40 protein-coding genes and 2 pseudogenes are annotated in these 43,509 nt (G+C 65.5%); 20 read left to right on the forward strand and 22 right to left on the reverse strand.

The window, feature by feature from the left end; all coding sequences use genetic code 11:
• Positions 1 to 335: 335 nt before the first annotated feature.
• Both AB4061_RS34440 and AB4061_RS34445 read right to left on the reverse strand, forming a co-directional pair.
• Positions 336 to 1,670 (reverse strand): ABC transporter permease, encoded by a 1,335-nt coding sequence (locus tag AB4061_RS34440; protein ID WP_441640637.1) that lies wholly within the window; start codon positions 1,668 to 1,670, stop codon positions 336 to 338.
• Positions 1,667 to 2,617: an ABC transporter ATP-binding protein gene (locus tag AB4061_RS34445; RefSeq protein ID WP_441640638.1), complete on the reverse strand. Its 951-nt coding sequence runs from the start codon at positions 2,615 to 2,617 to the stop codon at positions 1,667 to 1,669. Before AB4061_RS34445 ends, AB4061_RS34440 begins: the two co-directional genes overlap by 4 nt.
• A gap of 183 nt (positions 2,618 to 2,800) precedes the next feature.
• Between AB4061_RS34445 and AB4061_RS34450 the strand changes: the two genes are divergently transcribed.
• The 4 genes from AB4061_RS34450 to AB4061_RS34465 all read left to right on the forward strand — a co-directional run bounded on the left by AB4061_RS34450 (position 2,801) and on the right by AB4061_RS34465 (position 5,796).
• The gene (locus AB4061_RS34450) at positions 2,801 to 2,989 is read left to right on the forward strand and encodes a hypothetical protein (protein WP_174423822.1); all 189 of its coding nucleotides are present in this window, start codon (positions 2,801 to 2,803) and stop codon (positions 2,987 to 2,989) included.
• A 258-nt stretch (positions 2,990 to 3,247) separates the two neighbouring features.
• A complete protein-coding gene (locus tag AB4061_RS34455) occupies positions 3,248 to 4,120 on the forward strand; it encodes a hypothetical protein (protein WP_441640639.1) in 873 nt (290 codons plus the stop codon).
• Between the two features lie 183 nt (positions 4,121 to 4,303).
• The gene (locus tag AB4061_RS34460; protein WP_441640640.1) at positions 4,304 to 4,924 is read left to right on the forward strand and encodes an N-acetyltransferase; all 621 of its coding nucleotides are present in this window, start codon (positions 4,304 to 4,306) and stop codon (positions 4,922 to 4,924) included.
• A 221-nt stretch (positions 4,925 to 5,145) separates the two neighbouring features.
• Entirely contained in the window at positions 5,146 to 5,796 is a 651-nt protein-coding gene (locus AB4061_RS34465) for an HAD domain-containing protein (RefSeq protein ID WP_441640641.1), read from the forward strand.
• Between the two features lie 78 nt (positions 5,797 to 5,874).
• On the opposite strand, the gene AB4061_RS34470 is transcribed toward AB4061_RS34465, so the two are convergent.
• The 6 genes and pseudogenes from AB4061_RS34470 to AB4061_RS34495 all read right to left on the reverse strand — a co-directional run bounded on the left by AB4061_RS34470 (position 5,875) and on the right by AB4061_RS34495 (position 11,303).
• Positions 5,875 to 6,747: a DMT family transporter gene (locus tag AB4061_RS34470; RefSeq protein WP_441640642.1), complete on the reverse strand. Its 873-nt coding sequence runs from the start codon at positions 6,745 to 6,747 to the stop codon at positions 5,875 to 5,877.
• A 415-nt stretch (positions 6,748 to 7,162) separates the two neighbouring features.
• Entirely contained in the window at positions 7,163 to 7,744 is a 582-nt protein-coding gene (locus AB4061_RS34475; RefSeq protein WP_441640643.1) for a hypothetical protein, read from the reverse strand.
• A complete protein-coding gene (locus AB4061_RS34480) occupies positions 7,741 to 8,391 on the reverse strand; it encodes an SCO family protein (RefSeq protein ID WP_441640644.1) in 651 nt (216 codons plus the stop codon). The genes AB4061_RS34475 and AB4061_RS34480 overlap by 4 nt, the downstream gene beginning before the upstream one ends.
• On the reverse strand, positions 8,388 to 8,993 hold the full coding sequence (locus AB4061_RS34485) for a c-type cytochrome (protein ID WP_441640645.1): 606 nt from the start codon (positions 8,991 to 8,993) through the stop codon (positions 8,388 to 8,390). The genes AB4061_RS34480 and AB4061_RS34485 overlap by 4 nt, the downstream gene beginning before the upstream one ends.
• A 127-nt stretch (positions 8,994 to 9,120) precedes the next feature.
• Positions 9,121 to 9,732 (reverse strand): annotated as a pseudogene (locus AB4061_RS34490) (cbb3-type cytochrome c oxidase subunit II); the annotation flags it as partial.
• A 2-nt stretch (positions 9,733 to 9,734) separates the two neighbouring features.
• A complete protein-coding gene (locus AB4061_RS34495) occupies positions 9,735 to 11,303 on the reverse strand; it encodes a cbb3-type cytochrome c oxidase subunit I (RefSeq protein WP_441640646.1) in 1,569 nt (522 codons plus the stop codon).
• Between the two features lie 250 nt (positions 11,304 to 11,553).
• Between AB4061_RS34495 and AB4061_RS34500 the strand changes: the two genes are divergently transcribed.
• From AB4061_RS34500 to AB4061_RS34515, 4 genes are all read left to right on the forward strand, one after another.
• Positions 11,554 to 13,026 carry an aminotransferase-like domain-containing protein gene (locus AB4061_RS34500; RefSeq protein WP_441640647.1) on the forward strand — a complete coding sequence of 491 codons (1,473 nt, stop codon included), beginning with the start codon at positions 11,554 to 11,556 and terminating at the stop codon, positions 13,024 to 13,026.
• 50 nt (positions 13,027 to 13,076) lie between these two features.
• Positions 13,077 to 13,280 carry a SlyX family protein gene (locus AB4061_RS34505; protein ID WP_150985171.1) on the forward strand — a complete coding sequence of 68 codons (204 nt, stop codon included), beginning with the start codon at positions 13,077 to 13,079 and terminating at the stop codon, positions 13,278 to 13,280.
• Positions 13,281 to 13,479: 199 nt separating this feature from the next.
• Positions 13,480 to 13,998 (forward strand): DUF1439 domain-containing protein, encoded by a 519-nt coding sequence (locus AB4061_RS34510; protein WP_441640672.1) that lies wholly within the window; start codon positions 13,480 to 13,482, stop codon positions 13,996 to 13,998.
• A 170-nt stretch (positions 13,999 to 14,168) separates the two neighbouring features.
• Positions 14,169 to 14,681 (forward strand): fumarate hydratase, encoded by a 513-nt coding sequence (locus AB4061_RS34515; RefSeq protein ID WP_441640648.1) that lies wholly within the window; start codon positions 14,169 to 14,171, stop codon positions 14,679 to 14,681.
• Between the two features lie 411 nt (positions 14,682 to 15,092).
• On the opposite strand, the gene AB4061_RS34520 is transcribed toward AB4061_RS34515, so the two are convergent.
• Together AB4061_RS34520 and AB4061_RS34525 are read right to left on the reverse strand one after the other, a co-directional pair.
• Positions 15,093 to 15,710 (reverse strand): DUF938 domain-containing protein, encoded by a 618-nt coding sequence (locus AB4061_RS34520; RefSeq protein WP_441640649.1) that lies wholly within the window; start codon positions 15,708 to 15,710, stop codon positions 15,093 to 15,095.
• A 101-nt stretch (positions 15,711 to 15,811) separates the two neighbouring features.
• Positions 15,812 to 16,828 carry a GlxA family transcriptional regulator gene (locus tag AB4061_RS34525; protein ID WP_441640650.1) on the reverse strand — a complete coding sequence of 339 codons (1,017 nt, stop codon included), beginning with the start codon at positions 16,826 to 16,828 and terminating at the stop codon, positions 15,812 to 15,814.
• A 98-nt stretch (positions 16,829 to 16,926) separates the two neighbouring features.
• Here AB4061_RS34525 and AB4061_RS34530 point away from each other — a divergent pair, with 98 nt between their 5' ends.
• Entirely contained in the window at positions 16,927 to 18,093 is a 1,167-nt protein-coding gene (locus AB4061_RS34530; RefSeq protein ID WP_441640651.1) for a DJ-1/PfpI family protein, read from the forward strand.
• Positions 18,094 to 18,186: 93 nt separating this feature from the next.
• On the opposite strand, the gene AB4061_RS34535 is transcribed toward AB4061_RS34530, so the two are convergent.
• On the reverse strand, positions 18,187 to 20,172 hold the full coding sequence (locus AB4061_RS34535) for a PhoX family protein (RefSeq protein WP_441640652.1): 1,986 nt from the start codon (positions 20,170 to 20,172) through the stop codon (positions 18,187 to 18,189).
• 292 nt (positions 20,173 to 20,464) lie between these two features.
• Between AB4061_RS34535 and AB4061_RS34540 the strand changes: the two genes are divergently transcribed.
• Together AB4061_RS34540 and AB4061_RS34545 are read left to right on the forward strand one after the other, a co-directional pair.
• Positions 20,465 to 21,076 (forward strand): IMPACT family protein, encoded by a 612-nt coding sequence (locus AB4061_RS34540; protein WP_441640653.1) that lies wholly within the window; start codon positions 20,465 to 20,467, stop codon positions 21,074 to 21,076.
• Positions 21,073 to 21,396, forward strand: a complete 324-nt coding sequence (locus AB4061_RS34545) for a 2Fe-2S iron-sulfur cluster-binding protein (protein ID WP_441640654.1) — start codon at positions 21,073 to 21,075, stop codon at positions 21,394 to 21,396. Before AB4061_RS34540 ends, AB4061_RS34545 begins: the two co-directional genes overlap by 4 nt.
• 13 nt (positions 21,397 to 21,409) lie before the next feature.
• On the opposite strand, the gene AB4061_RS34550 is transcribed toward AB4061_RS34545, so the two are convergent.
• From AB4061_RS34550 to AB4061_RS34565, 4 genes are all read right to left on the reverse strand, one after another.
• Positions 21,410 to 22,519 (reverse strand): extracellular catalytic domain type 1 short-chain-length polyhydroxyalkanoate depolymerase, encoded by a 1,110-nt coding sequence (locus AB4061_RS34550; RefSeq protein WP_441640655.1) that lies wholly within the window; start codon positions 22,517 to 22,519, stop codon positions 21,410 to 21,412.
• Positions 22,520 to 22,746: 227 nt separating this feature from the next.
• Entirely contained in the window at positions 22,747 to 23,502 is a 756-nt protein-coding gene (locus AB4061_RS34555) for a sulfite exporter TauE/SafE family protein (protein WP_441640656.1), read from the reverse strand.
• A 7-nt stretch (positions 23,503 to 23,509) separates the two neighbouring features.
• Entirely contained in the window at positions 23,510 to 23,884 is a 375-nt protein-coding gene (locus AB4061_RS34560) for an antibiotic biosynthesis monooxygenase family protein (protein WP_174423839.1), read from the reverse strand.
• A 54-nt stretch (positions 23,885 to 23,938) separates the two neighbouring features.
• Positions 23,939 to 25,045 (reverse strand): cytochrome P450, encoded by a 1,107-nt coding sequence (locus tag AB4061_RS34565; RefSeq protein ID WP_441640657.1) that lies wholly within the window; start codon positions 25,043 to 25,045, stop codon positions 23,939 to 23,941.
• Between the two features lie 88 nt (positions 25,046 to 25,133).
• On the opposite strand from AB4061_RS34565, the gene AB4061_RS34570 reads away from it, so the two are divergent.
• On the forward strand, positions 25,134 to 25,715 hold the full coding sequence (locus tag AB4061_RS34570) for a MarR family winged helix-turn-helix transcriptional regulator (protein ID WP_441640658.1): 582 nt from the start codon (positions 25,134 to 25,136) through the stop codon (positions 25,713 to 25,715).
• 167 nt (positions 25,716 to 25,882) lie between these two features.
• A complete protein-coding gene (locus AB4061_RS34575; protein WP_441640659.1) occupies positions 25,883 to 26,329 on the forward strand; it encodes a hypothetical protein in 447 nt (148 codons plus the stop codon).
• 435 nt (positions 26,330 to 26,764) lie between these two features.
• Here AB4061_RS34575 and AB4061_RS34580 read toward each other — a convergent pair whose 3' ends face one another.
• Both AB4061_RS34580 and AB4061_RS34585 read right to left on the reverse strand, forming a co-directional pair.
• Positions 26,765 to 27,355 (reverse strand): HD domain-containing protein, encoded by a 591-nt coding sequence (locus AB4061_RS34580; protein ID WP_441640660.1) that lies wholly within the window; start codon positions 27,353 to 27,355, stop codon positions 26,765 to 26,767.
• A gap of 213 nt (positions 27,356 to 27,568) precedes the next feature.
• The gene (locus tag AB4061_RS34585; protein WP_441640661.1) at positions 27,569 to 27,991 is read right to left on the reverse strand and encodes a DUF7668 domain-containing protein; all 423 of its coding nucleotides are present in this window, start codon (positions 27,989 to 27,991) and stop codon (positions 27,569 to 27,571) included.
• Positions 27,992 to 28,269: 278 nt separating this feature from the next.
• Here AB4061_RS34585 and AB4061_RS34590 point away from each other — a divergent pair, with 278 nt between their 5' ends.
• The 3 genes from AB4061_RS34590 to AB4061_RS34600 all read left to right on the forward strand — a co-directional run bounded on the left by AB4061_RS34590 (position 28,270) and on the right by AB4061_RS34600 (position 30,642).
• Positions 28,270 to 28,647 carry a hypothetical protein gene (locus AB4061_RS34590; protein WP_441640662.1) on the forward strand — a complete coding sequence of 126 codons (378 nt, stop codon included), beginning with the start codon at positions 28,270 to 28,272 and terminating at the stop codon, positions 28,645 to 28,647.
• Between the two features lie 297 nt (positions 28,648 to 28,944).
• Positions 28,945 to 29,745, forward strand: coding sequence for a hypothetical protein (locus AB4061_RS34595; protein WP_441640663.1), 801 nt, complete (start codon positions 28,945 to 28,947; stop codon positions 29,743 to 29,745).
• A gap of 453 nt (positions 29,746 to 30,198) precedes the next feature.
• Positions 30,199 to 30,642 carry a hypothetical protein gene (locus AB4061_RS34600; protein ID WP_441640664.1) on the forward strand — a complete coding sequence of 148 codons (444 nt, stop codon included), beginning with the start codon at positions 30,199 to 30,201 and terminating at the stop codon, positions 30,640 to 30,642.
• Positions 30,643 to 30,798: 156 nt separating this feature from the next.
• Here AB4061_RS34600 and AB4061_RS34605 read toward each other — a convergent pair whose 3' ends face one another.
• Positions 30,799 to 30,954, reverse strand: coding sequence for a hypothetical protein (locus AB4061_RS34605; RefSeq protein ID WP_441640665.1), 156 nt, complete (start codon positions 30,952 to 30,954; stop codon positions 30,799 to 30,801).
• Positions 30,955 to 32,202: 1,248 nt separating this feature from the next.
• Between AB4061_RS34605 and AB4061_RS34610 the strand changes: the two genes are divergently transcribed.
• The 4 genes and pseudogenes from AB4061_RS34610 to AB4061_RS34625 all read left to right on the forward strand — a co-directional run bounded on the left by AB4061_RS34610 (position 32,203) and on the right by AB4061_RS34625 (position 39,388).
• A complete protein-coding gene (locus tag AB4061_RS34610; RefSeq protein WP_441640666.1) occupies positions 32,203 to 32,601 on the forward strand; it encodes a response regulator transcription factor in 399 nt (132 codons plus the stop codon).
• Positions 32,602 to 32,618: 17 nt separating this feature from the next.
• Complete coding sequence (locus AB4061_RS34615; RefSeq protein WP_441640667.1) at positions 32,619 to 32,846, forward strand: MFS transporter; 228 nt, start codon at positions 32,619 to 32,621, stop codon at positions 32,844 to 32,846.
• A gap of 455 nt (positions 32,847 to 33,301) precedes the next feature.
• Positions 33,302 to 38,980 (forward strand): trifunctional serine/threonine-protein kinase/ATP-binding protein/sensor histidine kinase, encoded by a 5,679-nt coding sequence (locus tag AB4061_RS34620; protein WP_441640668.1) that lies wholly within the window; start codon positions 33,302 to 33,304, stop codon positions 38,978 to 38,980.
• A gap of 104 nt (positions 38,981 to 39,084) precedes the next feature.
• Positions 39,085 to 39,388 (forward strand): annotated as a pseudogene (locus tag AB4061_RS34625) (YkgJ family cysteine cluster protein).
• A gap of 114 nt (positions 39,389 to 39,502) precedes the next feature.
• Here the strand turns inward: AB4061_RS34625 and AB4061_RS34630 are convergent.
• The 4 genes from AB4061_RS34630 to AB4061_RS34645 form a co-directional block, all read right to left on the reverse strand.
• The gene (locus tag AB4061_RS34630; RefSeq protein WP_441640669.1) at positions 39,503 to 40,129 is read right to left on the reverse strand and encodes a hydrolase; all 627 of its coding nucleotides are present in this window, start codon (positions 40,127 to 40,129) and stop codon (positions 39,503 to 39,505) included.
• A 172-nt stretch (positions 40,130 to 40,301) separates the two neighbouring features.
• The gene (locus AB4061_RS34635) at positions 40,302 to 41,759 is read right to left on the reverse strand and encodes an alginate export family protein (RefSeq protein WP_441640673.1); all 1,458 of its coding nucleotides are present in this window, start codon (positions 41,757 to 41,759) and stop codon (positions 40,302 to 40,304) included.
• 114 nt (positions 41,760 to 41,873) lie between these two features.
• Positions 41,874 to 42,767 carry a glyoxalase gene (locus tag AB4061_RS34640; RefSeq protein WP_441640670.1) on the reverse strand — a complete coding sequence of 298 codons (894 nt, stop codon included), beginning with the start codon at positions 42,765 to 42,767 and terminating at the stop codon, positions 41,874 to 41,876.
• 172 nt (positions 42,768 to 42,939) lie between these two features.
• A partial coding sequence (locus tag AB4061_RS34645) for a hydrolase (RefSeq protein ID WP_441640671.1) occupies positions 42,940 to 43,509 on the reverse strand: 570 nt, incomplete at its 5' end.

Here is a 43,509-nt window from a genome sequence, read left to right on the forward strand (position 1 = left end):
CCTGACCCACACTACCGTCTCGCCACCTCGCGCTCCACTGCGGGGACGGGGCGCGTTCATACCATCTTTTCTTTACGAGTAAAGAAAAGTGACATCTCACACGTTCTAAAACGGCCAACACCGCACAGCCGCGCCAGCAGCTAGAAGCATGAAAACCCCACCCCCAAAACACTTCCGGCGCCATCATGCCAAACAAAAAATACAACCGCATTCCATGACACGGCTTCCACCGATTCAATCCTCGCCAAACTCGGCAGATTTTGTGAGCGAATCACCGGAACGGGACACCAGGAGCCGGAGCACGACCACACGCCTGCGCTCCTCGTTGGTGCCTGTTATGCGCTAGCTGCTGGCTCCTCCCAGTCGAAACGCCAGATCGCCAGCAGCGCGAACAGCGCGGCAAAGCCCAGCAACACACCGATCGGCACCAGCGCGGCCTGCAGCGGCAGCCCGCGCCAGGTCATCGCGTCCAGCCCGTCCACGGCCCAGCGCGTGGGCAAGGCCAGCGACGCCGATTGCAGCCACGACGGGAACAGGAAAGCCGGCACCCAGGCGCCGCCCAGCATCACCATCAGCAAGGTGGCGAAGATCGCCAGCCCGCGCGTGGCCGCCGGCGTGCGCCCGAGCGCAGCCACCAGCAGGCCGAAGCTGGCGGTGGTCAGGGCAAAGGCCACCACCACCCCGGCAAAGCCCGCCACGCTGCCGTCGATGCGCACGCCAAAGAACGCAATGGCGGCGCTGAAGATCAGCGCCATCAGGATCGCGGCCGTGAGCGCGCCGCTGACGATGCGGCTGCCCAGCAACAGAGCGCGCGACACCGGCGCGGCACGTAGGCGCTGCCACAGGCCGAGGCGGCGCATCAGCAGCAGCCCCACGCCAAACTCGATGCCCATGAAGAGGATGAACTGCACGCCCATGCCGGCGAAGGCATGCGCGTAGCTGTTGTAGGGACGGCCGGCCTGCGCGCTGGCCGGCTGCTCGCGCGCCTCGAACGGCAGCCCCATCCGCATGCTGGGCATGCCTGCCGCGTCCGGCCCGCTCGCGGCGCGCGCCGCCTGAGCCCGCTGCACGCGCTCGATGCTGTCGGCCATCGCCAGCACATCCTGGCGGTACGCGGCCGGGAGGTCCGGATTCGCTGCCATTGCGCCACGCAGCGCACCAAGCGGCCGGGCCGCGTCCGGCCCGCTGCCCATGGCCGCCTGCGATACGCTTTCCATCACGTGCTGGGTCAGCACGCCGCGCACCACCGCCAGGGCGAGCGCCTGCGAGGGGTCGTAGCGCAACGTCAGCACCGGCTTGGGCTGCGCGCCGAACAGCGCGCGCGGCGCCGCCTCGCCGAAGCCGTCCGGCAAGGTCACGGCTACCTGCACCTTGCCTTGCCGCACCGCTTCATCGGCGGCCTGGGCCGGCAGCTCGCGCAACTGCAATGCGCGATCCTGCCGCAGCGCCGCGACGATCTTCTGCGACAAGGGAGTGCCATCGAGGTCGCTGAGCGCCACCGGGATGCGCGATGGCTTCTGCGTGGCGGGGTTGAACAGGTAGCCAAAGAACGCCGCGATGGCGATCGGCGCGGCCACGCCCATGACGAGCGCCCGGCGATCCGAGAAATACAGCCGCAAGTCCGCGCGGACCAGTGCGAACAAGGCACGCAGTGCATTCAACGCGCTCATGCTCCGTCCCTCAGTTGCCGCCCGGTCAGGGCCAGGAACACATCCTCCAGCGTGGCCCGGCCCGACGCCAGGTGCCGCACCACGCGGCCACGGGCGCCCAGCCAGGCCATCACCGCGGGCACGGCGCGCGCGAGATCGTCCACGCCAATGGTCAGCACGCCGGCGCATTGCTGTGCGTGACGAACGTGGTGCGCAGCGCAGTCATGCGCCAGTTGCGCGGCATCGACCACGCCGTCGACCGTGACCTGCAGCGTCTCGGCCACCGGCAACCGGCCATAGAGCCCGGCCAGCGTATCGCTGGCCACCACCTGCCCGTGGTCCATGATCACGATGCGGTCGCACAGTCGCTCGGCCTCTTCCATGTAGTGCGTGGTGTAGAGCAGCGCCTTGCCGCGCTCGCGCAGCGCTTCCAGGCTGTCGAAGATGGCATTGCGGCTTTGCGGGTCGACCCCGGTGGTGGGCTCGTCGAAGATCAGGATGTCGGGATCGTGGACCAGCGCGCAGGCAATGTTCAGGCGGCGCTTCATGCCGCCGCTGAAATGCGCGGGCTTGTCCCGCGCGCGCTCGGACAAACCCACCAGCGCAAGTGCCTGGGCCGTGCGCTCGCGCAGCAAAGCACCCGACAAGCCATAGAGCGCGCCGAACAATTCCAGGTTGGCGCGCGCCGGCAGTTCCTCGTAGAGCGACAGCTCCTGGGGCACCAGCCCGATACGGCGCTTGAGCTGGCTCGCCGCGCGCGCGCCGGCATCCTGCAGCGCGCTGCCACCAATAAGGACGCGCCCGGCACCGGGGGCCACCAGGCCGCACAGCATCGCTACCGTGGTGCTCTTGCCGGCCCCGTTGGGCCCCAGCAGGCCCGTGATCTCGCCGCCAGCGACGGTGAAGGCAACGTCCTTCACCACCGCCCGCGTGCCATACGATTTGCCCAGGCCGATGGCTTCGAGCATGTGGCGCCCCCTCTCGTGAAGACGCACGATTCTAGCCGAGGTGCCCGGCCAGGATGCCCGCCTCGCGTCCGCCCGCAAGGGGGGTTAGCTGGACAAGCCCCACCCGATATGGCATAAGAGTACGTGCTGCCTCAAAAAACGGCAGCGGCTTGCCAGGATTTTCCACCCTTCATTCGAGACCTCATGCTCCTCGTCCCGCACCGCAACGCAGTCCGCCGCCATGCCATGCATGCGGTGGCAACGCGTGCGTGCGCGGCCAAGGGCGGCGTGCGCTCGCTCCGCGCCACACCGGCCGCGGTCAACACCTATGGTTTCGCCGCCGTGCTTTTCCAGGCCGTGCGGGGAAACCAGGACACACCAGCCAGGTCCTGACTTTCCCCGCACGGCACTTTGCCTGAGGGCGCGCATCGCGCCCCTTGTCCAATGTGCAACCTGGGAGAAAAGCCGTGTCTTCGTCTTCGATCTATCACAAGACCCTCTGTGCGATCGGCACCGTCGCCGTCGTCTACCTTCTCATCAATCTCTGATTGAGCACGGGGCCACGGCATAGCCGTCGCCCCGTCATGGCCCTGCACCCCTTTTTCCTGCCGCGGCGCGTTCGCGGCATTCACTTCGCACGCCTTCATCGCCATGGAGCTCACCAAGAATTTTGTCAAAGCCAAGCGCCCCTGCGCCGATGGCTACCGCTGGTTCGTCCGCAACCGCCAGGGCGGCAGCGACTACCAGCACCTGCTCGACGCCCTCGTCGATGACGGCCGCGTTGACGACGCCTGCTGGCTGCTCGCACAGTTCGGCCCCACCGATGCCGTACTCGCCGTGGACAGCGTCGAGGCCGATGCCGTGGTCTTTGCCGGCTCGCTGGTGGTGCGCGGCTGCATCGACGTCGGGACCACGCTGCGCGCCGGCGGCAGCATCCAGGCCGGCGGCGGCATACGCGCGGGCCGGGCCATCGTGGCCGGTGACAGCCTTGCGGCGGCCGGCGGCATCCACAGCGGCGGCGTGCTCGAAGCGGGCGGCGATATCAAGGCCGCATGGGGCATCGACGTGCAGGACACGATCACCGGCGGCGGCAACCTCAAGGCCGGCTGGGATGTGCTGTGCGGCGGCAAGATCGCGCTCGGCGGCAGCGCCGTGGCCGGGCAGGACCTGATCGGGCAAGCAGCCATTCACTGCGGCAAGAGCATCCGCGCCGGCGGTGTCATCGATGCGCGCCACACCGTGCGCGCCGGCCACGGCATCGAGTGCGGCGCTTCCATCCGCTGCGGCATGCATCTGGAGGCCGGCTGGGGCATCAAGGCGCTCGAGGCCATCGTTGCCGAATGCGCCATCAAGGCGGGCGAAGGCTTGCAGGCGGGCGACGAGATCCGCGCGGGCATTGGCTATGGCGTGTACGCCGGCCTGGATGTCAGGGTCGATGCATGGCCGGCGAGCGCGAAGGTGCTGGCGGCGCGCAAGCCCGAAGGCCTGGTGAGCGGATGGTGGGAGGAACCTGCCATGTGCTGAGATGCCACCGCCTGGCTTGTCCTTGTTCCTTCACGTTCTCATTGTTCACATCGTTCACTTGGGAGATAAGCAATGTTCTACAAAGTCTTGCTGGTCCTGGCCTTCTTCATGGTCGTGGTGTTTGCCCTGGCACGGGGCTTCCAGCACATGCCGGCCTGACCGCCGCGCCTCCGGGAGAACGACATGTCCATCATGGCGCCGGCCACGGCGCTTCCGTGGCTTGCGCGCAGGCTCGAGCTGCGCATCGATGTCAGCCACCGCCCCGCCGAGCTCGACCAGGAGTTCGATTCCATCTACGGCCGCCTGCACCGGCCGGGCGATCGTCTGCACGGCATCCCGGCAATCGCCACCGACTCGCCGGAGCTGGTGATCCGCTACCGCGAGGCGGATGGCGAGTACTACGTCTACGTGGAGGATGTGGCGCGCAAGCGCCTGGCGGGCTACACGGTCTTCAACCGCCTGATCGAGGTGGGGCGGCGCGCCGACCAATACCTGCGCGCGCCGCACTCCAAGTACGAGACGGCCTATCAGCGCCGCGGGCTGGCCACCGCAATCTACCGCTGGGGGCTGGACGCCGGCCTGTGCCTGATGACGGGCGCGCGGCAGTCCGCCGGCGCCAATGCCTTGTGGCACTCGCTGGCCAAGCACCATGTGCTGGGCTATGTCGACCTGCGCTACAAGACGCTGACTTATCTCGGGCAGGAAGTCAGCCGCGAAGTGCATGACGACCTGCACACGCGCATGATCCTACTGGGCAAGGGATGGAGCATCGAGCGGCTGGCGGCCGTCACCGGCATGCTGTAAAGCCGCGCTGGCGCCGCTTGCCGGGTTCATGAAGACCGGAATCGCCCGGGCTAATTGTTTCGCGCCGAAACAACTAGCCCGGGCGAATCGCTGATTTTTACGAAGTCGCATCTCAAGTTACAGATATGTTGCAACTTAGGCACTTCTCGCCTCTCCAGATTTTCCGGGATGCGTCGTAATCTTCAAACGTGCCAACCGGCGCTGCAACCCAATAGGAAATCATGTCCGAACGCCTCATCATGCTTGACGTCCCCGGTGTCCTCTACTCGAGCCGCTCCGAGGCTCGGCTGGGCGGAATCCCCGATACCGGCACCTTGCGCGACGTCCGCTTCTTCGATCCCGTCGCGCTCGGATTCGTGCGGCGCCTGTTCGGCCTGGCCGGTGCGCGCGTGGTGGTATCCGAGGCATGGCGCCGCGGCGTTCCCGCCGCCATCCTGCAGCAGCTCGACCTGCAGGTGGAAGGCATGACCCCCGATGTACCCGGCGGCCACGCAGCCCGCATCGCGGCCTATTTTGCGCACCGCCCCGCACCGCAGGCCTTTGCCATCCTGACCTGCGACACGGCATCGATGACAGACCCGCAATACGCGCATCTGCTGCCGCACGTGGTCAGCGTGAATCCGGCCGAGGGCCTGACGCCCGCCAACTTCAAGCAAGCGCTGGATATGCTTGGCGTGGCGTGCCCGTCCACCCTGTGCCTCGACACGCAGCCCGACGCGCGCGTGGAAGCCCGGCTGGAGCGGCTGCGCCGCCTGGCCAAGGAAGCGCCCGCGCGCTTCGAGATGGGCACCGTTGCCGCGCCCCTGCTGCAAGCCGTGCCAACGCTCGCGCTGCCGGCGCGGCGCACGGAAAAGCGGCTCGCACACGCCTGATACGCTGCGTGCCGATGCAAGCCGGCCCCGGCCGCGGCGCGCCTCTTCGGCGTGTAGCGGCCGGGGCCGGCTTGGCTTTCAGGCTACCGGGCTATCCGCCTTCTGGCTGAACACCAGCACCAGCCCAAGCACGATCGCCGCCATGCCTGCCAGGCTCAGCGCGGCAAGGCGATTGCCCAGGAACAGGTAATCCATCAGCGCGGTCACGGCCGGCACTAGGTAGAACAGGCTGGTGACGTTGACCAGGTTGCCCGCGTGGATCAGCCGGTAGAGCAGCAGCGTGGCGCCCACCGAAATCACCAGCGCGAGCCATCCGAGCGACAGCGCGAAGCCCGCCGAGGGCACCACCACCATCGGCTGGAACGGCACGAACAGCAAGCACAGCGCCAAGCCCGCGCCGTATTGCAACGGCATCACGTCGAGCGGTGCTTGCCGGATGCGTTTTTGCAGGATGGCGCCGATCGTCATGCACGCCAGCGCGCAGAGCGCAAAGCCCATGCCCAGCGGCGAGATCCGCGCCATCGCTATGCCCTGGAAGACCACCAGCACCAGCCCGCCCAACGCCACCGCCAGGCCTGCCAGCCGGCGCGCGGAAAAGCGCCGCTCCACCAGCAGCAAGGTCAGGATCGGCTGCACGCCCAGCAGCGTGGCCAGCACGCCCGGCGTCATGCCGCGCGCCAGCGCCAGCAGGTAGAAGATCGAATACGCGCCGGTCAGCAGCAGCCCGGAGCAGACCACCTGCAAGCGCGTGCCGGGCTGCGGCAACCAGCGCCGCCGCCAGGCCGCGAGCACCAGCAGCACGGCCAGCGCCAGCGCAAAGCGCGCGGCCAGCAAGGCAAAGGCAGAAGCATATTCAAGCCCGAGGCGCGCAAAGATGGCGCCGCTGCTCCATAGCAGCACGAAGAGCGTGGTCGAGCCATGCGCGCTCAGTGCGTTTTTGTTCAAATCCATGGGTTTCACCTGTCACGGTAATCCGTAAGACTCCGGCGCGCCCCGGCACACTGACGCCGCGCGGACGCGAAGGCGCCCTGGCATCAGGCGGGAACCAGCCGAAGAAGGAAGAAGCCGAAAAAAGACGGGCTGACGATCAGCCCAGCACGGCTGGGGGCGGCGGCGCAAGGCCGGCCCGCGTGCGCGGCGCAGAAGTGACAGGCGGTGCGAGCGGTACGAAGGCGGCGCACGGCCGCGCCGCGCCCGGGCGGGTCGCGATGGCGGCAAAGGCATTGTGCGCAGCGTGATGCATGGGAGTCCGTAATTAGGCTGGGGCGGAGAAACAAGCAAGCATCCGGGCCCCGCAGGACTGCGTAACGTTACACCACGTCAATTCGCATGGCAATGCTGTCCGGTCTGCGGTGGGTTGGCTGGCCTAGGTGACCGGCTCGCGATCCACCGCTAGCCGGCTGGCAACGGCAAACAGCCACATCGCCAGCAAGGCCAGCCCCCACAGCACCAGCACCCGGCCCGCCGCCAGTTGCTCATCGACCAGGTAGGTGCTGCACAGTTGCGACTCCGCCTCCTGGTACAGCAATCCGGCGCTCAGCATCATCCAGGCACCGTTGATGACAAAGAACCCCTGCACCACAGGGCCGGCAGCCTGCCACGAGGCGCGCGCCAGCAGCCCCGCCAGCACCATGCTCGCCACCTTGGCCATGCCCATTGCGCCCGCCAGCGTGGCTGCGTCCAGTGCCACTGGTAGCATCCAGTAGCTGACGATGCACCACGCCGCCAGCAGGCCTGGCAGCCCCGCCGCGTTCCATGGCGCCACCCAGGCCGCCAGCCGCGGCCCGGCACAGCGCGCCGCCCACCAGCCGGCAAGTGCCAGCAGCGGCAGTTCCAGCCCCATATGCCTGGCCATGGTCGCCTCCAGCCATGGGCGCAAGAGCGCGGCCACGGCCAGCATCAGGCCGGGCAGGCAAGCTTGCCAGGCGGGTGCAAGCCGCGCCTTCACAGCCGGCTGCGCAGCACGTCGGCCAGCGCCAGGTCCGGCCGCTCCACGTCATAGGCAGCAGCCAGCCGGCCTTGCGCGTCGACCAGGAACAGCGCGGCATTGTGCGAATAGCCGCCCAGCCCATCGGGCAGCACGACGATGCCGAAGGCGTCGAGCAGGCCGCGCAAGCGCGCAGGATCGGCCACGGTGGCGAAGGTCCAGATGGCAGGATCGGCGCGCAGCGTGCGCGCATAGGCCAGCAGCGCAGCAGGCGTATCGCGTGCCGGGTCGAAGGAGAGCGTCAGCAGGCGCACGCGGTCCTGCAGGCCGCGCTCGCGCAATTGCTGCTGCAGCCAGGCCTGCCCCGATGCGCTGGTGCGGCAGATTGCCAGGCATCGGGTATAGACGAAGGTCACCAGCGTGACGGGCCTGCCGCGCTTGCCGCTGCCCTCGCCCTGCGGCATGGGGCCGCCAAAATCGTGCCGCCGGCCCGTCTGGTCGAACAAGGCCAGCGCCGGCAGCTCGCGCGGGGCGCGCGCCAGGTCCAGGCGCCGGGCGCCATCGGCGCTAAGCGTGCGCAAGCCGCGCGTCGTGGCGAACACCGCCGCACCGGCCAACACCAGCACGAGCGCAACCATCGCCAGCGTCTTGCTCCACGCACGCGTCATGGCTTGGGGGCACCTCCCGTGGTCATGAATGCCTGCAGCGCTTCGCCGCCGTGCCAGGGCGCCTTTTGCGCGACGGAAGCCGCGCGCGCCGCCGCGATCTGCGCGGCCTCGACCGGCGCGGCGCCATTACCCCACTGGCTGCGGATATGCGTGGCCAGCGCCGCGATCTCCTGGTCGGAGAACTGCTCGCCGAAGGCCGGCATGGCGCCGTTGTAGGTGGTACCGAGCACGTCCAGCGGGCCAGTCATGCCGTGCAGCAGGATCTGCGCGAGGCGGTCCGGATCGTCGTTGACCCAGGGGGAGCCTGCCAGCGGCGGGAACACACCGGGAATGCCTTGCCCGTTGGCCTGGTGGCAAGCCTGGCAGTTGGCGGCGAACAATAGCTTGCCGTCGGCTACGCGGCCCTGCCCGGCCGGCGCCGCCAGCGCGGCCAGGTCGCGCCGGTCGCCCAGCGCGGCGCTGCCGTCGGCGCGCTCGATCAGGATGTAGCTGATGGCCCAGACCAGCAGGCCGCATACCAGTGCCAGCACGATCTTGGGCACCGGGTTGTGCTGCTCAACGGGATCGGCGTTCTCTGTCTTATGGGCTTGCGAGGGCTTCATCGTAGCTGGCTTGCGCGCCGGGCGCGCGTGGCGCCGGCGGGCTGGAGGTGGATTGAGAAGAAGCGATCGCACCGAACGGGTTGGACGGCGCGGTCGAAACGGATGCCAGCGAGGCAGGCTCCGGCGGCTGGCCGGTTGCGCCCGCGGCTGCGGCCTGCTCCACCACCGGGTAGGTGTGGCGCAGGCCAATCAGGTAGGCGACCAGGTCCAGCGCCTGGGGCGTGGCCACCACCACCTTGCCCGGCGGCACCGTGCCGCCGGGCAGCGCGACCACCTTGTCGCTCTTGCCGACGGCGCCTTCCGGCTTGAGCTCGAACAGGAACGGGTAGCCCGGCATGATGCTGTCCGCCACGTAGGCGCGCGGCTGGTAGAGATGGCCCAGGTGCCAGTCGGCGCTCGGCTGGCGCACGCCGATATTGAACAGGTCCGGGCCGGTGCGCATGGTGCCGAGCAAAGGCGGGCTGTCATAGTGGTAGTCCGCCGCCACGGACGGGCGGCCCCAGCCGCGCGCGCCGTCGGCGCGGCCCGCGCCGGTGGAGCTGGGCTGCTGCGTATGGCAGGCGATGCAGCCGTTGGCGAGATACACCTCGCGCCCGCGCAGCTGCTCGCTGGTGTAGGGCGCCAGCGCCGCCGGCGCGGGCACATCCTTGAGCTGCAGGAAGGGCACCACGATCATGGCCGAGGTGGCGAGCGAGAGCGTGACCATGGCCCCGCCCACAAGTTTGAGTTCGTTTTCCATGTTCAGGCAGCCGCTTGGGAAACCATGCGATCGGTCTGCGCCAGCGCCGAAGGACGCAAGACCATCAAGGCAAAGTGAAAGGCAAAGACCAGATGGCCGAGCGTCATCAGCGCGCCGCCCAGCGAACGCCCCTGCAGCCAGGGCAGCGTGACCGTCACCGATTCCATGAAGGGACGCGCCGGGTCCAGCAGCGCCAGGCCCTGCAGCACGCCGCCAATGCTCAGCGTGATGAGGTAGGTGGAAAAGCCCGCCACCACCAGCCAGAAATGCAGCGAGATCAGCGCGGGCCGGGGCCACGGCGCGTCGACGATGCGCGGCAGCGCGAAGTAGATGCCGCCGAAGATCACCATCGACACGAAGCCGTACATGCCCAGGTGCGCGTGCGCCACCGTGAAGTGCGTGAAGTGCGTCACCGCGTTGAGCGAGCGCAGCGCCTCGAACGAGCCCTGCACCGACGCCAGCGTGTACATGATGGCGCCGAACACGATGAAGCGCAGCGTGGCCGAGTGGCGCAGCGCGCCAAAGTTGCCCTTGAGCGTCAGGTGCTGGTTCACCGAGAACGCGGTCACCGGGATGATCATCATCACGCTCTGCACGATGGAAAGCGTGATCAGCCACGGCGGAATCGGGCCGCCGATCAGGTGGTGCGCGCCGACCTGGCCGTAGAAGAACGCCAGCGTCCAGAAGCCCAGCAACGACAGGTTATACGAGCGCACCGGCCGCCCGATCACCTTGGGCAGGAAGTAATAGACCGAGGCGAGCGACAGCGGCGTATAGAACAGGCCCAGCACGTTGTGCCCGAACCACCAGTTCATGGTGGCCTGCTCCACGCCGAAATGCACGCCCGGGATCTTGGCCACCACGTACAGCACCGGGAACCAGAACAGCGCCGCGCCGATGTACCAGACCGACACGTACAGATGATGCACACGGCGCTTTTGCAGCATGAATGCCAGCGGCAGGCCGATCATCATCCCGCCCAGCGCGAACAGCAGGCCCACTTGCCAGGGGATCTCCAGCCACTCCAGTCCGGCGTTGATGCCCACAGCAATGCTGCCGAGCCCCGCCACCAGCCCCGCATTCCAGACCAGCGCGCCGATCATGGCAAAGCGCCCGCCCAGCAGCGGCGTGCGCAGCAGGCGGGGCAGCATCCACAGCGTCAGCCCGAGCAGCCCCATCGGCGCCCAGCCATAGGCGACCGCGTTCAGGTGCAGCGTGCGCAAGCGGCCAAAGGAAAGCCACGCCTGCCCGGTCAGCAGGTCGGGCATATGCAGCTTGAGCGAGCTAAGCAGGCCGGCGGCGGACGCCACCACCAGCTCCGCCTCGAGATCGGCGCGTGCGGCGGCGGTGGCAGGCGCCTCCCGGCTGGACGCCGCGCCCACCCAGAGTGCCTGGCGCTGCGCCGCGTCGCTCGACGGCTCCTCCGGCTGGCCGACCTCGCCGGGCGCAAAGATGGTGCGCGCACCAGCGGCTTCGAGATCGAACAAGCCCTTGCGCAACGACCAGATGAAAGCAAACAGGCCACCGACCGACAGCAGGAAGGTAGCTAACAACAGACTCGTGGGATCCATGGATTTCCTTGCACTTCCCATGACGGCGCCGTGGCGGCCGTGGCTTGCGGACAGCGTTGAATGCTAAGGAGACAAGGCCGGCCCGAACAGGATCAGATCGGATCGATACAACCGGATCAGAGGGAATCAGGCGTGACATGTTGCCGCAGCAAATCTGCCGCATTGGAATATCCCCATGCGCTGTGTCGTGCATCGCGCCGATACGATACAGTTGCCGGAAATCAGACATAGGCCAAACAGTGGATCTCCAATGCCGCCCAGCAAGCCAGACACCCCCCCGCTAAAAGACGGGGAAGCCACGCCCGGCACGCTCTACGAAACGCTGGCCGACGATATCGCGCACTCGATCCAGGCCGGCACGCTGCGGCCCGGCGACCGCCTGCCCTCCGTGCGCCAGGCCAGCGCCAGCCGCGCGCTCAGCCCCTCCACGGTGTTCCAGGCTTACTACCTGCTGGAAGCGCGCGGGCTGATCATCGCGCGCCAGCGCTCCGGGTACTTCGTGGCCAGCACCAGCCGCGTGCTGCCACCCGAGCCCGAGGCCGCGTCGCAGCCGGCGGACGAATCCACCACGCTGAATGTCAGCGAACTGGTCTTCGACGTGCTGGCGTCGGCCAAGCAGCGGGAGCTGGTGCCACTCGGCTCCGCGTTTCCCAGTCCGCTGCTGTTTCCGCTGCCGCGCCTCGCCAAGTCCATGGCGGCAGTGGTCCAGCAGCTGGACCCATGGAGCTCGGTGGACGACATGACGCCGGGCAACGCCGGCCTGCGCCGCCAGATCGCCCTGCGCTACCTGATCGACGGGCTTACCGTGCACACGGACGAGATCGTCATCACCAACGGCGCGCTGGAGGCGCTGAACCTGTGCCTGGCGGCCGTCACGCGCCCGGGCGACGCGGTCATCATCGAGTCGCCCACCTTCTACGGCGCGCTGCAGGCGCTGGAGCGCCACGGCCTGCGCGCCATCGAGGTGCCCACGCATCCGCGCGAAGGCATCGAGCTCGACGCCCTCGCCCGCGCGCTGGAACGCCACCGCCCGAGCGCGTGCTGGCTGATGACCAATTTCCAGAACCCGCTGGGCAGCCTGATGCCCGACGACAAGAAGCGCGAACTGGTGCAGTTGCTGGCGCGCTTCGAAGTGCCGCTGATCGAGGACGACGTCTACGGCGAGCTGTACTTCGGCAACAAGCGCCCCACCCCGGCCAAGGCGTTCGACACGCAGGGGCTGGTGATGCACTGCGGATCGTTCTCCAAATGCCTGGCGYCGGGCTATCGGATCGGCTGGGCCGCGCCCGGACGCTTTGCGCGCGAAGTGGCGCGCGCAAAGCTCACCAGCACGCTGACAGTGGCGGCGCCAACACAAGCCGCTATCCTTAACTACCTGGAGAAGGGCGGCTACGACCGGCACCTGCGGCAGTTGCGCCAGGCGCTGATGCAGCGGCAGGACGCCTTCGCGCAGGCCATCGCGCGGCACTTCCCGCCGGGCACGCGGGCCACGCGGCCGGCTGGCGGGTACTTCCTGTGGATCGAGATGCCGGCTGGCACCGACAGCCTTGCGCTGCACCGCTATGCGCTCTCGCACGGCATCAGCATCGCGCCCGGCCCGATTTTTTCCGCGCATGGCGGCTTCCGGCATTGCTTGCGCATCAACTGCGGCCACGACTTCGACGACCGGACCGACGCCGCGCTCGCCACGCTGGGCCGGCTGGCCAGGCTGACAATGCAGTAAAGGCCGCGCCGCACCTGCCTTACAATGCGCGGCCCAATGGAGAACACAAAATGGAATCCCGCCTGACCGAACTAGAAATCAAGGTCGCCTTCCAGGACGACCTGCTCGACACGCTCAATCTCGCCGTGGCGCGCCAGCAGCGGCAGATCGACCTGCTGCAGGAACAACTCCAGGCGCTTTACCAGCAGATGCGCTCCAGCGGCACGGGCGGCGCCGACAACGGCCCCCAACACGAACTCCCGCCGCATTACTGATCGTGCGCATGGCCCGCGGCAAGACTGGACAATTGGACGACAATCGGACAATTGAACAAAGCCGGCGCAGGCGCGGTCAGAAGGGATAACGCGCAAGACGCCAACCTGGAGGCACCGCAGCATGCCGACGACGCAACACCGCACCCGGCCCCGCAAATCCCTGACAACGCGCAAAGCCGCCGCCGCCGGCGCGCTTGCCATGCTGGTCGCCGCCAGCGCCTGGGCCGGCTATAACGTCTGGACCGGCGACTACACATTTTCCCGCCAGGAACTGCAGGACGCCGTCGACAAGCGTTTCCCGGCACGGTTGCGCTACGCCCAGGTGCTCGACGTCCAGCTGACGCATCCGCGCCTGCTGCTCGACGAAGCCAACAACCGCGTGACCACCCAGATGGATGCACAGGTCAGCAACACCTTGCTGCCCGCGCCACCGATCAACGGCACGCTTTCACTGAGCAGCGGGCTCAGGTACGACCCGGCCAGACGCGCCGTGCTGCTCGACAATCCTTCCGTCGAACGTGTCCAGGTCGCCGGCATGCCGGCGCAATATGGCGAGCAACTGAACGCCATCGGCGCCGTCGTGGCGCAGCAACTGCTGCGCGATTACCCGCTCTACACGTTCAAGCCGGAAGAATTGCACGTTGCCGGCAAAGACGTCGAGCCGGGCGCCATTACCGTGCTGGCCGACGGCATCAAAGTCCAGGTCAATACGCGTTAAGCGCAATACGTCCCCCCTATTCGCATCCAATGGCGATGCCGTCGCCGTGCGAAACATGTTGTATCCGCGCACGCATTCATACCAGAAATTCGCGCAGTTAATTCACGCCGCGCGAGCAATGTCGCGCGACCGGTTATACTCCGCGCTCCACAACTAACGGGTAAATACAAATGGCCGTAGCAAAGAAAGTCGCAACCAGCGCAGCAGCAAAGACCAAGCCGGCAGCCGCCAAGAAGGCAGCAGTTCCCGCGAAGAAGGCCAGCGTGCTGGCTCGCGAACTGGCCGCTGCAAAGAAGGGCCTGCTGAAGCTGCGCGCTGATGCAAAGAAGGCGATCGAAACTGCTAAGCGCGAAATCAAGGTCGCAGCTGAAGCCGCCAAGAAGGCCGTGCTGGCTGAAAAGCAAGCCGCCAAGGAAAAGCTGGCTGCTCAAAAGGCCAAGGCCAAGCCGGCTGCGAAGAAGCCGGTGGTGAAGGCCGCCGTGGCAAAGAAGGCTGCAAAGCCGGCCGCCGCCAAGAAGGCAGCAGCGCCCAAGGCAGCACCGAAGGCCGCCGCCCCGAAGGCAGCAGCTCCGAAGGCAGCAGCACCGAAGAAGGCAGTCGTGAAGGCAGCCCGCAAGCCGGCAGCGCCGAAGAAGGCCGTGGCCGTCAAGGTCGAGGCAGAAGCGCCTGTCGCCGCGAAGTAAATCGCGCAAGGGCCAGCGCGGCAGGTGGCCCGGACATGCGCGCGGTAATCCGCGCCGTGCTCCGGTCCCCGCCGCGCACCACTTTTGTGCGAACTGGCTGGCGCCCTGCAGGGCCAGCCGGACATCTCCAGACAATATCCCCGCTTATTCAAGCCGCCCTGGCCGATCGGCATTTCCCGATTAGCGCCGCCTGGCTTCGCCTGTCATTTCCCGCATTTTCCGCATTTCCCACATGGCACGCATTGCCCGCCAGGACGATCGCCGCGTCTTAAGCCAACGCTAAGGTGGCATGCGCAAAGACAATTCAGCGAAGACTTAACCCCTCTCCGCGCCAGTCCTCAATCCCGTTTTGTCGAATTTCGGCCACGCATTGCACGCGGCGCAATCCGCCTGCATTTGGCGATGAAGTTCCTATTTTCGGAATACCAGGCTGAAATTATTGGCCGGCATCGGGATTGGCTCGTCCATGCGAAAGCCCTCGGCCTGGCCCAGCGCCGCCACGTCTTCCATATTGCGCACGCCCCATTCGGCGTTCGCGCTGCGCAACTGCGCATCAAAGGCGGCATTGCTCGGCGCGGTATGTTCGCCGTTGCGCCGATACGGGCCATACAGGTAAAGCACGCCGCCGGCTGGCAGCAAACGCCCGGCCCCGGCGAACAGCGCCTCGGCCGCAGACCACGGCGCGATGTGGATCATGTTGATGCAGACCACCGCCTGCGCCGCCTCGATGCCCCAGGGCTGCTGGCGCACGTCCAGCACCAGCGGCGCGAGCACATTGGCCAGCCCGGCATGCTCGGCCCAGCCCGCGATCGACTCGCGCGCTGCGGCGTCGGGGTCGCTCGGCTGCCAGGTCAGCCCCGCCAGCGCGGCCGAAAAATAGGCGGCATGCTGGCCGGTGCCACTGGCGATTTCCAGCACCAGGCCGCTCTGCGGCAAGACCCGCCGCAGCACGGCCAGGATGGCGTCGCGGTTGCGGTCGGTGGCCGGCGCCATGCGGCGCGCGTCGTGTTGGCCGGCTTGGTTCGGCATCTTGTTGCTCCTGTTGGGGGTATGGGTCTGGGCCACGGGGCGCGTTGGCGCGCGGCAGCCGCGCTTTACCGCAAGCGTAGCAGGCATGACCGGTCCCGGGTCTATGTTGCCTCAGCGGGTCCACGCGCCGGTGGCCCGAAACGCTCCCGGTATTCGCCCGGGGTGACGCCGATGCGCTTGAGAAAGGCGCGATGCAAAGCGTCCACGCTGCCAAAGCCTGCGCGCTCGGCGATTCGCTCCAGCCGCCAATCCGAGCCTTCCAGCAGGACTTTGGCACGCTCCACACGCGCGCCCTCGACAAAGCGGGCAGGCGGCTCGCCGGTCTCCCTGGCGAACGCACGCGCGAAAGTGCGCTCGCTCATGCCCGCGCGAGCGGCGAGCACCGGCCCTCTCAGGTCGCCCCTTGGGTCGTCGATAATGGCCGCCAGCAATGCGCGCAACCTGGGCGTGGCACTGGACTGCAGGCGCAGGCCGGTACTGAACTGCGACTGCCCGCCGGGGCGCCGCAGGAACAGCACCAGTTCGCGCGCTACCGCCAGCGCCACCTCAGGACCGCAATCGGCCTCTACCAGCGAGAGGCACAGGTCGATGCCGGCGGTAACGCCGGCCGATGTATAGAAAGGTGGATCGGCGACGAAGATTGCGTCCGGCTCCACCTGAATCGCTGGGCGCAATGTCTTGAGCAAGCCACAGGCGTTCCAGTGCGTGGTGGCACGGCGCCCGTCGAGAAAGCCGGCCGCGGCCAGAACAAACGCGCCCGTGCAAACGCTGGCGATGCGACGCGTACGCCGGGCGCGCGCCTGCAACCAGGCTAGCAGGTCCGGGTCGGTGGCGGCGCGGCGCAGGCTCTCCTCGCTGCCGCCAGCGACCACCAGCGTGTCGATGCGCTGCGGCAGGTCGGCAAGCGCAAGCGCGCCGGCCAGGCGCAGGCCGGCATGTGTCCCAAGCTCGCCACCGGCTTGCGTGGCGAGCCTGACCTCATAGGGCTTGCGGCGGCCCGCGGGGCTATGCAAGTTCGCCACCGCGAAGACCTCCATCGGCCCCACGACGTCGAGCGACTGCACGCCCTCGAAGCCGAGCACTACCACCTTTCGTGTTGTTCGCTGTAGATAAGCCATGGCAAAGAATGCGGTAATTCTGTCCTTTTTGCCAGCCCCGGCGGAGGGTAAATTCGATCTATGTGCATCTGGTACGAAACGCACCAACCGAGGACACCATGCAGTACGCCATCATGACCCGCCTTGCCGCGCTTGCGCTGTGCACTTGCACGCTGTGCGGCTGCCTCAAGCCCGCCGCGCAGATCCCCGCTTCGACCGAACCCGCAGAACGACGCCATGCTGCGTCCGCGGCGTCGTCCGGTAATCCGGCGACGCTCGCGCTGCCCGCGCCCAGGGCCGGGCGGACGCGACCGCTGGTCGCCGTACTGGCCGACAATGCCGGCACCGAGGTCACCGATTTCGTGATTCCGCTTGGCGTACTGCGGGAGGCAAGCGTGGCCGACGTGCATGCAGTATCGACCGGCCCCGGCACCGGCACCTTGATGCCGGCCCTGCGCGTGCGGGCCGACCTGACAATGGCGGCCTTCGACGCCGCCTTTCCCGAAGGCGCCGATATCGTGATCGTGCCGGCGATGCATCATGAGGACACGCCGGCCACGCTAGCGTGGCTGCGCGCGCAGGCAGCACGGGGAGCGACCGTCGTGGCGGTCTGCGAAGGCGCGCGCGTGGTCGCGAGCGCCGGACTGCTCGATGGCCGCTCGGCCACGACACATTGGTATGCGATGCGCCGTGTCGGCGCAAAATTTCCAACCACCCGCTGGGTGGGCGACAGGCGCTATCTGGCCGATGGCAACGTTGTCACATCGAGCGGCGTGACTGCCTCGGTGCCGCTGTCGCTGGCATTGGTCGAGGCGATTGCCGGCCAACAAGTGGCGGCGGCAACCGCAGCGCGCCTCGGCGTAACGGAGTGGAGCCCACGCCACGATTCGGCCCCCTTCAAGCTAGGCGCCGCGAGCATCGGCATCGCGCTCTCGAACCGGCTCGCCTGGTGGCGCCACGAGGCCATCGGTATCGCCGTGGCACCGGGTTTCGACGAGATCGCGCTGGCGCTGCAGGCGGATGCCTGGTCACGGACCTATCGCTCCGAGGCGCTGACACTTGGCACGGGTGCAACGCTGCGCTCGCGCCACGGACTCTGGCTTGAGGCTGACGCCATCACCGCTCGCGCGGACGACGAGCCCGCAGCCAGCCGCCATGACTTGCCGCCATACGCTGGCTTGCCTGCGGCGGCGCTGGATGCCGCCTTGGCCGGAATCCAGGACCGCTACGGCCACGCCACCGCGGATTTCGTCGCCCTGCAACTGGAGTATCCCCGCCCGCGCTAGCCATTTCCCGGGGCGGGTGTGTCAAAAAAAAAGCCCCCGGTGACAAAGTCATCGGGGGCCCAACAAAGCGCCGGGGTAACAGCTGTCCCGCGCTTACGCCTTACTGGTCTTGATGCTCGTGGTATCGGCCGTCAGGTAGCCGACGGCGGCGCCAAAGCGGTCCTTGTAGTTGGCGCGCACCAGCGGATCCAGCGTGGCCTGGACCTTGGCGTGCAGGCCGCTCCAGTCGCCGGCGTGCTGGAAGTTGTTCATGATGTAGGTCCAGCCGTTGATCTCGTCCACCGCATGCAGGCCGGTGGATTCCGCGCCGGCCGGGGTCGAGAGCACGCGCGACAGCGTCTTGGTGTCTACGTTGTAGGCCCACAGGAAGTTGTTGACGTGCTGGCCGCTGTCCTCGCCGATGAACAAGGTGCGCAACTTTTCCGAGAACTTGAGGTTGTCCGGGTTGGCGATCTGGTCCGGATCGGCGGTGTTGCCGAGTGCGTCCGCACCGATGTCCTTGCCCACGATCAGCGCCTTGGTGTGCACCGGCACCCATTCGCTATTGATGGCGGCGCCGCCCATATCCTTCTGGCCGCCGGCAAGGTTGTGCTGCATCACGCCGCCAGCGTTGAGCGCCGTGGGGATCGCGATGTTGCTCTGTGCGTTCCAGCCCTTGGCGTTGTTGACGACCATCGAGTCGATCATGTTCTGCAGCGCGGAGTAGGCCACCTTGTCCTTGATATTGACGGTGGTGCCTTCCATCTTGGTAAAGCCCATGCTGCCGCCCTTGAGGTAGGCGTAGCGATGGGTTTCCAGGAAGGCCGCGGCCTTCTCCTTGCCCGGGTTGACCTTGATCCAATTGGCGGTGCCGCCAACGAAGATCTTGGTGAAGGTGGGGTCCGCGGGGTCAGCCGTGCGCACGTCCATGATGTCGGTGGGCAGGTTGGACTTGGCCATGGCCTCGACTTCGGCGCTGGTGGCGTGCCCCAGGTTGACCCACGTCAGGTCGGCGCCGGGGGCGGCCGGATCGATGGAGAAGCCCGCACCCACCTTCGCCACGTACAGCGTGCCGGCGGACAGGTCCTTTTCCTTGTCGGCCACAAACATGAACAGACCGCTGTTGGTGGCGTCGTCGCCCATCAGCACCGTGCGGTTGTCCGGCATCACATGCACCAGTTCGTGCGAGATGCGGCCCATGCAAAAGTGCTTCTTGATGCTGGCGGTGCCGTCGGCATTGACCGTGACTTCAGGCATGTGGCCATAGAAGTACGGGTTGGCCACGACGCTGGCAGTGCCGAGCAGGTTCTTGCTGAACGCCAGGAACTGCGCGTTGGTGGCGGCCGTGAACGCGTCCGGCTCGTACTCCTCGCTCGACAGGTGGGTGTTCCACGGCGACAGGCTGGCGCCGCAGGTAATCCACAGGCCATTGACCGACGAAGTATCGACGTTGTGGTACTTGACCAGGGTCAGCTTGCCGGTGGCCGGGTCCTGGTCCAGCGTCAGCACGCCGATCGGGGACGGCAGGCGGCCGTAGGCGCTGGCGCCAGCCTGGTCGCGCGTGGTGTATTCGAACTGGACCACGGCGAAGACCGTGTTGCCCTTCACGCCGGCCACCTTGGCGCCGTCGATCTTGAGCAGCGAGGTGCCGTCGGGCGAGTCGGAGTAGAACTGGCGTTCCTTGCCGGCCACCGATTTGTCGATGATCGGCTGGTTGTTGATGTCGAAGTAGCCGCCGGCGAGGATGCTGCCGCCCTTGCCATCCGGGACCATGTCGCCGGTGACGAAGAAGGGCTGGTAGGCCAGCTTGTAGGTTTGGCTGCTGCCGTCGCTGAACGATACCTTCAGGCTGGAACCCACCGTGGTGGTAGCCATCGCGGCCGGGTTGGCCAGCGTGGGCGCGGCCATGCCGGTGAATTCGGCGGTGGTAAACGTAGCTCCGGCAGGCGTGACGGGCGCCGGAGCCGTTGCGGCTACTGCGTCGCCATCGCCACCGCAACCGACCAGAAAGGCGGTAGCGCCAAGGCCCAGCGGCAGCATGGGGGCGCCAGCCAGGAATTTAAGCGCCTTGCGGCGGGATGCGTCCGGTTTGTCGAGCATTCTTCTTTCCCGTTTCGTTATGTGAAGGATCAGGCGGCGCGCCATGCGCGCTGCCATGCAGCGCGCTCGTGGGGACAACCGCGCAGCGTTCAGGCCGATACGTATCCTATGAATGATTTGTTACAGCTTGTTTAAACTGACTTAACTTGCAGACATCCAGGAGGCCTCTCGCACAATCCGGGTGGCCGGGGCGGCTGCGGTACACTGGCGCAGGCCCCAATCCGGTGCCCCGATTCCTTTAGCTTTCCGCCCGCCGGCGCCGCGCATCGCGCGCCGTGACGCGGCCTACCCCGTGCCGACCTACACCCTTGCTTCTCCCGTCCAGTCAGACCTGGAAATCCGCAAGAGCCGCTTCATCGGCTTTGCCTTGCCCGTGCCCGACCGCGCCGCGGCCATGGCCGAAGTGGCGCGCCTGCGCGCCGACCACGCCACCGCCACCCATGTCTGCTGGGCGCTGCTCGCGGGGGGGCAGTCGGGCATGTCCGACGACGGCGAGCCATCCGGCACCGCCGGCCGGCCCATGCTGGAAGTGCTGCGCCACCATGAGCTGGAAGGCGTGCTGGCGGCCGTGGTGCGTTATTACGGCGGCGTCAAGCTGGGGGCGGGCGGGCTGGTGCGAGCCTATACGGACGCGATTGCGGTGGCGCTCAAGGATGCGCAGCGCATCGAGCGCATCGCCTATGCGGAGCTGGTTGTGGAGGTGGACTACGCCGACGAAGCCCGCGTGCGCCGCTGGATCGAGCAGGAGAGCCACGAGCTGGCGCATGCCGAACACAGCGTGGCCGCCCGGCTGACCATCCGGCTGCCGGCCAGCCTGCTGGCACCGGCCCGGGCCGCGCTGCGCGACGCCACCCATGGCCGTGCGCGCTTTCCCGGCGCGGACGAGGGGCAAGCGCAACCATGAGCAACGACATCGCCGCAGCCCCAGTGGCCCCGGCAGCCCCGGCTGCGTTTGTCGCACGCCTGGAGCCGCAGGGCAGCACCTTTGCCGCGCTGCCCACGCAGACGCTGCTCGAAGCCGCGTTGCAGGCCGGCCTGACATTCCCGAGTTCCTGCCGCAACGGCACCTGCCGCACCTGCCTGTGCCGGCTGGCCGCCGGGCGGATCGGCTACCGCATCGAGTGGCCGGGCGTGAGCTACGACGAGCGCGACGAGGGGTTCATCCTGCCGTGCGTGGCGTATGCCGAGAGCGATGTGGTGATAGAAGCGCCGCAACCGCTCTAGCCAGGCACAGGCGTCAGGCGGCCACCTTGCGCACCCGCCGTGGCGCGGCGCGCTGGCGCGCCGCCAGGCACTGCATAAAGAACCGCCACGCGATCCGCAATGCATCCGGGCCGGACGGATCGGCAAAGGCCTGGCTGGACGGTCCGCCGCTCCACGCGTGCCCGAGCCCTTCGATGCGCACCAGCCGGATGCAGGGCTCGCCCTCGCTCGACCAGGCAAAGATGCTGTAGGGACGGCGCTGCCCGCGCTGGATCCGGCGCGGCTTGGCCAGCACGGGTGGCTGCGCCAGCAATTGCTGCCAGAGCGCAGCGCTGGCCAGCGCGTTATCGAAGTGCACCACATGATCGGCATCGCCGTGCAGCAGCAGCAAGGGCGGAGGGCGGCGCCCCGCCAGTTGAAACCGCGCCGCGTCCACATCCGGCTGCCCCTTGCCGTGCATCACGCGCGCCGCCTGCGCGGCGTTGGACGCGCTGAGCGGCACCGCCCCGGAATGCGAGCCGACCGCGACAAAGCGGTCCGGGTAGCGCAGCCCCAGTATCACCGCCATGGCCCCGCCCGCCGACAAGCCAAGCGCGAAGACGCGTTCGCGGCGAACCGGATGCTGCTGGCAGACATGCTCGACGATCGACATCAACAGGCTGGCCTCGGCCACCACGCGCGCTGCCGAGCGGAACCAGTTCCAGCAGCGCTGGGCGTTGGCTTGCGACGATTGCTCCGGCATCAGCACCACGCAGCCCGCGCTGCGCGCCAGCGTAGCCGCGCGGGTGCAAGCCGCAAAGCTGGCCGTGTCCTGGCCACAGCCGTGCAGCAACACCAGCAAGGGCGCGGGACGCGATGCGCTCACCCCGGGCGGGATGAACAACCGGTAACGGCGCTGCACGAGCGGACCCAGCCCCCAGCTGCCTTCCTCCCAGCGTCCGCCGCCGCGGCTGACCGGCGTAGGCACCGGCGAGGCAACGCCGGTCAGCACGCGCTGCGCCGCCTTGCTCATCGCCTCCCCCTGCCTGAGCGCCGAGCGGATCGCGGACTTCGCGACCGTGCGCTGCGCACGCCGGACATTGCGGGTGGCGATCTTGCTCAAGGTATTCCAGAGCTTGGTGCCACTGCGATTGCGTCGTGTCATCGGCGATATGCCATTGGCGGCATCTCCAGCGCGGGGGTTGCGGGAATGCGCGGCCTGCGGTGCAGCGCAGCAGCCAGTATGCCGCGCGCGACGACGCGCTGTCAGCCCTATTGCGTGCAAACCAGGCCACGTGGGCGCATTCCTGCAGCACAATGCGGCACGACGCGGCACGCACCTGGCAGCGGCACGCGCAACCCCGGGAGAATGCGCCTTCGCCTCCCTCCCGATCAGAACAACCCGCGCAGCGCCAGCTCGGCCCCGAGCAGCAGCAGCCCGCAAAAAAACAGCTTGCGAAAACGCGCCGCGCTGATGCGATGGCGCAGCCACTGGCCGATGAACATGCCGGCCAGCGCCGGCACCAGCGCCAGCAGCGACGCCCCCAGCACCGGCGTGTGCAACAGCGCGCCATGCATCGCCAGGCTCACCGCGAGCGCGATGGTGGACACCGTGAACGACAAGCCGAGCGCCTGCACCAGCGTCTCGCGGTCCAGGCCCAGCCCCTGGATATACGGCACCGCCGGAATCACGAACACGCCCGTGACCGCCGTGATCGCGCCGGTGACCACACCGACCAGCGGCGCCAGCCAGCCCTCGGCGGCGGTTGGCACCTTGGGGTGGAACGCAGCCAGCCCCAGCACCGCGTACAGCACCAGCGCCACGCCCAGCCATGCGGTGGCATGCACCATCAGGCTGGGCGGCAGCAGCGCGGCGGCCAGCCACGTGCCCGCGCAGATCGCGGCCAGCAAGGGCCACATCCGCCGCGCCAGCTCGCCAAGCCGCGGCCCGGTGTAGAGCTGAACGACGTTGGTCACCATGGAAGGCGCGACCAGCAGCGCCGCAGCCTGCGCCGGCGGCATCGCCAGGCCCAGCAGCCCTACCGCCACGGTAGGCAGCCCAAGCCCCACCACGCCCTTGACCAGGCCGGCAAGCAAGAAGGTAAAGCCGATCAGCGCGGTCTGCGCATTCAGGAAAGCCGATTCCATGGCTTGCTCACCGCGCCGGCGACGCGGGCGCCGCGATGGGTGCGTGCACGGCGCGGCTGTCCGCCGGCGCCTGGTCGCGTTCATTCAAACCATAGTCGCGCAGCACATGCGCCACGCGCAGCCGATAGCCCGCGAACACGCCGCCGCGCCCGGCCGACTGCGCCAGCCGGTGCTCCTCGGTATTGCGCCACGCCATGACCGCGGCCTCGTCGCGGAAGAACGACAGCGACAGCAGCTTGCCCGGATTGGTCAGGCTCTGGAAGCGCTCCACCGAGATAAAGCCGTCGATGGCCTCCAGCGTCGGCCGCAGTTGCGCGGCGATCTGCATGTACGTGTCCTTGCGGCCCTCGGCCGGCTCGACTTCGAAGATGACTGCGATCATGGTGGGGTCCTATTGTCCTATTGTCCTTTTGTCCTACTGTCCGATTGACTTGCTTCACAAAAAATGTGGAATGCGCACGTTGACCGATGGCCGATAGCGGAATGCGCGCGCCAGCGAAGCCGGATCCGCGCCACGCGCCAGCAGCGCGGCCACCACGGCCTGCGCCACCGTGGACGCCAGCGCGTCGCCGGGGCACGCGTGGCGGCCACGCCCGAAGGTCCATGGCGCTGGCGTCGCCGCCTCGCTTTTTTCGAGCGAAGCGGCCGCCAGCACGACCAGCACCGCATCGCCCGCCTTCAGTTGCGCACCGCACAGGCGGACATCGGCGGCCAGGAAGCGCCGGGTGTTCTGCACCGGCGGATCCTCCCGCAGCACGCGTGCGGCCACGCAGTCCAACGCGGGCAGCGCTCGCCCATGGGACGTATCCCGGCCCAGGCACAGGAGCATGTTGCCGACCAGGCCGGCGGTGGCCTCGCACGCCTGGATCAGCAAGCCGATCGCATTGGTGACGACGATCTCCTGCGCCACGCCGGCCGCAAGCGCTTCCTGCACCAATGCGTCCAGCGGCGGCGCGGACGACAGGCTCGTGCGCATCCAGGCCTGGAGCCAGGTGGCGGCCTCGCTCCCGGCGGCAATCTCCGGCGCTGCCGCCAGCGGCGACATGGCCCGCGCGAAGGCCGCCACCTGGCCCGCTACGCCGGGCTTGCCAGCCACCGCCAATCCTAGTGCATCGGCTACCGCCAGCACCGGCAAGGTGAACATCCAGTGGTTCACGGCGGCACCGGGCCGGACGGCGTCGAACGGCAGGTCCTGCGCCAGCGCCAACACCCGCGCCCCCAGGCCGGCAAGCGCCAGGCACGCCATGCGTTTGCGCAGCACGCCCTTGAGCGGCGCATGCCAGTCCCCATCGTTCATGCGGATCAGGCCGCCGAACAGTGCACCGGCCGTGCTGCCCGCCAGCGCTGGCGGCACGGTTTGCGCGGGCGGCCGCACGCGGCACGCGGGATGGGTCAGCACGGCCTGCACCTCGGCGGCGCCGGCGGCAACCCATAGCCCAAGCGCTTCGTCGCGATAGAACGGGCGCTGCGCGGCAAGGGCGCGGTAGTACGGCGCCGGATCGGGGTGCGTCACGGCGCGAAGCGGGTCGGACGGCATTGGCATGGCGGTCGGCAAGGGCATGGGGAGGCGGATCGGGAGCACACAAGCAGTATGCCGTCGCGCCCCGCCCGACGTTTCATGACGATATGAAATGTGGAATGCAGACCCGAGCGGCAAAGGCGGGGGATGCCACGCCCGCCAAGCGTACGGACGTTTGACAATTCACCCCTTCATCGTAAACTGGTTGTCAATTACGAGGACACTCATGCGAATTCAGAAGAGCGAACAATTGACCAGCATCGTCCTGTCGGTGTTTCAGCTGAACGGCCGGCTCCTGGCCTGGGGCGACAGCTTCGTGGCCCCGCTGGGATTGACGAGCGCGCGCTGGCAAATGCTCGGCGCACTTGCGCTTGCCGGCAAATCACTGACCGCGCCGCAGATCGCGGCCAATATGGGCGTGACCCGGCAAGGCGCCCTGAAGCAACTCAATCTGCTTGCCGACGAAGGCTTCATCGAAGCGCACCCCAACCCCCTGCACAAGCGCTCGCCGCTATACATGCTCACCGAGCGCGGCCAACGCACCTACCGCACGGTGGACCAGAAGTGGCGGGAGCACGCGGCAAAACTTGCCGCCGCATTCAGCGCGGCCGACCTGGAGGCCACCGCCAGGGTGGTCGAGGGCCTTGCTGCGATGCATGTCGAGGTCGACGCGGAAGTGGACACCGGCGCATAGCGCACCCGCGCCTGGGCAAGCACGATCAAGCGGGGCGACAGCAGGATGCGCCTGGCAGGCTGGCGCCGTTGCATTTCCTTACCGCCTTCCGCCGGCCACCATATTGACAACCAGTTTCCATTCATGGAAACTGGTTGTCAATCTTTGAGAGCAGAAGGAGAAGATCCATGAAACCGATCGTGCATGGCATCGCCGGCAGCGTGGCAATGCTGACCGTAGCCACCTTCTGGATGTCGACGGTCATCTCCGAGGCGTTCTTCGACCACGCTGCCGTGGCGCTGGTCAAGCAATGTGTGGTGTACGGGCTGGCGCTGCTGATTATGGCCATGGCCGCCACTGGCGCGTCCGGCTTTGCCCTCTCCCGGCACAGGCGGGGCCGCATCGTGGACGGCAAGAAAAAGCGCATGCCCCTGATCGTCGCGAACGGTCTGCTGATCATGTTGCCCTGCGCGCTCTTCCTGAGCGCCAAAGCGCAGGCCGGCGAGTTCGACACCTTGTTCTACGTCGTCCAGGCCATCGAGCTGGCAATGGGTGCCTTGCAGCTGACCCTGCTGGGCATGAGCTTTCGTGACGGCATGCGGCTGGCTGGCAAGCTGAAGCTGAAGGCGCAATGAACGTGCGTTAGCCCTGCGATCTCCCTCGGATCCCGGGCTTGAAGGCAGGCTAAGGCGCGACGCCGCCGCTTTACAAAGAACGCCAGAGATCACTTCTCTTTCCGCGCATGCACCTGTGCGGCGGCCACCGCTATTGAAACCGGGGGTCAAGTTGCTCCTGGCGCTCGGCCTCGGCCTTGATACGGTGCAATTCGCCAACCGAATACGCAGCCTCATCACGGTCAATCAGCCGTTTGAACCTTGGACGGTCACGTTGCGCCGGTGAGCGGAATCAGCTCGTAAAAGACGGGCAGGCTTCGCGGAATGGAAGCCTGCCCCAAGTTGACAAGGAACTGTGCGTTCCTGTCGTTGTTAACGTCAGTTCGGCCCGCACCTTTCGCAATTTTTTGTAAGTGACCGAAGCGACTCGCGTGAGCGTCACCCCTCAACGCCACCTCATTCAGTCTTTGCCTTGTGGAAAAATTCTTGGATGAGCTTGGCCGACTCCTCCCAGAGTGCTGGTGCACCGCGCTCGATAGGTGGTCGATAACGTGCAAGGGCCTGTTCTTCAGTGACCTGACACTCCACCCAGCTGCCACCTCCTGTTGCCGCGTTGTGGACCAACGGCTGAAAGCGGTCCAACGCTTTCGCAAACCTTGCGTCGTCGCTTTCCGCCGCCTCAAATTCGGACCAGAGACTGCGAAACTCCGCGGCCTGTACGTCCGGCAACAACGAGAAGATTCGCTCAGCCGCCTGTTGTTCCAGTTCAGCCTGACCGGCGCGCGCCGACGGGTCGTGAAATGGAACATCGCCTGCGTCAATCTCCACGATGTCGTGGATGAGAAGCATCTTCACAACTCGTACCACGTCAACAGGCGCTGCTGCATGCTCCGCCAAGACGAGGGCATACATGGCGAGATGCCAGGAATGTTCGGCACTATTCTCTCGACGCGACTGATTGATCAGCCGCGACATCCGTACGACGCTCTTCAGTTGGTCAATCTCACGGAGGAAGGAAAGTTGGCGTTCCAGATTGGCAAGGTTCATGTTGGATACAAATGGCCTAGGTATCTCAGGGAAGTTTAGCAGCCGCATGCCAGCAGCAACCCTGGGCCCTAGCGATACGTCTGGGGGTCAGCGGCAGTTCGGACCTGACTCTAGCCACGGTCAGTGGTGGAGAACACGCTTCAAACAGTGGACGACTACGAAGCTATGCTGCCTTGGAACTTATGCCACCGACGTCGACACCCAGACACGTGCTCAGAGAACGTGCAGGTCGTGCAGCGTGGCAAAGTAATGGGTTCCCGACCGCCGGAACTCAAATTGAGCGGTAAGGTCGGTCCACGCTCCTTCAAGTGGCAAGTCAATGTCGACCCAATAACCGGTACCGTCATCAAACGCACCGGTCGAAATGCGAGGCCGCTCGCTTGAGGCATGTGGGTCCGTAACTGCGGGCTCAGTCCCCCCGCCATACTCGATGAGTGCACGACGAACGTCTGCAGTAGTCCAAAGCACTCCATAGTAGTTTGGCACTTCCACCAAAGCCATGGCGCCGTCCCAGTCTCCACGGGCCAGGAGATCAACCCAGGACTCTACATACTGGATGAGAGCGGATTCAATATTGGCTGAGTGGAGGACTGGCATCGCGAACCGCGGGAGAAGGTCTGGAATGCAAAGACGCATTTTGCACTATTGCGAGCTGGCAGGAGACCCAACATGGCGCTCCGTCTGAGTTCATCTGACGCCCAACACTAGCGTGACTCGGGGGAGCCGTGCATTCTCGACCGCTTACCGATATCTCGTCGCCTTGTTAAAGGGTTGTCCCTCGCAAAGACTGTCGACCTACGAAGCTCTGCTACCCTGGAATCTCAAGACATCAGCTATCTAGCCGACTCCGCGTGCGGCAGAAGGAGCTTTGTCAACCGACCCGTACGCTATACGATAACTACCGAGTGTCTACCATGGCTATGTCAATCTTGTTCAATGGTCATACTGAAGACATTGCGTCTCTAGAAGAACTGCGGCACGCGCTGGGCCGCTTTGACGACGTGCCCCAGTTTGAGCTGTGGGTGTCCGTCCCGGACGGGCCAAGCATTTGCATGCTGAGGAACTGCGAACATGCCTGGCTTATGTACCTGCGTCATGAAGGTGACAGTGGCTTTACTTCGATTGGTGAGGCCAGCCAGTTGGGCAACGAAAAATACATCCTGAGCAACGGTCAAAAAGACGAGTACCCGGTAGCGTGGTGCATCGAGGTCGAACAGTGCTACAAGGTCATCGCATACTTCTATGTGAATGACGGAGCGCGACCGGAATGGATTCAATGGCTTGAGAGCTAGTTGCGGGGCGTGCGCCTACCCGCCCGATCTGATGGAGGCCGAGCCGGCACCGCGCGCGTCGAGAGCGAAGGCTGCCGAGTAGCCTGCCCCCGCAATACGGAATAATGCGCGGCGAAATTTCCACACGTTAATGTACCCCTCACCTTAGGGGCATACGACCGCCTGAATGTATGGGACATTTAGATAAGGCGGTTTTAAGGGCCGCCCAATGCCAAATCACGTCCGCAGATATGCGGACTTTTTTTTGAGCGTGCCTCGCAAGAAGACATTTAGAAGCCTTCAGCCGATGCCGCACAAATGGAAGGAAAAAAAGGAAAAATGTTCAAATTACACGCCTCCCGCATTGCCATGCTGGCACTGGTGGCTTCCTTGGCCGCCTGCGGTGGCGGCGGCGATGACAATAGTGCTGGCCTAGCCTTGATCCGCACGAAGACGCCTCCGGCGACGGCCGAAGGCTTGTACTCTGGCTCATCCAGCAACGGCTTCCAGATTGCTAGCATGGTCTTGGACAACGGCGAGTACTACGTGGTCTATGGGAAGGCCGGCACCGGCTACGGGGTCGTCCAGGGTAATGGCACGTCAGTAAACGGGGCGTTCTCGTCCACCAATGGACTCGACTTTGTGGGTGGCCAAACACCCACACCGGTCACAATATCGGCCACCTACGCCGCCAAGCGCTCACTGCAGGGCACTGTGACCGGGGGCCGCCAGAGCTTCACGTTCACCGCCGCCTACGATCCCATTTACGACACCCCTGCCTCTATCGCCTCGATTGTCGGAACCTATTCTGGTGCTTCCGTGACCGGCAGCGGCGTAGCTCTCATCAAATTCACTGTGGCCGCAAACGGCAGCTTCAGCGGCACGTCCACCGTTGGCTCTAGCGTTTGCAGCCACACCGGAACCCTGGCGCCGCCGGCCGGCGCCAAGAATGTCTTCAACCTTTCAATGACCTTCGGTGACAGCGGCTGCGGAGCGGGCACAGCCACCGCATCTGGGTATGCAGTACCAGACTTGAGTGGCAGCACCCCTATGTTGCTCGCGATGGGCGTGCTAGCGGACCGCAGTGATGGTGTACTGGTGATCGGCACCAGGCAATAGGCAGCGCTAACCCGCCTTCGCTCTATTGAGGCGCCGGAGACGTCAGCGCAGGTGTCTACCTGCCGCCTACACCCGTTTTTCTCGCCCTCAAGGAGCTACTCGTGGCCGGTCTGCGCAATCCACGCGGCTACGCGCGCCGGCGACAGGATCCCGAACTCGAACAGTGCCGGCTCGACATGTGGTCACCAGCGCGTGGCGTGAACCGGCGACAGAAGACTTGCTGGTCCATGCGGACTCCAAAAATGAAAATGCCCGCGCGCGGCGGGCGTAAAAAAACACCTGTAGAGGCGGATGTGTCTGCTGTCACACTTACGAATCTACTCTGGAGATCTAAAGTGAAAGTGCTCGCTACTCTTGGTCATCAACAGGATTCACCGAGTGCCAGGCTGATCCCTCTCAGGCGCCTGGCTTTTTTCAGGTTCATCGCCGATTTCCGGGCAGGCTGCTCGGGTCTTGAAAAAACAACCGCGGCTGCGAGATAAGGACGTGGACAATCACACTGGGAACGAACTGCGCTTGATGCTGGAACGCAAAAAGCCGCTGTCGATGTTTTACTATAGCAAGGCAAACGACGACAAAGGCGTGTTGCCTATCGAGGACTTCTTGCCGCACGTCGAAGACGGGTCGATGACAATGGAGGAGTTCGACATCGGTTTTCCGTCAAGCAGTGGCTATGCGGTAATTACATACGTCCTCTACGCTGCACGCGGCGAAGAATGGAGAATTCCCGCAATGGAGTTAGTCTTGGCAGCGCAGCGGGACAACCTCCATAGTCCTGACGAGGGCATCGATCGGATCATTGGAATGCTGCTCGGCTATTCGAAAGAGAGCATCGATGAATTTGTCCGACAAGGGATCCTAGCCAAAACCTATGGTGGGCTGAATCTCCCTGCATAGGGGTCCATAGCGGCATTGACTCGCTCCTTACGCCGGGCAGGTCGAGCGATGCGATTGGGACCAACAAGCGACTTCAGTCGCTCCCCCGCAGATCGGCGCCTCGTGCCTATGGTCAATGCACACGCCGCAGCTCGCCACGCTCGTCGCTGCGCTCAATCAGCAGGGGCGCAGTTGCGCGGCGGTGACCAGTGCATCAGCCATGATTGCCCCCGTCACCGCGTCGCGCACTTCCCCCGCCACCTCGGCCAGGTTCTTGTCGCGCCGGCGCTCGTTGACATACTCCCGGCGACTTGAGCCAAACCGACCACTCACAGTGTGAGTCCGTTATACGAAAAACACATATGGATTGAGATGTTCATTGCAAATTAGTCTAGTCCATAACGCCTCCGCTACCCTATACACTCATGTCACACGTCGGCTGAGCACAAGCCGCCCGGCGCTAGGGCTGCCCTTTCCGTCTGAAAGGCTTCGGTGGTGACCGCCTCGTTGGTCGGCTAGATACAGCAGCGGCGAGGGGATACCGGTCTCTGTGGGGAAGAGTTGAGACGACCGGCACGCGGGCGAAGATAGCGCGTTCGAATGACTGTCGGAATCATCCAGCTAGGGTGACGGAAGGCCCCCCGATACAAGCACATCGGGGGGCCTTCGGCTGTCCCTTTCATCCCTCAAGAAGGATCCAGAGCATCCATCTTTGCTTAGAGATTGGTGCAGGAATAACCTGATGAAGGATCTCTGCCGCTTCACGTTTTGAACCGCTTCGCGGTTGGGCAGCCAAGGCAGGAGCTTTGACAGCGAGTGCCCTTGCTTACCGCTACCTGCCCAAAGCTTGCAATTCTCCTTACGCCCTCCTCATTCCTCGGCGATGAGGAACCGATTCGGATTCTTTCCGATCCACACCGGCGCCACCCACGCCCCGACCACGTTTTGCCAGTCTTGGGGTCTCGGTACTCCTGGTGGTGCCGCTGATCAAGCGGATGCTGGCGGGCGAGCCAGTCACCGCTGCCTGGTTCCACGCGGAGTGCGTACCCAAGATCACTGGTGCACCTGGGCTTGCTACCGCGACGATAGCTCGCAATGAAGTGCCAAGAACGGCGGACGATGCCACCAAATCGCACTGAGCCCGACCAGGCGACCGGGGCCGGCCCGACACCTCGATCAACGGGTAATCCGAGTGCGGCCATACCTTGCTGAGGTCGAACAGCCGGAGGCGGTTCCTCGCAGCAAAGCGATGTCACCGTCCAGCAGATACTCGACCTGGTAGTGGCAATACGGATTCATCGAATCCTTGGAGGGCATCATCGAAACAGGGAGCGCGCTGGCGCAGGCAAGACCGCGCATGGGAATATATCGCGCGGACCCGGTCAGTCCGGCGCGCAAGAAGGCGTCGGCAGGGGCGGCCATCTAATACCTTGGTATTAGCCGCGGCGGCCAGCGCGCGGGCGGGATCGGAGCGATACCACGGTATGATTCCATGGAATGCGCTGGCGCGTTATCCTCGACGCAATCGATGGGAGTCTCTTGCGAGCTTCGTCATCGCTCATGACAACCAAGGAGCCCCGTGTGCCAGTTGCCCCGGTGATCGCCATCGTCGACGACAATGCTTCTGTCCGACAAGCCCTGGGAAACCTGCTTCGCTCCTTCGACATGGTTGTCGAGCTCTACGCAAGCGGGAACGACCTGCTGCAATCCCGTGCCCTCGATGCCGTCTCGTGCCTGGTCACCGACGTGCAGATGCCCGAGATGAACGGCTTCGCGCTATGCGAGGCCCTGCGCATGCGTGGGCTGTCCATCCCCGTCGTCTTCATGACGGCGTTCCCCGAGGAGAGTTACCGGCAACGCGCAGAGGCAATCGGCGCCATCTGCTTTCTGAGCAAGCCGTTCATGGACCCCGAGATCATCCAATGCATCGAGAGTGCTCTCGCGCACGGCAGTGCCAAGACCCCGCACCAAAGGCGCTGACGCTGCCCGACAGCGCGTTGACCCGAGCGCACGGCACGCGCCACGAACGGTTGGCCCTGGGGCTGGCCGGCTTCTTTGCCGCCGCCTCGATCCGCGCGGCCGACACGCTGCTGCCGGCGTTGTCGCGCGACTTCGGCATATCCGCGGGCAAGACCGGGCTGGCGGTGACCAGCTTCACGCTGGCGTATGCCGCCTTTCAGATGATCTACGGGCCACTGGCCGAGCGCACGGCAAGCTGCGTGTGATCTCGGTCGCGCTGCTAGCCTGCGCGGCGGCCAATTTCAGCCAGTCGCTGGCGCCAAGCTTCCCGTGGCTGGTGGTATTGCGCGCCATGGCCGGTGGCGCCAGCCTGGGATTCGGTCATGGGTGGGGTCGCTAAGTTCCAGGGGCCCTGGCCCGCCATGAGGCCGACGGCCAGAAGCACCCGCAGGCGTGGCCGGCGGCGATACCACCGGTTGATGAGCCCATTGTGCGAACACCGTCACCTTCCGTCTACCCATACCACCGGACGATGGCGCCCCGCGCGGGCACTGTCTATGATAGAGCATCGAAGCGGTCCAACCTTCAATTGCCTAGCGCCCCATCATCGAATGATCCTGTCCGTGCCGACATCCGTCACCGGGCAAGCGTGCCTTCTCCATAGCAGCGGCGCACATCGCTGCCTGCCTCGCCCGCCTTGTCTCGCCCGGGGCATGGCGAGATGAGCGCTGGCGACTTTCCCGCCCGCTCCGACGCGCAGCCCGGCAGCGAGCGGTCCGTTGTGACACTGTCGGACTACCTCTTCACTCCCGTCAAGCAGGACGGGATCCTAGCGCTCTCGCGCGGCCGCCACCAGCATGTTGCGCGGACCATCCTGCTGGCGCACGCAGCCACCGCGGATACTGAGGTGGGGGGCGAGGCGGAGCGCCAGCTCAACCACGAATTTGCACTGCGCGACCTGCTCGATGGCGCCTGGGCCCTCAAGCCGCACACCAGCGTGCGCCGCCACGCCGGCGTGGCGCTGGTCTATGACGACCTGGACGCCACGCCGCTGTCGCTGCTGCCGCCCGGGCCGCAACCGGTGGCGCGGCTGCTGTCCATCGCCGTAGGCGCCGCCAGCGCGCTGCGCAGCCTGCACGAAACCGGGCTGGTCCATCAGGCGATCATGCCGTCCAACCTGTTCGTCGATGATACCGGGCACTGCCGTATTGGCGGGTTCGGCCTGGCGACACGACAACAATGCGAGATCGCGGACACGCTGCCCCCGCACCTCCACCTGGCCGGCGAGGCGCCCGCCTATATGTCGCCCGAGCACACCGGCAGGACACGCCACGTCCGGGACGCACGCAGCGATCTCTACTCGCTGGGCGTGACGCTGTACAAGCTCGCCACCGGCCACCTGCCCTTCGTGGCACGGGTCCCCGGCGATCTCAGCGAGTGGGCGCATTGCCACATCGCCAGCGAGCCGGTCCCGCCCCATGTGCAGGCTGCCGCCGTGCCCGAGGCGCTGTCGCTCTTGATTCTCAAGCTGCTGGCCAAGCGCCCCGCGCGCCGCTACCAGTCGGCCGCGGGGCTCGAAGCGGACCTGAGGCGATGCCGCACACTTTGGGATACGCTGGGCCGCATCGACCCGTTCGAGCTGGGTACGCACGACCAGCCCGCGGAGCTGGAGCTGCCCGGCCGCCTGTATGCCCGCGAGGCGGAGCTGGCGATGCTGCAAAACGCCTTCGACTACGTGGCCATGAGCGGCAACCACGCGCTTGCCGTGGTCACCGGCACTTCGGGCATCGGCAAGTCGGCGTTGCTGGAAACCTTCCTGCAGGGCTTGCGGCAGCGCCCAGCCTGTTGCGCGGCAGGCAAGGGCGACCAGTTCCGGCGTGAAGTGCCGTACACCGCACTGGCGGAGGCGTTCCAGGGATTGGTGCTGGAGATACTGGGGCAGCCCGACGCCGCCGTTCGCGACTGGCAGCAACAGGTGTCGCAGGCACTGGGCCCATATGGGCAACTGGCCGTCAACATGATCCCGGCACTGGAGCTGCTGGCCGGCAAGCTGCCGCCGGTGGCCACCTCGACAGGCCCCGAGGCACAAGAACATTTCCACATGGCGATGCACAACCTGGTGAACGCCTTCGCCCGCTACGATCGCCCGCTGGTGTTGCTGGTCGACGATCTGCAATGGCTGGACGCCCCTTCGCTGAGCCTGCTCGAACACCTGCTGGCCAACCCCTCGCCTCTGCCCCTGCTGCTGGTCGCAAGCTCCCGCGAAGCCACCGCGGAACTAGGCCTGCAGGTGCCGCCGGGCACACCGGAACCGACGCACGCCAGGCTGCGCCGCAAGGCCGCCCGGGTGTACGAGGTGGCGCTGGCCGAGCTCGACGTCAACGCCATAACCACCCTGGTGGCCGACACCCTGCGCGCGCGGCGACGCGACCTGCAGGGGCTGGCCGCGCTGATCCACGCCAAGACGCTGGGCAACCCCTTCTTCGTCGGCCAGTTCCTCAAGACCATGGTGGACGACCGTCTGATCGTGCGCCGCCCCGACGATGCCAACTGGCACTTCGACCTCGAAGGCATCCGCCGGCGCGACTATACCGACAACGTCGCCGGCATGGTGCTACGGCGGCTCGAGCGCCTGCCCGCGCGCACGCGCACACTGCTGGGCGGCATGGCGTGCCTGGGCCGGCACTCCGACATCGCCCTGCTGTGCGCGATCTACGGCATCGACGGGCGCGCGCTGCACGCGGTGCTGGCCCCGGCGCACGCCATCGACGCGGTGCACCAGGAAGAGCAGCGCTACGCCTTCTTCCATGACCGTGTGCAGGAGGCCGCCCACGGCTTGCTGTCGCCGGCCGAGCGCAAGCGTATCTACCTGAGCGCCGGCCGCCTGCTCGCCAGGGCCGCGCAGGCGGACGACCGCGACGAGCCCCTGTTCCACGCCACCGAACTGTTCGCGCAGGCGGCCGAGCTGGTGGCCGACGCCGGCGAGGCCATCGACGTCGCGCGGCTGAGCCTGCAGGCCGCGCGCCGCGCCAAGCGCGCCATCGCCTATGCCTCCGCCGTGACTTACCTGGACAGCGGGCTTTCGTTCCTGCGCGCGGCGGCAGCATCCGGCAGCGAAGTCCCTGCGCCGCTGATGTTCGCGCTGATGCAGGAACAGGCGGAATGCGAATTCCTGCTCGGCAACCTAGCACGCGCGCTGGATCTGGCGCTACGCCTTCTGGCGATGCCCGCCACGGCGCCGCAGCGTGCCGCCATCCACCAGCTCAAGACCGAGATCCACACGCGCCGCTCCGAGAACGCGCTAGCGGTGGAAACCGCGGTGGCCGGCCTGCAAGCCTTCGGCATCCGGCTGGCGGCGCATCCGCCAGCCTCGGCCTGCGACACCGCCTATCTCGACATCCGCGCCCGACTGGCAGGCAGCGCGCTGGAAGCGCTGCTCGATCTGCCGCCGATGTCCAACCCCGACATCGAGGCAGCCATGGCGCTGCTGGCCGCGCTGTCGGCCCCGGCCAGCTTCACCGACGAGCACCTATTCTTCCTTCACCTGTGCGAGATGCTGCGGCTGACGCTGGAGCATGGCATGACCGGTGCGTCCACCGCCGCGCTCAGCTGGTTCGGCGTGCTGGTGGGGCACCGTTTCGAGGACTACCAGGAAGGGTTCCGCTATGGACATCTGGCCCGCGAGCTGGTCTCCCGCCACAGCTACCTGGCCTACGAGGCCAAGACGCTGCTGCCTCTGGACCAGCTGAGCGTGTGGACCCATCCACTGTCGTTCTCGATCGACTGCGCCCGCGCGGGCTTTTCCGCGGGCGTCGCCAACGGCGATATCACCACAGCCTGCTTCGAGTGCTGTCATCAGGTGGCCAATCTGCTCACGCGCGGAGATACCCTGGACGAAGTCTTGGCCGAAGTGCAGCGCGGCCTCGACTTCGTGCGCCGCGCCGGCTTTCAGGATGTCGAGGAAATCCTGCTGCTACAGCAGCATTTCGTCGACGGACTGCGCCAGCCCCACTTTCCCTTGCGGCCTGCGGCGCCGGCCTTGCTGGACGATCTCGGGCCCAGCCGGACGTCGCGGGAGCGGATGTCGACGCTGGATTTCTGGCACTGGATCTACTTGGCCACGACCCGCTACATGGCGGGCAACTATGACGCCGCCGCAGCCTGCCAGCAGCGCGCCGCGGCATTGGCATGGTCGGCGCCCGGCCACATTCACCTGCTGGACTTCCATCTGTACAGCGCCCTGACGCTCGCGGCCACCGCGCGCCCCGGCGCGCTGCAATACACGGCGCAGCGCGAACGTCTGATGGCACACAGCCAGAAGATCGACGGATGGGCCGCCGCCAATCCCGCGACGTTCGCCGACAAGTCGCTGCTGGTCCAGGCCGAGATCGCCCGGCTGGACGGAGACACCCTGGCCGCGCTGTCGCTGTTCGAGAAGGCGATTTGGCGTGCCGACGAGCAGGGCTTCATCCAGTACTCCGCCCTCGCCCACGAACTGGCGGCCCGCCTGTGCGCCGGCAGCAGCTTCCAGACCGCCGCGCAGGCGCATGCCAGGGCAGCGCGCGACGCATACCGGCGCTGGGGCGCCACCGGCAAGGTGGCGCAGCTGGAATCAATGCACGCGGGCCTGGCGGACAGTAGCCCGCAGAAGGCTTATGCGCTGGCGGGCAGCCCGCAAATCCGTGACGTGGAGAGCGTGATCCGCTCCGCCCGCGCGCTGACCGAGGAGATCCACCTGGACAAGCTGGTGGACACCCTCATGACCATTGCGCTGGAACATGCCGCCGCCCAGCGCGGCCTGCTGATCAGGCTACACGGCAGGACGCCGATCATCGAGGCGCGCGCCCACACCACGTCCAGCGGCATCCTCGTCGAGCTGGCGCAGGACGCGCCCGGGGCCGATGACCTGCCCATCTCCATGCTGAACACCGTAGTCCGCACCGGACAGCGGATCATCGTCGACGATGCGAGCGGCCCCAACCCCTTTGCCATCGACAGCTATTTCCACCAGCAGGCGCACGGTTCGGCAATGTGCATCCCGATGCTCAAGCGCAACGAGCTGATCGGCGTGCTTTATCTGGAAAACCGGCTGATCCGCGACAGCTTCACCGTGGCACACACCAGGGTGCTGGAACTGCTCGCCGCGCAAGCCGCCATCTCGCTCGAGACCGCCCGTCTCTATGACGCTTTGCTCGCGGAGAATGCACGGCGCGAACGCGTGGAACGGGCAATGCGCGCGAGCGAGGCGTCGCTGGTAATGGGCGAACGCATGAGCCACACCGGCAGTTGGCGCTGGGACCTGCGCCAGAACGTGTTCACCTGCTCGGAGGAGCTGTGCCGCATCTTTGAGTTCGATGCGGCGCAGTCCGTGTTCCTGCTGGAGGATTTCGCTGCGCGTATCCATCCGGACGACCGCGCGGTGGTGCTGGAGATGGTCGATCTGCACGTGGCGGAAGAACGCCCGATCCGCGTGGAATACCGCATCGTCAGGAGCGATGGCGAGATTCGGTATCTCGCTTCGATCGGCAAGCCGCTGTCCGTCGACGGCGATGCGCTGGACTACGTCGGGACCGTGACCGACGTCACCATGCGCCGGCAGGCCGAGGACGCGCTGCGCAATGCTCAGGCCGACTTGGCACGGGTGGCCCGCGCGACCACGGTAGGCCAGCTCACCGCCTCCATCGCGCACGAGATCAACCAGCCGCTGATGTCGATCGTCTCCAATGCCGGCGCCAGCCTGCGCTGGCTCGACCGCGCCGCGCCCGAGATCGGCAACGCCCGCGAGGGCCTGGTTGCCATCGCCAGCGAAGGCCAGCGCGCCGGGGACATGATCCGCAGCCTGCAGGCGCTGACGCGCAATGCCGCGCCGGTGCTGGCGGCGATCGACATGCACGAGGCGATCCGGCACATCCTGGCCATCGCGCGCAGCGAAATCGAGCGGCGCCAAGTGTCGCTGCAGCTGGCCATGGATGCTCCGTCGTCACAGGTTTTCGGCGATGGCGTCCAGATCCAGCAGGTGCTGCTGAACCTTGTGATCAATGCCGTGGAGGCGATGAGCGAGGTCACCGACCGCCTGCGCATGCTGCGTGTCGCCACCGACATCGTCGAAGGCGTCTACCTGCAGGTCAGTGTGGAGGACACCGGCACTGGCATGAGCAACGACGCCATCAAGCACGCCTTCGAACCGTTCTACACCACCAAGATCAACGGCATGGGCATGGGGCTGGCCATCTGCCGCTCCATCGTCGAGGCCCACAATGGCCGCCTGTACGCCGCGCCCCGCCTGCCGCACGGGTGCGTGTTCGCCTTCGTCATTCCGCTCTGTATGCCGAAGCCAGCGGCTGACCAGGGCACGGCCTCCGAAGCGCGGCGCCGGTGTCAGCCGCCGGAGGATGGCTAGCGACGATCCCCCTGTACGGCTGCGCTTTCCATGCGCTGACCGGTGTGCAAAAACGGAATGCAGGGGGCGCCCGAAGGCCAGCCCTCTGTCAAATAATTCGACTTATGAAGTGCCGTCCGAACTGTGGGGGCCTGCTGTATTGCTCCATCTATGTCCAGTCCGATTCCTGGGATGCCTTTCGGGAAGGCCGCAGGCGAGACGTGCGTGCAGCTTGACGGCGACATGCGGTGCAAGATTTTTGGTCATCCTGACCGTCCGCCAGTGTGTGGCTCGCTCCAGCCAAATATAGGCATGTGTGGAGACGGTCGAGCATTGGCTGCGTGGCCCGTGACCGGGACGAACTCCACAGCGGTCGCTGCAGGATTTGTGCTGGCCCCGATCACCACCGATTCACAACAGCACAAGTGACAACTTACAAAGCGGCTGACCGGCCAGGCAAAAGCGAATACACCCCGAGACGTACGGGCCAGCCGCTTTCAGCCTCCCGACAACGTGAACCTCTGCCTGGCATTGTGGAGCAACTTATGCTGGCTTGATCATATCCCGCGCATATGCCAGGCCGGTGCCATAGCCGCCCCCGTGCTCGACAACAATTGCCCTAGCTTTTTCGTACGTATCATGGCGCGTCCAGTCCCTTTGGAATTCCAACAGCAGTTGCAGCCACGATGTCATGACGGCGCCAGCCGACGCCATACGGCGCAGGGCCAGTTCGTGGCTGGTCGGCGTTAGACCGCCGCAAGCATCCGCGACAACAACAACTTGGTAGCCTTCCGCCAGCGCAGACAGCACTGGAAAGCTCACACAGGCTTCAGTCAGCATTCCTGCGATGACCAGCGTTTGCTTACCGGTGACTTTCACTGCCTCTCGGGCGGCATCGTCCTCCCAGAGATTCATGTTGCGACGTTCAATCGGCGCGACATTCGGCAATACCTCACGGAATGCAGGCATTAGTGGGCCGCTATACACCTTCGTAGCGGATGTTGAGGCGACGACGGGCACGTCGAACGCTACAGCGGTCTTCGCGAGCGCGAGCCCATTGCTGCGCAGGATCTGCGGGTCTTGCGAGCCGGCGGCAAATGCCAGGCCTGCCTGTTCGTCAACCAGGATCAATGCGCAATCGGCGGGTTCAAGCAACTTGAGTTTGGACATGCTCGTCTCTCCTTAATGAAGGTAAATCGGGGACGACATTGGTATGACGGCGCCCGTGGAAAAAAGGATGCGAAAGCCGCCGTCGAAGAAATCGACGGCCAGCCCTTTAGACTTTGGTACCGTATTGTCACGGGGTATTTCCCGCCATGCACTCAATGACAAACGTTCGACACTACCAGCCATACTTCAACTCGAGGCCGACATAATCGGAGTTTCGACCGCCTGCACTTCGCAGCGCATTGCCGGCCTGATAGTGGACGGCTTCAACAGCGCTTGTCAGCGTTTTGGTCATGGCCCAATCCGCGCGCAATTGCAGGTAAGCACCGGTCCAATGCCCTCCTTGTCCGGCCGTGCCCGGTACGGGAGTGCTCGGCTGTTGATAGACAGCATCAGCCGTAGAGTGACGCCACTGAAGGCCTACGGCTCCCAGCAGCGTTAGGTCGGCTTTCGGCTTTAACGTGATGGACGGCTTCAGATGGATAACGTTGGAGTATCCTGTGTATCCGGCCAACGTGAAGTAGTAGCCGTTGGGAAACAACGGATTGAACGTTCCCGTCGACCCATCCTTCGAATGCCGATCCCCAGAGGCCATGTCCAACTGGATGCCGATGCGAGGGGACCATGGAGAAGCAAGGGTGTAGCCGAACACGGATCCCAAAGCCCACGCTGATATGGATTTCGTACCGACGCGGCCGGATTGATACATCCCCTCGACATCCCAGTCGACCGCCCCCCGCTTGCCCGAGTACCGAAGGTCGTACACATTGCGGTGTTCGCCGCCCGATGCGTCGATGTAACTTGCACCGGTCTTGTTATACGCCGAATAGTAGCCAGACAAATCGCCCGGGCCGACATCCTTCCGATCGAACCGTACACCGCTAAAGGTCAAGTGCCTGTTGGAGACATCATCGAACACGCTTGCCTTGCGGTTCTGCACGGGCTGCGTCAGATAGCCAAGGAAGCGCCATTTATCCAACTCGTAGTCGACCCATACCGCATCGTAGGCCTGCCGCACGTTTGGGCCGTCCCGCACTGAGATGAACCGCTGCAAATCGAACGCCATTTCTTGGCGGCCTACACGAAACTTGAACGTGCCGGGGCCCAGTGGGGAAACCCACGCGACAAAAGCCTGCTGTACATCAACGGGATTCCTGTCCACTGCGGACACAGAGTCCTTTCCAAACACACGCGCATCTGCGAGCTGGGCAAAAAATTGCAGATGCCGTCCCAGCCTGACGTCTGCGCTCACGTCCGCACGCTGCAACAGATAACTATCAGCCCTGCTCGTACCAATGCCGAACAATGGAGCGTTGTTGTACTCAAACCGTTCGCGAAGATTTGCGCCCAGCGAAAGGTAGGAATGGGGATCCCCACCAAGCGGGACATACTTTAGATCGTCAAGAGGCTGCCGCGGCACGCACGGGTCCGCCAGCACCGACCAATCCTCTTGCCAGCGGTTGAACAATGGGATTGGACGGTCTGCGCCGCAAACAATCTTCGCGTCTTCTGCGTGGGCTATGCCTGCCGTTGCCAAAACCGCCAGAACTACCGCTGCGTAAGCAATAGGTCCCAGTCGGCTTGTGGAAGCAGCCAGGTGTTCTGCAGCCCTTGTTGAAGTTACTTTATGCATGTCAACCGAAACTTTAAACACGTTGTATCGCGCCACCCGCTCCGTCTTATGCACTTGCTAGCCCTCCAACCAGTGGCAAGCATGAGCTAACACAGCCGGCACCAGGTGGTGGTTTCAGCGTCGAAGCGCATGGACTTCTGCGATATAGCCTCCCGGAAACTCGACGACGGCGGCCTCCCGCTGCTCCGTTGAAAACGGGCCGACCAACACGACGGCACCGGATGCGCGAGCGCGCGACAAAGTCGCGGATAGATTCCTGATCTCGTAGCCTGTCGACTCGTGGCCAAAGGGAAACGGGAGATGGCCATCAGTGACTAGTACGGTCGTTTTGCCGAACTTCGATTCCATGCGGATGCGACGGTAGCTCTTAGTACCCTGTCCGATTTCCACTCCAGGGGCATTGCATTCGTCCGCCACAACGTCTCCGTTTGTGAACGCGATGTAGCTTCTTACGAACGCGTTTGCTCGATCCGGCGAGATGTAAACTCGGCTCTCCGGCACGGTCTCGAGTTGTTCGTAGTTCGGTGCCTGTGTATGCCAGTAGAGTTGCATGCTTACCCCGCCCGGCCACTCGATCACGGCATCTTTGCCGATCGGATCGGGGAACGCAGCCACACTGACCCCTGCGCCATGGTGTCGCGCGAGTGAAATGGCGGTATCAAGATCTTTGACAAGGTACCCGTGTCGCTCTTGTCCAAACGGATAAGGAATAGGTGTCTTGAAGCCGAAGACCGAGACGGTTCCGACCGGGGTATGGACGATTTGGGACGTCGCCATGCTTGGTGTCGGGGTTACCTGCAGCACGGTAGTTCCGGATTTATGGCCGCCGAATGTCGCGATAAAGCTATCAGAAAACCTCTCGACATCCGCGGGCGCCACATACACATGGGCGGTGTCGTATTGAGGGCCCACGCCCTGGTCCAAGGTGACCGCTTGCAGCGGAACAACGGGCGAAGAAAGTAGGGCACTTGCCAAGTAGCAAGCGCGAACCCGCCAAGAAAGTGTCATATGAGTCTGGAGCGCAGGAACGGTGTCGGCAAGGACATACCCGACACCGTCACCAACTTTGAGAACTGCAATCGGCTCGCCGTTGAGATGCTCTGTGCTTCCTGCCGGCGTAGGCCAATCTCTGCTTCACCGAACGACAATCCGCGTCCCGTGGTCCAGTAGAAGCTTCGGTTTAGCGGCGAGCCGGAACCGGAGCGATGGACTCATGCTTTGTTTCGGTCCGGGGAGCAGCCTTGTGCACCATGGTGTAGGCGTAGTCGACACCCATGCCATAGGCGCCCGAGTGTTCCTTCACCAGCTTCATGACGGCGTCATAGGTGTCGTGGTGGGCCCAGTCGCGTTGCCATTCGAGCAGCACCTGCTGCCAGGTCACCGGCACCACGCCGGCCTGCACCATGCGTTGCATGGCGTAGTCGTGGGCTTCCTTGCTGGTGCCGCCCGAAGCGTCGGCGACCATGTAGATCTCGTAGTTGCCTTCGAGCATGGCGCACAGCGCGAAGGTGGTATTGCAGACCTCAGTCCACAGGCCGGCCACGACCACCTTGTTGCGGCCGTTGGCCTTGAGCGCATCGCGCACCTTCTGGTCGTCCCACGAGTTCATCGAGGTGCGCTCCAGCGTCTTCTGGTCCGGGAACACGTCGAGCAGTTCCGGATAGGTGAAGCCCGAGAACGACTCGCTCTCGACGGTGGTGATCGTCGTCGGGATATTGAAGATCTTTGCCGCCTTGGCCAGGCCAACGAC

It is taken from the genome of Cupriavidus sp. YAF13 (assembly GCF_052113425.1).
Taxonomy (GTDB): Bacteria; Pseudomonadota; Gammaproteobacteria; order Burkholderiales; family Burkholderiaceae; genus Cupriavidus.

Coding starts and splice junctions, on each gene's coding strand:
- AB4061_RS34450 (WP_174423822.1), top strand. CDS start 2,801: ATGCTCCTCGTCCCGCACCGCAACGCAGTCCGCCGCCATGCCATGCAT.
- AB4061_RS34555 (WP_441640656.1), bottom strand. CDS start 23,502: ATGGAATCGGCTTTCCTGAATGCGCAGACCGCGCTGATCGGCTTTACC.
- AB4061_RS34520 (WP_441640649.1), bottom strand. CDS start 15,710: ATGCCGAACCAAGCCGGCCAACACGACGCGCGCCGCATGGCGCCGGCC.
- AB4061_RS34445 (WP_441640638.1), bottom strand. CDS start 2,617: ATGCTCGAAGCCATCGGCCTGGGCAAATCGTATGGCACGCGGGCGGTG.
- AB4061_RS34480 (WP_441640644.1), bottom strand. CDS start 8,391: ATGACGCGTGCGTGGAGCAAGACGCTGGCGATGGTTGCGCTCGTGCTG.
- AB4061_RS34570 (WP_441640658.1), top strand. CDS start 25,134: ATGTGGAATGCAGACCCGAGCGGCAAAGGCGGGGGATGCCACGCCCGC.
- AB4061_RS34505 (WP_150985171.1), top strand. CDS start 13,077: ATGGAATCCCGCCTGACCGAACTAGAAATCAAGGTCGCCTTCCAGGAC.
- AB4061_RS34585 (WP_441640661.1), bottom strand. CDS start 27,991: ATGCGTCTTTGCATTCCAGACCTTCTCCCGCGGTTCGCGATGCCAGTC.
- AB4061_RS34460 (WP_441640640.1), top strand. CDS start 4,304: ATGTCCATCATGGCGCCGGCCACGGCGCTTCCGTGGCTTGCGCGCAGG.
- AB4061_RS34455 (WP_441640639.1), top strand. CDS start 3,248: ATGGAGCTCACCAAGAATTTTGTCAAAGCCAAGCGCCCCTGCGCCGAT.
- AB4061_RS34550 (WP_441640655.1), bottom strand. CDS start 22,519: ATGACACGACGCAATCGCAGTGGCACCAAGCTCTGGAATACCTTGAGC.
- AB4061_RS34635 (WP_441640673.1), bottom strand. CDS start 41,759: ATGCATAAAGTAACTTCAACAAGGGCTGCAGAACACCTGGCTGCTTCC.
- AB4061_RS34495 (WP_441640646.1), bottom strand. CDS start 11,303: ATGGATCCCACGAGTCTGTTGTTAGCTACCTTCCTGCTGTCGGTCGGT.
- AB4061_RS34620 (WP_441640668.1), top strand. CDS start 33,302: ATGAGCGCTGGCGACTTTCCCGCCCGCTCCGACGCGCAGCCCGGCAGC.
- AB4061_RS34560 (WP_174423839.1), bottom strand. CDS start 23,884: ATGATCGCAGTCATCTTCGAAGTCGAGCCGGCCGAGGGCCGCAAGGAC.
- AB4061_RS34580 (WP_441640660.1), bottom strand. CDS start 27,355: ATGAACCTTGCCAATCTGGAACGCCAACTTTCCTTCCTCCGTGAGATT.
- AB4061_RS34530 (WP_441640651.1), top strand. CDS start 16,927: ATGCAGTACGCCATCATGACCCGCCTTGCCGCGCTTGCGCTGTGCACT.
- AB4061_RS34525 (WP_441640650.1), bottom strand. CDS start 16,828: ATGGCTTATCTACAGCGAACAACACGAAAGGTGGTAGTGCTCGGCTTC.
- AB4061_RS34590 (WP_441640662.1), top strand. CDS start 28,270: ATGGCTATGTCAATCTTGTTCAATGGTCATACTGAAGACATTGCGTCT.
- AB4061_RS34595 (WP_441640663.1), top strand. CDS start 28,945: ATGGAAGGAAAAAAAGGAAAAATGTTCAAATTACACGCCTCCCGCATT.
- AB4061_RS34510 (WP_441640672.1), top strand. CDS start 13,480: ATGCTGGTCGCCGCCAGCGCCTGGGCCGGCTATAACGTCTGGACCGGC.
- AB4061_RS34630 (WP_441640669.1), bottom strand. CDS start 40,129: ATGTCCAAACTCAAGTTGCTTGAACCCGCCGATTGCGCATTGATCCTG.
- AB4061_RS34465 (WP_441640641.1), top strand. CDS start 5,146: ATGTCCGAACGCCTCATCATGCTTGACGTCCCCGGTGTCCTCTACTCG.
- AB4061_RS34575 (WP_441640659.1), top strand. CDS start 25,883: ATGAAACCGATCGTGCATGGCATCGCCGGCAGCGTGGCAATGCTGACC.
- AB4061_RS34565 (WP_441640657.1), bottom strand. CDS start 25,045: ATGCCAATGCCGTCCGACCCGCTTCGCGCCGTGACGCACCCCGATCCG.
- AB4061_RS34545 (WP_441640654.1), top strand. CDS start 21,073: ATGAGCAACGACATCGCCGCAGCCCCAGTGGCCCCGGCAGCCCCGGCT.
- AB4061_RS34515 (WP_441640648.1), top strand. CDS start 14,169: ATGGCCGTAGCAAAGAAAGTCGCAACCAGCGCAGCAGCAAAGACCAAG.
- AB4061_RS34640 (WP_441640670.1), bottom strand. CDS start 42,767: ATGACACTTTCTTGGCGGGTTCGCGCTTGCTACTTGGCAAGTGCCCTA.
- AB4061_RS34535 (WP_441640652.1), bottom strand. CDS start 20,172: ATGCTCGACAAACCGGACGCATCCCGCCGCAAGGCGCTTAAATTCCTG.
- AB4061_RS34470 (WP_441640642.1), bottom strand. CDS start 6,747: ATGGATTTGAACAAAAACGCACTGAGCGCGCATGGCTCGACCACGCTC.
- AB4061_RS34485 (WP_441640645.1), bottom strand. CDS start 8,993: ATGAAGCCCTCGCAAGCCCATAAGACAGAGAACGCCGATCCCGTTGAG.
- AB4061_RS34440 (WP_441640637.1), bottom strand. CDS start 1,670: ATGAGCGCGTTGAATGCACTGCGTGCCTTGTTCGCACTGGTCCGCGCG.